The 57,161-nt window shown below is 70.9% G+C and carries 52 protein-coding genes, 2 pseudogenes and 1 riboswitch (2 of these 55 cut by a window edge); of the genes and pseudogenes, 23 read left to right on the forward strand and 31 right to left on the reverse strand.

Annotated elements, in window-relative coordinates:
• The 7 genes in view from IH68_RS0121845 to IH68_RS0121875 are tightly spaced (at most 18 nt apart) and all read right to left on the reverse strand, a layout consistent with a single transcriptional unit that may run on beyond the window.
• Positions 1-334 carry the 5' portion of an SRPBCC family protein gene (locus IH68_RS0121845; protein WP_030937780.1) on the reverse strand. The gene continues 272 nt to the left of window position 1, outside the view, so only the first 334 of its 606 coding nucleotides appear in the window; its start codon is at positions 332-334; its stop codon lies beyond the left edge, outside the window.
• An 18-nt stretch (positions 335-352) separates the two neighbouring features.
• Positions 353-1,453 (reverse strand): XdhC family protein, encoded by a 1,101-nt coding sequence (locus IH68_RS0121850; RefSeq protein ID WP_030937782.1) that lies wholly within the window; start codon positions 1,451-1,453, stop codon positions 353-355.
• Entirely contained in the window at positions 1,446-2,621 is a 1,176-nt protein-coding gene (locus IH68_RS0121855; RefSeq protein WP_234341482.1) for a vWA domain-containing protein, read from the reverse strand. Before IH68_RS0121855 ends, IH68_RS0121850 begins: the two co-directional genes overlap by 8 nt.
• A gap of 5 nt (positions 2,622-2,626) precedes the next feature.
• A complete protein-coding gene (locus IH68_RS0121860; protein WP_420719004.1) occupies positions 2,627-3,553 on the reverse strand; it encodes an AAA family ATPase in 927 nt (308 codons plus the stop codon).
• 6 nt (positions 3,554-3,559) lie between these two features.
• The gene (locus IH68_RS0121865; RefSeq protein WP_030937787.1) at positions 3,560-4,414 is read right to left on the reverse strand and encodes an FAD binding domain-containing protein; all 855 of its coding nucleotides are present in this window, start codon (positions 4,412-4,414) and stop codon (positions 3,560-3,562) included.
• A complete protein-coding gene (locus IH68_RS0121870; protein ID WP_030937789.1) occupies positions 4,411-6,774 on the reverse strand; it encodes a xanthine dehydrogenase family protein molybdopterin-binding subunit in 2,364 nt (787 codons plus the stop codon). Before IH68_RS0121870 ends, IH68_RS0121865 begins: the two co-directional genes overlap by 4 nt.
• Positions 6,771-7,241: a (2Fe-2S)-binding protein gene (locus IH68_RS0121875; protein WP_030937791.1), complete on the reverse strand. Its 471-nt coding sequence runs from the start codon at positions 7,239-7,241 to the stop codon at positions 6,771-6,773. The genes IH68_RS0121870 and IH68_RS0121875 overlap by 4 nt, the downstream gene beginning before the upstream one ends.
• Before the next feature lie 227 nt (positions 7,242-7,468).
• On the opposite strand from IH68_RS0121875, the gene IH68_RS0121880 reads away from it, so the two are divergent.
• Together IH68_RS0121880 and IH68_RS0121885 are read left to right on the forward strand one after the other, a co-directional pair.
• Complete coding sequence (locus IH68_RS0121880; protein WP_030937792.1) at positions 7,469-9,514, forward strand: elongation factor G; 2,046 nt, start codon at positions 7,469-7,471, stop codon at positions 9,512-9,514.
• Positions 9,515-9,607: 93 nt separating this feature from the next.
• Positions 9,608-11,464: a cellulase family glycosylhydrolase gene (locus tag IH68_RS0121885; RefSeq protein WP_030937793.1), complete on the forward strand. Its 1,857-nt coding sequence runs from the start codon at positions 9,608-9,610 to the stop codon at positions 11,462-11,464.
• Between the two features lie 209 nt (positions 11,465-11,673).
• Here IH68_RS0121885 and IH68_RS0121890 read toward each other — a convergent pair whose 3' ends face one another.
• The gene (locus tag IH68_RS0121890; RefSeq protein ID WP_030937794.1) at positions 11,674-12,933 is read right to left on the reverse strand and encodes a YncE family protein; all 1,260 of its coding nucleotides are present in this window, start codon (positions 12,931-12,933) and stop codon (positions 11,674-11,676) included.
• Positions 12,934-13,147: 214 nt separating this feature from the next.
• Between IH68_RS0121890 and IH68_RS0121895 the strand changes: the two genes are divergently transcribed.
• The 9 genes from IH68_RS0121895 (at position 13,148) to hypA (ending at position 20,382) form a co-directional block, all read left to right on the forward strand.
• The gene (locus IH68_RS0121895; RefSeq protein WP_030937795.1) at positions 13,148-13,810 is read left to right on the forward strand and encodes a TetR/AcrR family transcriptional regulator; all 663 of its coding nucleotides are present in this window, start codon (positions 13,148-13,150) and stop codon (positions 13,808-13,810) included.
• A gap of 206 nt (positions 13,811-14,016) precedes the next feature.
• Complete coding sequence (locus IH68_RS0121900; protein ID WP_030937796.1) at positions 14,017-15,504, forward strand: hypothetical protein; 1,488 nt, start codon at positions 14,017-14,019, stop codon at positions 15,502-15,504.
• Position 15,505: 1 nt separating this feature from the next.
• Positions 15,506-16,594, forward strand: coding sequence for a hydrogenase expression protein HypE (locus tag IH68_RS0121905; protein WP_030937797.1), 1,089 nt, complete (start codon positions 15,506-15,508; stop codon positions 16,592-16,594).
• A 67-nt stretch (positions 16,595-16,661) separates the two neighbouring features.
• Complete coding sequence (locus IH68_RS0121910) at positions 16,662-18,455, forward strand: nickel-dependent hydrogenase large subunit (RefSeq protein ID WP_030937798.1); 1,794 nt, start codon at positions 16,662-16,664, stop codon at positions 18,453-18,455.
• Positions 18,448-18,990 carry a NifU family protein gene (locus IH68_RS0121915; protein WP_030937799.1) on the forward strand — a complete coding sequence of 181 codons (543 nt, stop codon included), beginning with the start codon at positions 18,448-18,450 and terminating at the stop codon, positions 18,988-18,990. Before IH68_RS0121910 ends, IH68_RS0121915 begins: the two co-directional genes overlap by 8 nt.
• Entirely contained in the window at positions 18,987-19,583 is a 597-nt protein-coding gene (locus tag IH68_RS0121920; RefSeq protein ID WP_030937800.1) for a DUF5947 family protein, read from the forward strand. Before IH68_RS0121915 ends, IH68_RS0121920 begins: the two co-directional genes overlap by 4 nt.
• Before the next feature lie 41 nt (positions 19,584-19,624).
• On the forward strand, positions 19,625-19,831 hold the full coding sequence (locus IH68_RS0121925) for a hypothetical protein (protein WP_030937802.1): 207 nt from the start codon (positions 19,625-19,627) through the stop codon (positions 19,829-19,831).
• 19 nt (positions 19,832-19,850) lie between these two features.
• Entirely contained in the window at positions 19,851-20,036 is a 186-nt protein-coding gene (locus tag IH68_RS0121930) for a hypothetical protein (protein WP_030937805.1), read from the forward strand.
• Positions 20,037-20,043: 7 nt separating this feature from the next.
• Positions 20,044-20,382 carry a hydrogenase maturation nickel metallochaperone HypA gene (hypA, locus tag IH68_RS0121935; RefSeq protein ID WP_030937806.1) on the forward strand — a complete coding sequence of 113 codons (339 nt, stop codon included), beginning with the start codon at positions 20,044-20,046 and terminating at the stop codon, positions 20,380-20,382.
• A gap of 55 nt (positions 20,383-20,437) precedes the next feature.
• Here the strand turns inward: hypA and hypE are convergent, their stop codons facing one another.
• The 8 genes from hypE to IH68_RS0121980 form a co-directional block, all read right to left on the reverse strand.
• A complete protein-coding gene (gene hypE / locus IH68_RS0121940; protein WP_030937808.1) occupies positions 20,438-21,505 on the reverse strand; it encodes a hydrogenase expression/formation protein HypE in 1,068 nt (355 codons plus the stop codon).
• Positions 21,498-22,640: a hydrogenase formation protein HypD gene (hypD, locus tag IH68_RS0121945; RefSeq protein ID WP_030937810.1), complete on the reverse strand. Its 1,143-nt coding sequence runs from the start codon at positions 22,638-22,640 to the stop codon at positions 21,498-21,500. Before hypD ends, hypE begins: the two co-directional genes overlap by 8 nt.
• Complete coding sequence (locus IH68_RS0121950) at positions 22,637-22,954, reverse strand: HypC/HybG/HupF family hydrogenase formation chaperone (protein ID WP_030937812.1); 318 nt, start codon at positions 22,952-22,954, stop codon at positions 22,637-22,639. Before IH68_RS0121950 ends, hypD begins: the two co-directional genes overlap by 4 nt.
• A gap of 3 nt (positions 22,955-22,957) precedes the next feature.
• Entirely contained in the window at positions 22,958-25,297 is a 2,340-nt protein-coding gene (hypF, locus tag IH68_RS0121955) for a carbamoyltransferase HypF (RefSeq protein ID WP_030937815.1), read from the reverse strand.
• A complete protein-coding gene (gene hypB, locus IH68_RS0121960) occupies positions 25,294-26,043 on the reverse strand; it encodes a hydrogenase nickel incorporation protein HypB (protein ID WP_030937818.1) in 750 nt (249 codons plus the stop codon). Before hypB ends, hypF begins: the two co-directional genes overlap by 4 nt.
• A 45-nt stretch (positions 26,044-26,088) precedes the next feature.
• Positions 26,089-26,685 (reverse strand): hydrogenase maturation protease, encoded by a 597-nt coding sequence (locus IH68_RS0121965; protein ID WP_030937820.1) that lies wholly within the window; start codon positions 26,683-26,685, stop codon positions 26,089-26,091.
• Positions 26,682-28,400 carry a hydrogenase maturation protein gene (locus IH68_RS0121970; RefSeq protein ID WP_030937822.1) on the reverse strand — a complete coding sequence of 573 codons (1,719 nt, stop codon included), beginning with the start codon at positions 28,398-28,400 and terminating at the stop codon, positions 26,682-26,684. Before IH68_RS0121970 ends, IH68_RS0121965 begins: the two co-directional genes overlap by 4 nt.
• A 357-nt stretch (positions 28,401-28,757) precedes the next feature.
• A complete protein-coding gene (locus IH68_RS0121980) occupies positions 28,758-29,987 on the reverse strand; it encodes a glycosyltransferase (RefSeq protein ID WP_030937824.1) in 1,230 nt (409 codons plus the stop codon).
• 185 nt (positions 29,988-30,172) lie between these two features.
• Here IH68_RS0121980 and IH68_RS0121985 point away from each other — a divergent pair, with 185 nt between their 5' ends.
• The 4 genes and pseudogenes from IH68_RS0121985 to IH68_RS55405 all read left to right on the forward strand — a co-directional run bounded on the left by IH68_RS0121985 (position 30,173) and on the right by IH68_RS55405 (position 34,304).
• Complete coding sequence (locus tag IH68_RS0121985) at positions 30,173-32,140, forward strand: ricin-type beta-trefoil lectin domain protein (protein ID WP_030937826.1); 1,968 nt, start codon at positions 30,173-30,175, stop codon at positions 32,138-32,140.
• A gap of 280 nt (positions 32,141-32,420) precedes the next feature.
• Positions 32,421-33,392 carry an alpha/beta hydrolase gene (locus IH68_RS0121990; RefSeq protein WP_030937828.1) on the forward strand — a complete coding sequence of 324 codons (972 nt, stop codon included), beginning with the start codon at positions 32,421-32,423 and terminating at the stop codon, positions 33,390-33,392.
• Positions 33,393-33,598: 206 nt separating this feature from the next.
• Positions 33,599-33,856 (forward strand): transposase, encoded by a 258-nt coding sequence (locus IH68_RS59425; protein WP_324607681.1) that lies wholly within the window; start codon positions 33,599-33,601, stop codon positions 33,854-33,856.
• Positions 33,739-34,304 (forward strand): annotated as a pseudogene (locus tag IH68_RS55405) (IS5 family transposase). The gene IH68_RS59425 and the pseudogene IH68_RS55405 overlap by 118 nt, the downstream one beginning before the upstream one ends.
• Before the next feature lie 16 nt (positions 34,305-34,320).
• On the opposite strand, the gene IH68_RS0122005 reads toward IH68_RS55405, so the two are convergent.
• Positions 34,321-34,656, reverse strand: coding sequence for a hypothetical protein (locus IH68_RS0122005; protein ID WP_030937831.1), 336 nt, complete (start codon positions 34,654-34,656; stop codon positions 34,321-34,323).
• Positions 34,653-35,890 (reverse strand): annotated as a pseudogene (locus tag IH68_RS50005) (cytochrome c oxidase subunit I); the annotation flags it as partial. The pseudogene IH68_RS50005 and the gene IH68_RS0122005, both read right to left, overlap by 4 nt.
• 89 nt (positions 35,891-35,979) lie before the next feature.
• On the opposite strand from IH68_RS50005, the gene IH68_RS0122015 reads away from it, so the two are divergent.
• Together IH68_RS0122015 and IH68_RS0122020 are read left to right on the forward strand one after the other, a co-directional pair.
• The gene (locus IH68_RS0122015) at positions 35,980-36,540 is read left to right on the forward strand and encodes an RNA polymerase sigma factor (protein WP_030937833.1); all 561 of its coding nucleotides are present in this window, start codon (positions 35,980-35,982) and stop codon (positions 36,538-36,540) included.
• Positions 36,533-37,507: a CU044_5270 family protein gene (locus IH68_RS0122020; RefSeq protein ID WP_030937835.1), complete on the forward strand. Its 975-nt coding sequence runs from the start codon at positions 36,533-36,535 to the stop codon at positions 37,505-37,507. Before IH68_RS0122015 ends, IH68_RS0122020 begins: the two co-directional genes overlap by 8 nt.
• On the opposite strand, the gene IH68_RS0122025 is transcribed toward IH68_RS0122020, so the two are convergent.
• On the reverse strand, positions 37,508-38,356 hold the full coding sequence (locus IH68_RS0122025; protein WP_030937837.1) for a bifunctional 5,10-methylenetetrahydrofolate dehydrogenase/5,10-methenyltetrahydrofolate cyclohydrolase: 849 nt from the start codon (positions 38,354-38,356) through the stop codon (positions 37,508-37,510).
• Positions 38,357-38,379: 23 nt separating this feature from the next.
• A riboswitch (ZMP/ZTP riboswitch) is annotated at positions 38,380-38,463 on the reverse strand.
• 244 nt (positions 38,464-38,707) lie between these two features.
• Positions 38,708-39,073: a nuclear transport factor 2 family protein gene (locus tag IH68_RS0122030; RefSeq protein ID WP_030937840.1), complete on the reverse strand. Its 366-nt coding sequence runs from the start codon at positions 39,071-39,073 to the stop codon at positions 38,708-38,710.
• Positions 39,074-39,245: 172 nt separating this feature from the next.
• Between IH68_RS0122030 and IH68_RS0122035 the strand changes: the two genes are divergently transcribed.
• Positions 39,246-39,539, forward strand: a complete 294-nt coding sequence (locus IH68_RS0122035) for a hypothetical protein (protein ID WP_030937842.1) — start codon at positions 39,246-39,248, stop codon at positions 39,537-39,539.
• Positions 39,540-39,637: 98 nt separating this feature from the next.
• Here IH68_RS0122035 and IH68_RS0122040 read toward each other — a convergent pair whose 3' ends face one another.
• From IH68_RS0122040 to IH68_RS0122080, 9 genes are all read right to left on the reverse strand, one after another.
• Positions 39,638-40,846: a type III PLP-dependent enzyme gene (locus IH68_RS0122040; RefSeq protein ID WP_030937844.1), complete on the reverse strand. Its 1,209-nt coding sequence runs from the start codon at positions 40,844-40,846 to the stop codon at positions 39,638-39,640.
• The gene (locus IH68_RS0122045) at positions 40,843-42,615 is read right to left on the reverse strand and encodes an IucA/IucC family protein (protein ID WP_078912550.1); all 1,773 of its coding nucleotides are present in this window, start codon (positions 42,613-42,615) and stop codon (positions 40,843-40,845) included. The genes IH68_RS0122040 and IH68_RS0122045 overlap by 4 nt, the downstream gene beginning before the upstream one ends.
• Entirely contained in the window at positions 42,615-43,817 is a 1,203-nt protein-coding gene (locus tag IH68_RS0122050) for an MFS transporter (protein WP_030937849.1), read from the reverse strand. The genes IH68_RS0122045 and IH68_RS0122050 overlap by 1 nt, the downstream gene beginning before the upstream one ends.
• Positions 43,814-45,517: an IucA/IucC family protein gene (locus IH68_RS0122055; RefSeq protein WP_030937852.1), complete on the reverse strand. Its 1,704-nt coding sequence runs from the start codon at positions 45,515-45,517 to the stop codon at positions 43,814-43,816. Before IH68_RS0122055 ends, IH68_RS0122050 begins: the two co-directional genes overlap by 4 nt.
• The gene (locus IH68_RS0122060) at positions 45,514-46,689 is read right to left on the reverse strand and encodes an ATP-grasp domain-containing protein (RefSeq protein ID WP_030937854.1); all 1,176 of its coding nucleotides are present in this window, start codon (positions 46,687-46,689) and stop codon (positions 45,514-45,516) included. The genes IH68_RS0122055 and IH68_RS0122060 overlap by 4 nt, the downstream gene beginning before the upstream one ends.
• Before the next feature lie 83 nt (positions 46,690-46,772).
• On the reverse strand, positions 46,773-47,792 hold the full coding sequence (locus IH68_RS0122065; RefSeq protein WP_030937857.1) for an ABC transporter substrate-binding protein: 1,020 nt from the start codon (positions 47,790-47,792) through the stop codon (positions 46,773-46,775).
• Positions 47,793-47,826: 34 nt separating this feature from the next.
• A complete protein-coding gene (locus tag IH68_RS0122070; protein ID WP_030937859.1) occupies positions 47,827-48,636 on the reverse strand; it encodes an ABC transporter ATP-binding protein in 810 nt (269 codons plus the stop codon).
• Complete coding sequence (locus IH68_RS0122075) at positions 48,633-49,685, reverse strand: FecCD family ABC transporter permease (RefSeq protein WP_030937861.1); 1,053 nt, start codon at positions 49,683-49,685, stop codon at positions 48,633-48,635. The genes IH68_RS0122070 and IH68_RS0122075 overlap by 4 nt, the downstream gene beginning before the upstream one ends.
• Positions 49,682-50,674 carry a FecCD family ABC transporter permease gene (locus IH68_RS0122080; protein WP_030937862.1) on the reverse strand — a complete coding sequence of 331 codons (993 nt, stop codon included), beginning with the start codon at positions 50,672-50,674 and terminating at the stop codon, positions 49,682-49,684. The genes IH68_RS0122075 and IH68_RS0122080 overlap by 4 nt, the downstream gene beginning before the upstream one ends.
• A 180-nt stretch (positions 50,675-50,854) precedes the next feature.
• On the opposite strand from IH68_RS0122080, the gene IH68_RS0122085 reads away from it, so the two are divergent.
• Positions 50,855-51,694: a (2Fe-2S)-binding protein gene (locus tag IH68_RS0122085; RefSeq protein ID WP_030937864.1), complete on the forward strand. Its 840-nt coding sequence runs from the start codon at positions 50,855-50,857 to the stop codon at positions 51,692-51,694.
• Between the two features lie 119 nt (positions 51,695-51,813).
• Here the strand turns inward: IH68_RS0122085 and IH68_RS0122090 are convergent, their stop codons facing one another.
• Positions 51,814-53,568, reverse strand: coding sequence for an ABC transporter ATP-binding protein (locus tag IH68_RS0122090; protein WP_030937867.1), 1,755 nt, complete (start codon positions 53,566-53,568; stop codon positions 51,814-51,816).
• Between the two features lie 170 nt (positions 53,569-53,738).
• On the opposite strand from IH68_RS0122090, the gene IH68_RS0122095 reads away from it, so the two are divergent.
• The 4 genes from IH68_RS0122095 (at position 53,739) to IH68_RS0122110 (ending at position 56,854) form a co-directional block, all read left to right on the forward strand.
• Positions 53,739-54,824 (forward strand): S-(hydroxymethyl)mycothiol dehydrogenase, encoded by a 1,086-nt coding sequence (locus tag IH68_RS0122095; protein WP_030937869.1) that lies wholly within the window; start codon positions 53,739-53,741, stop codon positions 54,822-54,824.
• Complete coding sequence (locus tag IH68_RS0122100; protein WP_030937871.1) at positions 54,824-55,453, forward strand: MBL fold metallo-hydrolase; 630 nt, start codon at positions 54,824-54,826, stop codon at positions 55,451-55,453. Before IH68_RS0122095 ends, IH68_RS0122100 begins: the two co-directional genes overlap by 1 nt.
• Before the next feature lie 42 nt (positions 55,454-55,495).
• Positions 55,496-55,864 (forward strand): DUF4180 domain-containing protein, encoded by a 369-nt coding sequence (locus tag IH68_RS0122105; protein ID WP_030937873.1) that lies wholly within the window; start codon positions 55,496-55,498, stop codon positions 55,862-55,864.
• Positions 55,865-55,939: 75 nt separating this feature from the next.
• Entirely contained in the window at positions 55,940-56,854 is a 915-nt protein-coding gene (locus IH68_RS0122110) for an SDR family oxidoreductase (protein WP_030937875.1), read from the forward strand.
• Here IH68_RS0122110 and IH68_RS0122115 read toward each other — a convergent pair.
• Positions 56,845-57,161, reverse strand: partial view of a hypothetical protein gene (locus IH68_RS0122115; RefSeq protein WP_030937877.1) — the 3' portion only. Its footprint extends 232 nt past the window's final position; 317 of the gene's 549 nt are visible here — the last part of the coding sequence; its start codon lies beyond the right edge, outside the window; it ends in the stop codon at positions 56,845-56,847. The two genes, IH68_RS0122110 and IH68_RS0122115, sit on opposite strands and share 10 nt — an antisense overlap.

The following is a 57,161-nucleotide window of genomic DNA, read 5'->3' on the forward strand; positions in this document are numbered from 1 at the left end:
GATCGGTACGCACCGACACCGCCGTACCGCCGTCGCGCTCGGTCAGAGTGCCGGTCACCGTGGCGCGTGCGGTGCCCTGGCCGCGGGTCTCCCGGCCGCCGGCGCTCAGCACCATGCGGTGCGCCGTCTCGTCCTGCTCCTCGAAGACGGCCGTTCCCTTGTACGTCACGGTGATCGGGCCCACCTTGACCTTCACCGAGCCGGTGACGGTCTTCCCGTCGTACTCCTCGACCGTCGCCCCGGGCATGCACGGGGCGACCCGCTCGATGTCGAGGAGCGTCTGCCAGGCGTCGTCGACCGGGACCGGCACGGTGAACTCGTGGTGCAGCTCCATGACTTCCTCCAACGGGCGTTACGTCGACGGATGGATGGCCCCTCCAGTGGCCGTCAGCGGGGCGCCGCTGCCGCCCCAGCGCAGCGCGACGATCTCGGCGGCGACGGACACGGCGACCTCCTCGGGCGTACGGGCTCCGAGGTCTAGGCCGACCGGTGAGCGCAGCCGGGACAGTTCGCTCTCGGTGAGCCCGGCGTCGAGCAGGCGTCTCAGGCGGTCGTCATGGGTGCGGCGGCTGCCCATCGCTCCGATGTAGGCGGCCGGCCGGTGCAGCGCCTCCTCCAGCAGCGGCACATCGAACTTGGGGTCGTGGGTGAGGACGCAGATCACCGTGCGCTCGTCGGTGTCCGTGCCCCGCAGATAGCGGTGCGGCCAGTCGACGACCACTTCCACGGCGTCCGGGAAGCGTTTGGGTGTGGCGAACACCGGGCGGGCGTCGCACACGGTGACCCGGTAGCCGAGGAAGCTGCCGATGCGGGCGACGGCGGCCGCGTAGTCGATGGCGCCGAAGACCAGCATGCGCGGCGGCGGGGCGAAGGAGTGCAGGAAGACGGTGACCGTGTCCTCGCGGCGCTCGCCGTGCGGGCCGTAGTGTCGCAACCCGGTGGCGCCCAGGGCGAGTTCGCCGCGTGCGTCGGCGGTGACGGCGACGTCCAGGCCGGTCGGACCCAGCGTGCCGGACACCTCGTCCGGCCAGACGGCGAGGGTGGCCCCGATCGTCGCCGGCCCGTCCGTCACCGTCGCCACGGTCACCGGGCGGCCCTCGGCCACGGACTGCGCGACCGCAGCGAATCCAGGGTCGGTCTCCTGCGTGACGGGCCGGACCAGCAGGGTGATCTCACCGCCGCAGGTGAGCCCGACCGCGAACGCGTCCTCGTTGCTGTAGCCGAAGGTCTCCAGGCGCGCCTCGCCGCTCTCCACGACCTCCTGGGCGAGCTCGAACACCGCGCCCTCCACGCAACCCCCGGACACGCTCCCCACGACCTCGTCACCCGGCCCCACAGCCATGGCCGCACCGGGATCACGCGGTGCGCTGCGGCTCACGGCGACCACGGTCGCAAGTCCGAACGGGATCCGGGCCGCGTACCACTCGCTCAGCGTCGGGAGAATCTCACGCACGATCCGCTCCTTCCACGGGCGCCGGGCCGGCCCCGCGCACCACTGCCGCCAGACGCTCCAGAGCGGCCAGGCTGTGCCCCTCGACGAAAGCGTCCACGCTCGGCAGCGCCGCCGCCATCCCGGCGGCCAGAGGCGCGTAGCCGGGGCGCGCCTTGCGGGGATTGGCCCAGATCACCCGGTGTGCCAGCCGGTGCAGACGGCGCATCTGGGCGCCGAGCAGCTCCGGGTCGCCGCGCTCCCACCCGTCGGACAGCACCACCACGACCGCCCCGCGTGCCATGCCCCGCTGCCCCCAGCGGTCGAGGAACTCGCGCAGCAGCTCCCCGAGCCGGGTACCGCCGCGCCAGTCCGGCACGGCGGACGCGAGCGCGGCCATCGCCAGGTCCGGGTCGCGATGCGACAGCTCGCGGGTGACCCGGGTCAGACGGGTGCCGACGGTGAACACCTCCGTACGGCTCCCACGGGCGGCCGCATGCGCGAACCGCAGCAGCGCGTCCGCGTAGGGAGCCATCGAACCGCTGACGTCCACGAGCAGGACCACCCGCCGCGGCCGGTCCGCCCGGGTGTGCCGCCGCAGCCGGGCCGGTTCCCCGCCGCGCCGCAGCAGCTCCCGCACCGTCCGGTGCGGATCGACCGCCCCGCGCCGGTCCGGCCGCCGCCGCGCCGTGCGCCGCACCTCGCCGCGCAGCGCGAACGCGGCCAGCAACCGGCGCAGTTGCTCACGCTCGGCGGAGTCCAGCCCGGCGACGTCGCGGTGGCGCAGGACCTCCGAGGAACTGGCGAGCGCCGCTGCGGGCGGCGGGCGCTCCTCCTCGTTGCGAGCGGCCGTACGGGGCACCGGACCCTCCCGTGCAACCAGCCGCAACCGGGGAGGGGGCGGCACGGTCACCGTCCGCCCGGCGGGCGCAGCACTGCTGAAGTAGGCGGCGAACACGCGCTCGTAGCGCTCCAGGTCGTCCCGCCCGCCGCACAGCGTCAGCCGCCCCGCCCAGTACACGTCCGCCCGCATCCCGGCCCGCAGCTCGTCCACCGCCCGCAGAAAGGCGTGCACCCGCTCGGCACTCGCATCGACCCCGGCCGCGCGCAGGGCACGGGCGAAGCCGAGGAGGGCGGCGTCGGCACCGGGCGGTCCGGGCGGCGCACCGTGCTGGGACACAGGAACGTCCACGCTGCTCACGTCCCCCGGGCCGCGAGGACCGCCGCCAGATCGAGCCCGCGGGCTCGATCCGTGTCCTCCCGGTACTTGAGTACGAAGCCCAGGGTCGCCACGGCCAGCTCCGCGTCCACCTCGTTCGCGCCCAGGGCGTCCAGGGCCTGGGCCCAGTCGATCGTCTCCGCGACACCCGGCGGTTTCAGCAGGTCCTGCGACCGCAGCGCCTGCACCAGTGCGGTCACCTGCTCCGCCAGCCGAGCGGAGACGGCCGGCAAACGCCGCCGTACGATGGCCAGTTCGCGGGCGAAACTCGGATGGTCGAACCAGTGGTAAAGGCAGCGCCGCTTCAGCGCGTCGTGCACCTCGCGAGTGCGGTTGGAGGTCAGCACCACCACGGGCGGCACTTCGGCCCGTAGCGTGCCCAGCTCCGGGATCGTGACCGAGAACTCCGACAGCAGCTCCAGCAGGAACGCCTCGAACTCGTCGTCGGCACGGTCGATCTCGTCCACCAGCAGCACCGACGGCTGCGTCTCCAGCGCCTTGAGCAGCGGTCGGGCGACCAGGAAGCGACGGTCGTACAGTTCGCCCTCGAGGCGGTCGGCGTCCCTGACACCGGCCGCCTCCGCGGCCCGCAGATGCAGCAGCTGACGTGGGAAGTCCCAGTCGTACAGCGCCTGCGAGGCATCGATGCCCTCGTGGCACTGCAACCGGATCAGCGGTGCGTCCAGCGCCTCGGCCAGCGCGGACGCGAGCGCCGTCTTGCCGACGCCCGCGTCGCCCTCGCAGAAGATCGGCCGGTGCAGCCGCAGCGCCAGGAAGCAGGCGGTGGCCAGCCCGTCGTCGACGAGGTACCCCGTCTCCTCCAGGCGGGCCCGCACCTGCTCCGGGCCGTCGATGTCCCCGGCCGGGTCGAGCCTGTCCGCGATCGGGTCCTGCTGGTGCGTGATCGGTCCTCACCCCATTCCGGCTGCGGCCAGCACCGCCCGCCTGGTGAGCACCCGCGCCAGGTGCTCGCGGTACTCGGGCGAGGCCGAGATGTCCTGCGAGGGCCGGGTCCCCTCGGCTGCGGACCCGGCGGCCTGCGCCACGGCCTCCGCGTCACCGGCGCCGGACAGGGCGTCCTCGGTCGCCGAGGCGCGCAGCGGCGTCGAGCCCATGTTGGTCAGGCCGATCCGCGCCTCGGTGATGTGCCCGTCGTCGCGCCGCACCAGGGCGGCCACGCCGACCGTCGCCCACGACTGCGCCACCTGGTGGAACTTCTCGTACTGGAAGCCCCAGCCGTCCGCCTTCGGCACCCGCACCTCCACCAGGAGCTCGTCGGGTTCGAGCGCCGACTGCAGATAGTCGACGAAGAAGTCACCTGCGGGCAGCGTGCGCCGCCCCCGCGGCCCCTGCGCCACGAGTTCGCCGTCCAGGGCCAGCACCACCGCGGGCAGATCGCCGGCCGGGTCGGCGTGCGCGAGGGAACCGCCCAGGGTGCCCCGGTGCCGTACGGCGGGATCCGCGACCGTCGCCGTGGCGGACGCCAGCAGGCCCGCGTGCCGGCGGATCAGCGGATCGTGGATGACGTCGTGGTGCGTGGTCATCGCGCCGATGACGAGGGTGTCGCCGTCCTCGCGCACCCCGCGCAGCTCGGGGATGCGGCCGACGTCCACGACCAGCTCGGGAAAGGCCAGTCGCAGCCTCAGCAGAGGCAGCAGGCTCTGCCCGCCGGCCAGCACCTTCGCCTCCTCGCCGGCGTCGGCGAGCGCGCGTACCGCCTCGTCGACGCTTGCCGGCCGGGTGTAGTCGAATGCCGGGGGAATCATGACCGGGCCTCCCTCACCGCTCGCCAGACCCGCTCGGGTGTGCAGGGCATGCGGATGTCCTCGACGCCCAGCGGCCGCAGCGCGTCCACGATCGCGTTGACGACGGCGGGCGTGGATGCGATCGTGCCCGCCTCGCCGACTCCCTTGACGCCCAGGGGGTTCGAGGTGGCCGGTGTCTCCGTCCGCTCGGTCACGAAGTCGGGCAGGTCCGGCGCCGACGGCACCAGGTAGTCGGCCATGGTGCCGGAGACCAGGTTGCCCTCGTCGTCGTACACGGCCTCCTCGTACAGCGCCTGCGCGATGCCCTGCGCGATACCGCCGTGCACCTGCCCCTCGACGATCATCGGGTTCACGACCCTGCCGACGTCGTCGACGCAGACGTAGGAACGGATGTGCGTCTTCCCCGTCTCGGTGTCGACCTCGACTGCGCACAGGTGGGTACCGTGCGGGTAGGAGAAGTTGTCCGGGTCGACCAGGTGCTCGGCGTTGATGGTGGGCTCCATGCCGTCGGGCAGGTCGTGCGAGGAGAACGTCTCGAAGGCGACCTCCTGGATCGTCTTGCGGGCGTCCGGGGAGCCCTTCACGGAGAACACGCCGCCCGCGAACTCCAGGTCGTTCTCGCTGGCCTCCAGCAGATGGGCGGCCACCTTCCGGGCCTTGTCGACCACCTTTTGTGCGGCTTGGTGGACGGCCGTCCCGCCCACGACGAGCGAGCGGGAGCCGTAGGTGTCCATCCCCTGTGGCACCAGCCTCGTGTCCCCGTACACCACCTCGACGTCCTCGAACGGTACGCCCAGCACGTCGGCGGCGATCTGGCTCCAGCTGGTCACATGGCCCTGCCCGTGCGGGCTGGTGCCGGTGACCACCTCGACCTTGCCGGTGGGCAGCATGCGGATGCTCGCCGCCTCCCAGCCGCCGGCCGCGTACCGCAGGTCGCGCAGCACCCGGCTGGGCGCGAGCCCGCACATCTCGGTGTACGTCGACACGCCGATGCCGAGCCGGACGGTGTCGCCGCGGTGGTTGCGGTCGGCCTGCTCGGCGCGCAGCTTGTCGTAGTCGAACAGCGCGAGCGCCTTCTCGGTCGCGGCCTCGTAGTTGCCGCTGTCGTAGGTCAGACCCGCGATGGACGTGTACGGGAACTCCTCGTGCCGGATCCAGTTGCGGCGCCGCAACTCCATGGGATCCAGGCCGAGTTCGGCCGCCAGGTCGTCCATGATCCGCTCGATGACGAACGTCGCCTCGGGGCGTCCGGCGCCGCGGTAGGCGTCGGTCGGCGTCCTGGTCGTGAACACGCCGGTGCAGGTGAAATCGTAGGAGTCCATCTTGTAGATGCCCGGGTACATGAACGCGCCGAGGAGCGGCGTCCCCGGCGTGATGATCATGAGGTAGGCGCCCATGTCCGCCAGCAGGCCGACCTTCAGGCCGAGCAGCTTGCCCTCCCTGGTCGCGGCGATCTCGACGTCCTGGATCTGGCCGCGGCCATGGTGGGTGGCGAGGTAGTTCTCGGAGCGGGACTCGGTCCACTTCACGGGCCGGCTGGTCCTGCGCGCCACCGCGAGCGCGATGGCCTCCTCGCCGTACACCTGCAGCTTGGAGCCGAAACCGCCGCCCACGTCGGGGGCGACCACCCGCAGCTTGTGCTCGGGGATGCCGGTGACCAGCGCCATCATGACGCGGACGATGTGCGGGATCTGCGTGGAGGAGTAGAGGGTGTACTCGCCGGATGCGGCGAGCGGGGTGACGACGACCGCGCGCGGCTCCATTGCGTTGGGGATGAGCCGCTGCTGGTGGTAGCGGCGCTTGAGGATCACATCGGCGCGCTGCCGTACGGAGTCGAAGTCCTCGCCCGTCTTCAGCGGCCACACGTAGCAGCGGTTGGTGCCCTTGTCGGAGTGGACCAGCGGGGAGTCCTCGGCGAGCGCCGCTTCCAGGTCCAGCACCGGAGGCAGCGGCTCGTAGTCGATCTCGATCGCCTCCAGGGCGTCGGCGGCCGCGTACCGGTCGCGGGCCACCACCACCGCCACCGGGTCGCCCGCGTACCGCACCTCGTCGACGGCGACCGCCGGGTGGTCGGGCAGCACGATGTCCTCGGTCACCGGCCAGGCGCAGGGCATCGACCCCAGTCCGTCGGCGAGGTCGCTGCCGCTGAACGCGGCGATGACACCGGGGCGCTCCAGCGCCGGTGAGACGTCGATCCGGTCGATCCGGGCGTGCGCCATCGGGCTGCGCAGGATCGCCATGTGCAGCAGTCCGTTGACGCTGATGTTGTCGGTCCAGTTGGTCTGCCCGGTGATCAGGCGGGCGTCCTCCTTGCGGGGCCGGGCGCGCCCGACCTCGCCTTCCACGGCCTGGTCGGTCATGCCGGGACCTCCTGTTCGGAGGCGGCCTGCACGGCCCGCACGATGTTCTGGTAGCCGGTGCAGCGGCAGAGGTTTCCCTCGAGGGCGTGCCGGATCTCGTCCGAGGTGGGATGGGGATGCTCGCGCAGCAGATCGCGGGCGGCCATCAGCATTCCCGGGGTGCAGTAGCCGCACTGCAGGGCGTGCTTCTCGTGGAAGGCGCGCTGGAGGGCGGTCAGCTCACCGTCCTGGGCCAGCCCCTCGACCGTCGTCACCTCACCTCCGTCCGCCTGAACGGCGAGCACGGAGCAGCTCTTGACGCTGACGCCGTCCAGCTCGACCGTGCAGGCCCCGCAATTCGAGGTGTCGCAGCCGATGGGGGTGCCGGTCAGACCGAGGCGGTCGCGCAGGTAGTGGACCAGGAGGAGACGGGGTTCCACGTCGTCCTCGTACGTCGTGCCGTCCACCTTCACCGAGATATGGGTCATGTGCCCTCCCAGGATCACGGGACGTGATGTGCGTCACTCTATGACTGGTTTCCGGAGGGGGCGAGGGTGGCGGAGTCATTGGTTGAGCGTTAATCCGTTGCCGTGGTGGCGCCGGTACTGCTGCACTTCACGTGTTGTGTCACCGCACCGCCCAGGAGAAGCAATGCGCGCACCGTTCATGTCCGCCCAGGAAGGAATGACCCACTCTTCGAAGGACATGACGCTTCGTGCACTTGCTCAACCTTGGCATCCTCGCGCACGTCGACGCAGGTAAGACCAGCCTGACCGAGCGGCTGCTGCACTCGGTCGGCGTGATCGACGAGCCCGGCCGTGTCGACGCCGGGAACACCCGCACCGACACCCTCGCGCTGGAGCGGCAGCGCGGCATCACCATCAAGTCCGCCGTCGTCTCGTTCGCGATCGACGACGTGACGGTCAACCTCATCGACACCCCCGGTCACCCGGACTTCATCGCCGAGGTGGAGCGGGTGCTCGGAGTGCTCGACGGCGCCGTCCTCGTCGTCTCGGCCGTCGAGGGCGTCCAGGCGCAGACCCGCGTCCTGATGCGGACGCTGCAGCGGCTGCGCATCCCGACCCTCCTGTTCGTCAACAAGATCGACCGGCGCGGGGCCCGATACGACGGCGTACTGCGGGAGATCTGCCAGCGGCTCACGCCGGAGGTCGTGCCGATGGGGACGGTCGGCGGGCTCGGCACACCCGATGCCCACTTCGTGCCGGGGCTCGCCGCGACGGCACTCGACGTTCTCGCGGACCATGACGACGAGCTGCTCGCCGCCTATGTGGAGGGCAGTGACGCGTCGCTTGGCGTCGGCAGTGCTATGTCACATACGACCCGCGGTGCTGCGTCACATACGGCTCGCGGTGGTATGTCACATGACACCCTCCATGCAGCCCTCACCACCCAGACCCGCCAGGCTCTCGTCCACCCCGTCCACTTCGGCTCAGCCATCACCGGCGCAGGCGTGAACGCCCTGGTCACCGGCATCAAAGAGCTGCTGCCTCCGGCCGACGGCGACCCCGACGGACCGGTCTCGGGCACCGTCTTCAAGGTCGAGCGCGGCCCGGCGGGGGAGAAGGTGGCGTACGCGCGCATGTTCTCCGGCACCCTGCGTACCCGCGACCGGATCCCCTTCGGTGAGGCCGGCGCGGAGGGAAGGGTCACGGCGATCAGCGTCTTCGACCACGGCACCGACGTCCGGGCGGACGCCGTCCCCGCCGGACGGATCGCCAGGCTGTGGGGTCTGACCGACATCAGGATCGGTGACGCCCTCGGTGAGCCGCGCACGGCCCACGAGCACTTCTTCGCCGCGCCCACGCTGGAGACGGTGGTCGTCCCCGGCCCGGGCGTGGACACCCGGAAGCTCCATCTCGCGCTCACCCAGCTCGCCGAACAGGACCCGCTGATCGACCTGCGCCACGACGAGGTGCGCCAGGAGACCTCCGTGTCCCTCTACGGCGAGGTGCAGAAGGAGGTCGTTCAGGCCACGCTCGCCGAGGAGTTCGGGCTGGACGTCACCTTCCGGGAGACCACGGTCATCTGCATCGAGCGGCCGTCCGGCCCGGGAGCGGCGGTCGAGTTCAACAAGAAGGGCGCCAACCCGTTTCTGGCCACCGTCGGTCTGCGCGTCGATCCCGCACCGGCCGGCTCGGGCGTGCGGTTCCGGCTGGAGGTGGAGCTCGGCGCCATGCCGTACGCCTTCTTCAAGGCCGTCGAGGACACCGTCCGCGAGACCCTCGGGCAGGGCCTGCACGGCTGGCAGGTCACCGACTGCACGGTCACCATGACCCACTCCGGCTACTCGCCCCGGCAGAGTCATGCCCACCAGGGCTTCGACAAGAGCATGTCCAGCACCGGCTACGACTTCCGCGGCGTGACCCCGCTGGTCCTGATCGAGGCGCTGCGCCGGGCGGGCACCCGGGTGTACGAGCCGATGCACCGCTTCCGCCTCGAAGCCCCGGCCGACACCCTCGGCGCCCTGCTGCCGGTGCTGGCCGCCCTGCGTGCCGTGCCGCAGACGACGGAGACGCAGGGTGCCGCCTGCGTCCTGGAGGGGGCGATCCCGGCCGGCCGGGTGCACGAACTCGAGCAGCGGCTGCCCGGACTCACGCGGGGCGAGGGCGAGTGGGAGAGCGCCTTCGACCACTACGCACCGATCACTTACGGAACGGTTCCCGAACGTCCGCGGACCGACCACAACCCCCTCAACCGCAAGGAGTACCTGTTGAACGTGACGCGTCGAGTGGGGAGTTGAGGTGGCTGAGAAGGAACGCTCCTCAAAATCCTGAAACTTACTCAAGAGTCAGAAGTATTGACGGTGTCCGGAAATCACCGGACTGTAGTGGACATGCCGAATATCCGGACACGTCTGCTCCCTGTGCTGGTTGTCCTCTTCGGATCTCTGACGGTGGCGGGCGCGCCGTCCGCCACCGCCGCGCCCCCTCCCGACTCCCTCTGGTTCGACGCATCGCCGCTGACCGTGCAGAACGGCAGATTCGTCGACGGCAACGGCCGCGAGGTCGTGCTGCGCGGCTACAACGTCTCCGGCGAGACCAAGCTGGAGGAGAACAGCGGCCTGCCCTTCGCCTCGGTCGCCGACGCCAGGAAGTCGGCGACCGCGCTGCGCGCCCTCGGCGGCGGCAACTCGGTCCGCTTCCTGCTGTCCTGGGCGCACGCCGAACCCACCCGCGGCACGGTCGACACCGCCTACCTGGCCGCCGCCACCGCGCAGATGCAGGCCTTCCTCGACGCCGGCATCCGCGTCTACCCGGACTTCCACCAGGACCTCTACTCCCGCTACCTCTTCAACTCGGGCAGCTGGTACACGGGCGACGGCGCGCCCAAGTGGGCGGTGGCGCTGGGCGGTTACCCGCAGGAGTCGTGCGGGATCTGCCTCTTCTGGGGCCAGAACATCACCCAGAACCAGGCCGTGACCAAGGCGCAGAACGACTTCTGGCACAACACCTACGGCCTCCAGGACTCCTTCCTGGACACCGCCCAGAAGACCATGGCCTACGTCGAACAGCACCTGAGCGATGCCGAGTTCGCGGGCGTCGTCGGCTTCGACCCCTACAACGAGCCCTACGCGGGCAGCTACGACTCGGGCCAGACCAGCCGCGGCTGGGAGCAGAGCCTGCTGTGGCCCTTCTACCAGAAGTTCCGGGCCCGGATGGACGCGGCCGGCTGGCAGACCAAACCCGCCTTCGTCGAACCGAACCTCTTCTGGAACGCCAACATCGACTCCCAGAAGCAGGAGGGCGGGCTGCTGGACGCAGGCACGCTCGGCCCCCGCTACGTCTTCAACACCCACTTCTACGACCAGAAGGCCATTTCCGGGGTCCTGATGTGGGGCAACGCGTCCGACGGGCAGTACGCGAAGGACTTCGGGACCATCCGCGACCGGGCGTCCGCCGCCGGGACGGCCGCCGTGGTCAGCGAGTTCGGCCATCCGCTGAACGGATCGGTGTCGGGCAAGGCTCCCACCGTCGACAAGGCGATGTACCAGGCCCTCGACTCCCGTCTGCCGGGCTCCAGTTGGTGGTCCAACCCGGCCTCCTCCGGCCCGGTCCTCTCCGGCAACCAGTGGCAGTGGGACATCTACAACGGCCGTCACCACGAGCTGATGAACGACAACCCCGACAAGGTCCGGACGTCGGGTGACGCCTGGAACGACGAGGACCTCTCCTCCGCAAAGCTCGACGAATCGGGCACGGTGACACTTCGTCAGGACGCCCGGCTCCTCGACCGCGTCTACCCCAGTGCGACGGCCGGTACGGCGCTCGCCTTCACCTACGAGGACCGCTCACGCGACGGTTCCACGACCCTGACCTGGAACCCGGTGCCGAGTTCACTGCCGAACGTGTCCCAGCTGGTCGGCTCCGGCCAGTACGGGCTGCTCGTGTGGAAGTCGGGCAGCGGCACGGCACCCACCGAACTGCACCTGCCTGCCTCGTTCCCGACCGCGACGACCACGGTCGTCTCCGACCTCGGCACGGTCTACGGCCCGCCTGCGTACGCGACCTCGACACCGGTCGCGGCCGCTCCCGAACCTGGCGGAACGGGCAGCCGCCGCCTTCTGCTCACCGACTCGGACTCCGGCGTCCTGCACTACGCGCTGGTGACCAACGGGGCGACGTCACCGTCGGCGAGCCTGCTCAGCGCGGCGAAGGCCGAGCTGGCGGCCTGGGCGGCGGCGCACTTCTGAGCGGGGCTCGGGCGGGCCTGGCGGGGATCTTCTCCGTCGCGCCCGCCCGAGGCCCTGCGCCCGGCCTCCGCGTCCGGCCGTACGTGTACACGCAACCGGCCGACGTCATGACCGGTCGCCGCAGGTGCGTCCGCATCTCGGGCGGCCACCGGCGAGGATCACACGTCAACGGCGCCGGACCTTGTCGTCCGGCGCCGTCGACGAACGACTCAGCCGGTGGACGGACCCGTCCAGCCGGCCTGCACATGGCCGAGCCGCACCCGCTGCGGGTGGTCCCCGACGGGCACGGACGTGACCTTCTGGCCGGTCGCGAAGTCGATCGCCGTGACCTGGTCGGCGCCGCTCTCGGAGATGATGCAGTCCTTGCCGTCGCCGCTGACCGTGGCCCAGTAGGGCTTGGAGGCGGTGACCAGCGGACCCTCCTGGAGGGTGGCACGGTCGACGACCGTCGCGTAGTCGTCCATCGTGCCCGCGACGCACAGCTTGGTGCCGTCCGGGTTCATCGAAATGCCGTGGTGGCGCGAGTCGTTGACCCAGGTCGTGCGGTCCTCGCTGGTCGCCGGGTTCTTCGGGAGGGTCTTCACCCGGGTGATCTTGTCGGCGGCGACGTCGTACTCGAGGAAGCCGTTGAAGAAGGACACCTGGAAGTAGAGCTTGGACTCGTCGGGCGAGAAGACGGCCGGGCGCACCGCGTCCGAGAAGTCCTTCAGCCCGATGGCGTCCAGCCGGTCCCGCATGTCGATTATCTTGACCTGCTTGTACGTCGTCGCGTCCACGACCGTGATGTGCCGGTCGCCCTTCGTCCAGTCCCAGGCCGGGTCGTCGAGGGAGGTGTTGACGTCCCCGATGGCCATGTTCCAGATGTACTTGCCGTCCTTGGTGAAGATGTTCTCGTGCGGCTTGTCGCCCGTGGCGAACGAGCCGAGCTGTTTGCCCGTGTTGATGTCCAGCACGTGCACCGTGTTCGCGGTGGAGGCGGAGACGGCCACCCGGGTGCCGTCGGGGGAGACGGCCATGTGGTCGGCGCGGTAACCCGCCACGGGGAAACGCCAGTTGACGGCTCCGGTGGCCAGGTCGATGGAGACCACGTCGGCGAAGCTCGGGCGGGAGACCACCACCGATCTGCCGTCCGGTGTGGAGTACATGTCGTCGGCGAACTGGTCGTGGCCCTCGCCGACGCTGTTGCGGATCGCCATGAAGTAGGCCCACTTGATCGGGTTGGCGTTGATCTCCGCCATCCGCTGGTCCTTGTCCGGGATGACATTGATACGGCCGACCTTTGCGAAGTCTCCCGTGGACTTGATGACGTCGGCCGTGCCGTCCCAGTTGTTGCCGACGAACATCACCTCGCGCAGGGCGGCTGCGGTGGAGGAGTCCGTGGCGGCGGAAACGGCGGTCGCGGGAGCGCTGACGGTCAGGACGAGGGCGGCGGCTACGGAGCAAAGGTGCCTGGTTCTGAAGGCAGGCATGAGTGCTCTCTCCTCTGGGTGCGGGGCATCCGGTGCCGGAAGCTGGGGCGTGAAGGGCAGGGTGTGACGGGGGCATGCCAAGCGGAATGTCTCGGTCGAATCTGAAAACAAGCTCGTTCAGATTCTTACTTACTGGAAAGTAAGGAAGAGGTGCCCTTCTCCACAAGACTGCGTACACGACAAAATTGGCGGAGCGGGCGACCAGGGAGGTTCAGTGGCGGGAAGGCTCAAGGCGCCGACCGGACGGTACGGCGGCAAGACCGCCGCGGAACGGCAGGCCGAGCGGCGCAGGAGATTCCTCGACGCCGCGCTCGAACTCTTCGGCGGCGACCCCGGCTACCGCGCCACCACGGTCGCGGCCCTCAGCGAGGCCGCGGGCCTGTCCACCCGCCAGTTCTACGAGGAGTTCTGCACCCTCGAGGACGTGCTGGCCGCCCTGCACCTCCAGGTCAACGACTGGGCCGAGGAGGCCGTCCTGACCGCGTTCGCCGAGGCCCAGGGTCTCCCGCTCGCCGAGCGCGTCACCGCGATCTTCCGGGCCTACGCCGGGAACGTCACCGGCGATCCACGCCGGATCAGAATCACCTTCGTCGAGATCATCGGCGTCAGCGCACGCCTGGAGGAACAGCGCCTGGCCCGCCGCTCCCGCTGGGTTGACCTCATCTGCGCCGAGGCGGACACGGCCGCCGCCCAAGGAGAGGCCGCCCCCCGCGACTACCGCATCGCCGCGACGGCCTTCATCGGCAGCGTCAACGGGCTGCTGCACGACTGGAGCGCCGGCTGGGTGAACGCCACGCTCGACGAAGTGGTCGACGAACTGGTCCAGCAACTGCTGGCGATCCTGCGTCCGCAGGGCTGGACGACGCCGACCGATTGACGGACGCCCCCGGCCGGGCCAGGCCTGCGACGACCTCTGCCGCTGATCGGCCGACGACACTCCCATGTCCTGCGCCGCGGACCGCCTGACCACCCCGAGTGACCCCTCGAACGGCTCAGTGATGCTGCGCCGGAGGAGGCGAGGGTGCGTGGGCGATGTGACCGTGGTGGAAGGCATGGGCGTGCACACGGTGACGAGGAGGCGCGATGTCGGAAGGTTCGGTCGAGGGCGGCATGGCGCCCGCCGCCACGAGGGACACCCCGGACCTGCCCCCCGAACGGTCCCGGAACGGCTTCGAGCAGTTGAGCGCCGTCGCCGATGCCGTCCTGTACGAGGGCTACCTCCTGTATCCCTACCGTCGCTCGTCCGCCAAGAACCGCGTCCGCTGGCAGTTCGGAGTGCTCTTCCCGCGGGCCTGGGTGGAGCGGGACGGCCCGGTCGTCCCCGGTGTGTCCGGTTCCGCCGACTCCTGGTACCAGCAGACCGAGTGCCTGTTGATCCGACAGCCCGGCGCGACCTTGCGGGTGCGGCTTCGATACCTCCAGCTGCAGCGCAAGCAGGTGGAGGAGACCGGCCATGGCCGCCTCCGAGAGGTCGAGTCGCTGCGCACCGACGACGGCACGGTGCATCTGACCTTCGACGAGGCCGTGCCGTGCGAAGTGGACATGGCGATCCCGCTGGACGACCTCTTCCAGGGGGAACGCACTGTTGCCGCGGGGGCGGCGGCCGGCACGGGCATCGAAGCACTGCCCTCGGGCGCCGGGCGGGTGGTGCGTCGCCGCGAGGAGGTACGGGCCGACCTCACCGTCGGCGCCGAGCGGTTGGGGCAGAACCTCTGCCGTCTACGGGTACGCACCACCCACACGGGACCTGGGCCGGATCCGCGGGCCACGCGCGAAAAAGCGCTGGGTGGCGCGCTCATCGCCGCCCACACCCTCATCGGCGGTGACGGCGTCGAGTTCGTCTCGCTGATCGATCCGCCCGAGGACCTGCGTGCGCATGCAGGTGCGTGCCGGAACGAATTCACCTTCCCCGTCCTCGGTGGCGAACCCTCCACTTCCCGCGCCGGCGCCACGGGACACGTCCTGCTCTCCTCGCCGATCATCCTTCCCGACCATCCGCAGGTGGCCCCGGAAAGCCCGGGGGATCTCCACGACGCCGCGGAGATCGACGAGATCCTCACGCTGCGCACGATGCTGCTGACGGACGAGGAGAAGCGCGAGGCGCGCGCCACCGACCCACGGGCCGCCGCGATCCTCGACCGGGTCGACACCATGCCACCCGAGGTCTTCGCACGGCTGCACGGCGCAGTCCGCTCCCTCGCCCCGGCCAACCCGTCACCCCCGCCCACCGAACGCCCCGCCTGGTGGCAGGAGGGCGCCGACGACGGACTCTCCCCCTCCACCGACACGGTGCTCGTCGACGGAGCGCCCCTCGGCGGCGGCAGCCGCGTACGGCTTCGGCCGCGGGGCCGGGGCGCCGACGCCCAGGACATGTTCCTGGCCGGACGGACCGCCGAGGTGGCCGCCGTCTTCCACGACGTGGACGGCAGCGTGCACCTCGCCGTCACGCTCGACGACGACCCCGCGGCCGAACTGCACAGCTGGTACGGCCGTTTCCACTACTTCCGGCCCGACGAACTCGAACCACTCCAGCCCACCGACTCCGACACCCCCGCCAGCGGAGGCCGTTGACATGACAACGCACAGCAGCACCACCGAGGTCAGCGCCGAACCCGGCCGCGGCGAGGAACGGCAGGGCTTCGACGAGATCCACATCCTCTGGATCTCCGAGGGCATGAGCTGCGACGGCGACACCGTCTCCCTGACGGCCGCCGACCAGCCCTCCATCGAGGACCTGGTCCTCGGCCTGATCCCGGGCCTGCCGAAGGTGAACCTGGTCAACAAGGTGCTCTCCCCGAGCCTGGGTGGCGAGGACTTCCTCGCTCCCTACCGGGCGGCCGTACGTGGCGAGCTGGCCCCGTTCATCCTCGTCATCGAGGGCTCGATCCCCAACCAGAACATCATCGAGGGCGAGGGCTACTGGACGTCCTTCGGCAACGACCCGGAGACCGGCGAACCTCAGACCCTCAACTGGTGGATCGACCAACTGGCCCCCAAGGCCTGGGCGGTGGTGGCCGCAGGCACCTGCGCCACCTTCGGCGGCATTCACGCCATGGCCGGCAACCCGACCGGCTGCATGGGCCTCGCGGACTACCTGGGCTGGGACTTCAGGACCCAGGGCGGCCTGCCCGTGGTGAACGTCCCCGGCTGCCCGATCCAGCCCGAGAACTTCATGGAGACCCTGATCTGGGTCCTCTACCACGCGGCCGGATCCGCTCCGCCGCCCCCGCTGGACCACATGCTGCGCCCGCAGTGGCTGTTCGGCAAGACGGTCCACGAGGGCTGCGACCGCGGGTCGTACTACGAGCAGGGCAACTTCGGCAAGGACTACAACTCGCCCAAGTGCCTGGTGAAGACGGGCTGTTGGGGCCCGGTCGTCAACTGCAACGTCCCCAAGCGCGGTTGGATGGCGGGCATCGGCGGCTGCCCGAACGTCGGTGGCATCTGCATCGGCTGCACGATGCCCGGCTTCCCCGACGCGTTCATGCCGTTCATGGACGAGCCGCCCGGCGGAACGCTGTCCTCGATGATCGTCAAGCCGTACGGGGCCGTCATCCGCCGTCTGCGCGGCTTCACGAACGAGCTGGTCAACCACGAACCCAGGTGGCGCCACAACAAACGGAAGCTGACCAGCGGTTACGACCCGCACTGGCGTCCCTGACACCGCCTGACACACCCCCACCACGGACCGACCCACGGAACAGCGACAGCAAGGGGCAGTAACAGCAATGACCACAACCGAGGCCCGGCCCACGGGACGCAAGCCGCCGCAGCTCGTGGACATGTCCTGGGACCCGATCACCCGGATCATCGGAAACCTGGGGATCTACACGAAGATCGACTTCGCCAACCGGGAGGTCGTGGAGTGCCACAGCACGTCGTCGCTGTTCCGTGGCTACTCGGTCTTCATGAAGGGCAAGGACCCGCGCGACGCCGGCTTCATCACCTCCCGCATCTGCGGCATCTGCGGGGACAACCACACCACCTGCTCCGACTACGCCCAGCAGATGGCCTACGGGGTCAAGCCGCCGCGGCTCGCCGAGCACATCGTCAACCTCGGCGAAGCGGCCGAGTACATGTTCGACCACACGATCTTCCAGGACAACCTGGTGTTCGTGGACTTCTGCGAAGCCATGGTCAAGGCCACCAACCCCGGTGTGCTGGCCCGCGCCGAGCGCACCGACGCCCCTCGCGGGGACATCCACGGCTACCGGACGATCGCCGACATCATGAAGGCCTTCAACCCCTTCGAGGGCGAGGTCTACAAGGAGGCCCTGAAGGTCAGCCGGGTCACCCGCGAGATGTTCTGCCTGATGGAGGGACGGCACGTCCACCCGTCCACGCTCTACCCCGGCGGCGTGGGCACGCTGCCGCAGCCGACGGTCTTCACCGACTACCTCAGCCGGCTCATGCGGGTGATCGACTTCGTCAAGAAGGCCGTCGCCATGAACGACGACGTCTTCGACTTCTTCTACGAGGCGCTGCCCGGCTACGAGGAGGTCGGCCGGCGCCGCATCCTGCTGGGCTGCTGGGGCGCCTTCCAGGACCCCGACGTCGTCGACTACCGCTACGAGAACATGAACACCTGGGGCAGGGCGATGTACGTCACCCCGGGCATCATCGTCGACGGCGAACTGGTCACCAACAACCTCGTCGACATCAACCTCGGCCTGCGGATCATGCTCGGCAGCTCCTACTACGAGGACTGGGTGGGCGAGCAGCCCTTCGTCACCCACGACCCGCTCGGCAACCCGGTCGACATGCGCCACCCGTGGAACCAGACCACCGTGCCGGTGCCGCAGAAGCGCGACTTCGACGCCAAGTACAGCTGGGTGATGAGCCCGCGCTGGTACGACGCGCGCAGCGGCGACCACCTCGCCCTGGACACCGGCGGCGGCCCGCTCGCCCGCCTCTGGTCGACCGCGCTGAGCGGACTGGTCGACACCCCGTACATCAAGTCGACCGGCCACAGCGTGCGCATCTCGCTGCCCAAGGGCGAGTCGCTGCCGGAGACGACCCTGGAGTGGCGCATCCCGAAGTGGAGCAACACCATCGAACGGGACCGCGCCCGGCCCTACTTCGTCGCCTACGCGGCCGCCATGGCCCTGCAGTTCCTGGAAGAGGCGATGGGACTGGTCCGCGACGGCGACACCAAGGTGTTCGAGAACTTCGAGGTGCCCGACGAGGCCATCGGCTGCGGCTTCCACGAGGCGGTGCGCGGGGTCCTCTCCCACCACCTGGTGATCAAGGACAAGAAGATCGCCAACTACCACCCCTACCCGCCCACTCCGTGGAACGCCAGCCCCCGCGACAAGTTCGGCACCCCCGGCCCCTACGAGGACGCGGTCCAGGGACAGCCGATCTTCGAGGAGAACGGTCCGGACGACTTCAAGGGCGTCGACATCATGCGCACGGTCCGCAGCTTCGACCCCTGTCTGCCGTGCGGTGTGCACATGTACGTCGGCAAGGGCAAGACGCTGACCACCCTGCACTCGCCGACGTACGGCGCGAACCATGCCTGAGGCCGAGCGGCTCCCCGACCCCGCCGTCGAGGCCCGGCTGGCCCGCCTCGACCAGCTGCTGGAAGAGCTCGAGTCCGCACCCGGCCCCGCCACCCGCTCCGCGGTCGAGACCGTACGGCTGCTGACCGAGGTCTACGGCGAGGCGCTCGCCCGGGTCATGGACCACGCGGACGTGCAGCTGGCCGAACGCCTCGCCGACGACGAGCTGTTGGCGCACCTGCTGGTGCTGCACGAGATCCACCCGGAACCCGTCGAGCGCCGGGCGGCCCGCGCCGTCGAGCGGCTGCGGCCCGCCGTGCAGGAGCGCGGCGGCGACGTGGAGTGGGCCGGCGCGGACGGCGAGGTGGGACGCGTGCGACTGACGGCGGGCGGCGGTTGCGGCTCCGGATGCGGCGGGGCGACGGACGACGTCACCGCCGCGGTCCGGGAGGCGGTGCTCGCCGTAGCCCCGGAGCTGACCAAGGTGGAGCCGGTACAGACGACGGCTCCGGCCTTCGTACCGCTGACCACCCTCACGCACCGAGGCACACCGTGACCACGGACGGAGCGCTCGCCCGCCTCATCCGCTCCTCCGCCGAGCCCACGCCACCGACCGAGACGGAGCGGTGCGACCTGTGCGCAGCGCCGGTGCCCGACGACCACCGCCACCTGTACGACACCGCGGCCGAGGAGGTGCGCTGCGCCTGCGGCCCCTGTTCGGTGCTGTTCGCCGAGGGCGGCGCGGGCGACGGGCACTACCGGCTCGTTCCCCGCAGGCGGATCCGGCTTTCCCGGGTGGACACTGAGGTTCTGGGAGTGCCCGTCGGTCTGGTCTTCTTCGTGCCCCGGGCCGACGGCACGGTCACCGCCGAGGGCCCGAGCCCGGCCGGGGCCATGCGGTGGGAGATCGACGCGACGGCCTGGCAGCGGCTGACCGAGACCTGTCCGCAGCTCGCGTCCGTGGAACCCGACGTGGAGGCACTGCTCGTGAACACCGTCCACGGCCTCGACCACCACTGGATCGTGCCGGTCGACGACTGCTACCGCATGATCGCCCTCGTACGCCGGGAATGGCGCGGCCTGTCCGGCGGCGGCCGGATCTGGCCCGCCGTCGAGCGGTTCTTCGACGACCTCACAGAGCGGCCATGACCACGACTCCGCGGCGCGGAGACGAGGAAGGAGAACACCCCATGGGCAACATCAGAGTCGGCCGACCCCAGGCCAAGCCCGACTCCACCGGGCACGTGTCCGGCATGCATCAGGGCAACACCGGGCCCTACGGCCACCAGACCGGACACCACGAGGACGGCACCGCCGACGCGCGCCGCTCCACCGGGATCCATTGGAAGCGGCACGACGCCCTCCTCGACGTCATGCCGAACATCCCGCCGGGATGAGGAACAAAAGGGAGCCGGAATGAAGGTCCAACGAGCAGACGGCGCGCAGGGCGGCACGACGGGACGGCAGCTGCTGATGGCGGAGGCCGCCCTGGCCGGTGCCGTGGCCCTGGCGCTGCTCGTCCGGGAGTGGCCGAGCCTGAGGCGCGAGTTTCGGATCTACCGGATGGCCGGCGGCTGGCGCGCAGGCCACCGCTACCCGTGAGACGACCGTGCACGAGTTGTCGATCGCGACCGCGATCATCGAGCGGGCCGACGAGCTCGCCCGGGCGGACGGCACGGACGCCGTCTCGGCGGTGACCGTCCGGGTCGGCGAGCTGGCCGGGGTCGTACCCGACGCCCTGAGTTTCGCGTTCGAGGTGGCCCGCGACGGCACCGCCCTCGCCACGGCCCGGCTCGTGGTGGAGCCGGTCCCCGCGCAGGCCTACTGCGGCGCCTGCGCGGAGGAGTTCCCGGTGGGCATGCCCCCGTTCTTCTGGTGCCCGGACTGCGACCAGCCCTCCACCGACCTGCGCAGCGGCCGGGAACTGGAGATCACCGGGATCGAGTGACATGCACGAGGCCCCGCCGGAGCTCGATGGTCCGGCGGGGCCTCGTACGTCCGGGTCAGCAGATCCGCGGCAGCTGCTCACCCAGCGGCAGGTCCACCACCCGGGTGCCGCCGAGGCCGGTGGAGACCACGACCATGCCGGGGTGCTCGGCCACACACTCACCGATCAGCGTGGCCCCGGCGCCCTGCGGGTGGGCGCGCATCGCCGCAAGGACCTCGTCTGCCGCCGCCGGCGGGACGAAGGCGACAAGCCGGCCCTCGTTGGCGACGTAGAGGGGGTCGAGGCCCAGGAACCCGCAGGCGTTTGCGACGGCGTCCGGCACCGGAATGGCCCGCTCCTGCAGGCGGATACCGGTTCCGGAGGCGCGGGCGATCTCGTTGAGGGACGCGGCCAGGCCGCCACGGGTCGGGTCGCGCAGGACATGGATGTCGGGCGTTACCGCCAGCATGGCCGCCACCAGGTCCGCGAGGGGCGCTGTGTCGCTGGCGACCTCGACACCGAACTCCAGTCCCTCCCGGACGCTCATGATCGCCACTCCGTGGAGACCGATCGGACCGCTGACGATGACGGCGTCACCGGGCCGCGCACGCTGGGGACGGATGTCCACCCCGTCGGGGACGAGCCCCACGCCGGCGGTGGTGACGTACACACCGTCGCCGTGCCCGGACTCCACGACCTTGGTGTCACCCGTGGCGACGACGACCCCCGCCGTCTCGGCCGCCGCGCCCATGGCACGCGCGATCCGTTCGACCACGGTCAGTTCCACGCCCTCTTCCAGGACGAAGGCGGCGGACAGGTAGGCGGGCCTGGCGCCGCTCATCGCGAGGTCGTTGACGGTGCCGTTGACCGCGAGGTCGCCCAGGCAGCCGCCGGGAAAGAACAGCGGCCTGACCACATAGGAGTCGGTGGAGAACGCCAGCCGCGCACCGCCCAGTTCGAGGACGGCGGAGTCGGCGAGCGCGGCGAGGGTGGCATTTCCGTAGGCGGGGACGAAGACCTGCTCCATCAGCTCGGCGGACAGGGCGCCGCCTCCGCCGTGCCCCATGACCACCACGGGCTGGTCGCGAAGAGGCGCCGGACAGGTCCAGTTGGCGGGGTCGACGGTTTGCGAGAGCTCAGGCAACGGGGTTCATCTCCTCCCGCGCGGCACGGCTGGCCTGCGGCGTCGCGGCGTTCATCCGGCGGTAGAGGTAGTAGGCCGCGCAGGCGCCCTCGCTGGAGACCATGGTGGCGCCGAGCGGGGTGCGCGGGGTGCAGGTGGTGCCGAACGCGGCGCACTCGGTCGGCTTGATCAGCCCCTGGAGCACCTCGCCGGCGCGGCACTCGGCGGGCTCCTCGGTGCGGATCCCGGTGACGTCGAAGCGGTGCTCGGCGTCGAACGCGCGAAACGCCTCGGTCAGCCGCCAGCCGCTGCGCGGGATGGGCCCGATGCCGCGCCAGTTCCGGTCGGTGACCTCGAACACCTCCTCGATCATGCGTACGGCGGCCGGGTTGCCGTCCTCGCGTACGGCACGCGCGTACGCGTTCTCCACCCGGTGCTCACCGCGCTCCAGCTGGCGCACCGCTCGGCGGATGCCCTCGAGGATGTCCAGCGGCTCGAAACCGGTCACCACGAGCGGCACCCGGAACCGCTCGGCCAGTTCGGGATACTCGGCGGTGCCCATCACGCTGCACACATGCCCGGCGGCCAGGAAGCCCTGCACCCGGCATGCGGGGGCCGTCATGATGGCCTCGATCGCCGGAGGAACCCGCACATGCGACACCAGGAGGCTGAAGTTGGCCAGCCCCAGGCGGCGCGCCTGGTGCACGGCCATCGCGTTGGCGGGGGCCGTGGTCTCGAAGCCGATGGCGAAGAAAACCACCTCCCGGTCCGGGTTGCGGCGGGCCAGCTCCAGGGCGTCGAGCGGTGAGTACACCACGCGTACGTCGCCGCCCTCGCCCTTGACCCGGAACAGGTCCCGGTCCGTGCCCGGAACCCGGAGCATGTCGCCGAAGGAGCAGAAGATCACCCCGGGACGCGCGGCGATCTCCAGCGCCTTGTCGATGACCTCCAGCGGGGTCACGCACACGGGGCAGCCGGGACCGTGAATCAACTCCACCTGCTCCGGCAGCAGTTGGTCGATGCCGTGCCGGATGATGGAGTGGGTCTGCCCGCCGCACACCTCCATCAGGGCCCACGGCCGGGTGGCGGTGGCGCCGATCTCGTCCAGCAGCCGCCGGGCCAGATCGGGGTCGTTGAACTCGTCGATGTACTTCACCGGGCCTCGCTCTCTCGGGGTTCCTCGGTCACGGCGGCGACTCCCGCGTCCCGCGACGCCTGCTCCCAGGCGTCGCCGAACTCCTCCTCCAGCAGCCCCAGTTCCTCGAAGAGCTGCAGGGAGGCCAGAGCCGATTCCTCGTCCAGGCGCTGGAGCGCGAACCCGACGTGGACGATGACGTACTCACCCACCCGCACGTCCGACACGTACTCCAGACACGCCTGTTTCTGCACACCGCCGAAGTCGATCAGCCCGGTGAGCGGGTCGGCACTGTCGTCGATGGCCACGACCTTGCCGGGCACTGCCAAACACATGGGTCACTCCTCTTGTCGTTCGTGCGCCGCGACCACGAGTTGTCCAAGGGCCAATCCGCCGTCGTTCGGGGGAACTTCACCGTGCCGCAGCACCGTGAAGCCGTCCTCGGCCAGCAGCCGCGTGCACTCCTCCTCCAGCAGCGCGTTGGCGAAGACCCCGCCGCTGAGGGCGACCGTGGCCAGGCGGGTGTCCCGGCGCGCCTGCCGGCAGATCTCCAGGACGGCTCTGGCGACGCCGCGGTGGAAGCGCGCGGCGAGCACGGGGGCAGGGGTGCCGCGCCGCAGGTCGGCCACCAGTGCGCCGAGCACCGGTGCCGGGTCGCACATGCCGGAGCCGATACCGAAGGCGTACGCCGAGGTGTCGGCGTCCCGGGCCGAAGCGGCCGCTGCCTCCAGCTCCACGGCCGCCTGGGCCTCGTATCGCGCGCGGTGGCACACCCCCACCAGGGAGGACACCGCGTCGAAGAGCCGGCCCATGCTGGAGGTCGCCACGCAGGCCACCCCCCGCGTCAACTGCTGTTCCAGGAGGGTCAGTTCCGTGGCCGAGCAGGCGGCGACGCAGGGCAGATCCGCATCCCACCGCACACCCGCGGCCCACAGCCGGGCCAGGGCCAGACGGCACGGGTTGGCGACCCCGGCATCTCCGCCGGGCAGCGGGGCGGGGGAGAGGTGGGCGTAGCGCCGGTGACGCGCGTAGTCGGCGAGGAGGATCTCGCCGCCCCAGACGGTGCCGTCGTCGCCGTAGCCGGTGCCGTCGAAGGCGACGCCGATCACGGGTGTGGTGCCGTCGAGGCCGTGCTCGGCCATCGCGGAGGCGATGTGTGCATGGTGGTGCTGGACGAACACCGGTGTGTGCCGGGGCAGTTCGGCCGCGCGGCGGCGGGCCCAGCGGGCCGAGTGGTAGCCGGGGTGCCGGTCCGCTGCGACGAGTTCGGGGGTGACGCCGCTCAGCTGCCGGATGTGCCCCTCCGCCCGCTCGGCGGCCTCCAGCGTGGTCAGGTCCCCCATGTCGCCGATGTGCGGGCCGAGCCAGGCCTGGTCGCCCTCGCCGACGCACAGTGCGTTCTTGAGGTCGCCGCCCACCGCCAGCGCGGGCCGCACGGCGACCGGCAGCCGCAGCGGGCGGGGCACATACCCCCGGGACCGGCGCAGCACCTGCTCGCTGCCGTCGCCGCGCACCCGCAGCAGGGAGTCGTCGCACGGTGAGGCGATGGCCCGGTCGTGGGCAAGCCAGGCGTCGGCCAGCCCGTCCAGCCGGGTCAGCGCCTCCTCGTCGTCCGTGACGATCGGTTCCCCCGACCGGTTGCCACTGGTCATGACCAGTACACGTGGGCCCGGCGGATCACCGGGGAGCCCCAACAGCAGGACGTGCACGGGCGTGTAGGGCAGCATCACGCCGAGCTGCGGGCTGCCCGGGCACACACCGGGAGCGAGGCGCAGGTGCCGGGCCGGCGTCCGCGGGCGCAGCAGGACGATGGGGCGGCGGGCGCTGGTGAGTGCCGTGCGCTCGGCCGGGGAGACCTGGGCGATCTCATCCACGGTGTCGAGATCCGCGCACATCACCGCGAACGGCTTGCCACCGCGCTCCTTCCGGGTGCGCAGTGTGTCGACGGCTCGTGCGTCGGTGGCGTCGCATGCCAGGTGATAGCCGCCGAGGCCCTTGACGGCGAGGATGCGTCCGGCCGCCAGCAGGGCCCGGGCCGCCACCAGGGCGTCGCCGTCCCGCGCAGGGCGGATCCCGCTGCCGGCCGCCGGCACCAGGCGCAGCCGGGGACCGCAGTCCGGGCAGGCGACGGGCTGGGCGTGAAAGCGGCGGTCGGCGGGGTCGCCGTACTCCCGGGCGCATGCGGGACACATCGGGAAGCCGGCCATCGTGGTGACCGCCCGGTCGTACGGCATCCCCGTGGCGATGGTGAAGCGGGGGCCGCAGTGGGTGCACGTGACGAACGGGTGCCGGTGGCGGCGGTCGACCGGATCGGCGAGTTCCCGCAGACAGTCCGCGCAGGTCGCCGTGTCGGGCGGGAGCAGCGTGCGGCCCGCGGACCGTTCGGTGGCGCGGATGGTGAAGGCCTCGTCCGCGCCCGTGGCGGGCAGGTCCTCGACGCCGACGCCGGTGACGGCGGCCAGCGGTGGAGGCTCCGTGGCCAGCAGGCCGCAGAAACGGGCGACACCGTCCGGCGCGCCCTCCACCTCGATGAGTACGCCGCCGGCCGTGTTGCTCACGAACCCGGCCAGCGCGAGATCGGTGGCCAGTCGGTGCACGAAGGGGCGGAAGCCCACGCCCTGCACGGTGCCGCGCACGACGACACGGCGGCGCACGGCCTGCGCGGCCGGAGCGGTCACGAGACGCGGCCGGCCGCTAGGCCCGTGGTCTGCTGGGCGTGCTCGTGGCCGTGCGGGCGGGGCGCGAGAGGAGGCCGGTGCACGGGGGCCCCGTCCCGCGCGGCGAGCACCCGCTCCAGCACGGTGGCGATACCGGCGCCGTCACGGGCGCAGGACCGTACGACCTCCACCCCGGGGTTGACCCGCTGCACATGGGCTACGAAGGCGGCCTCGTCGAAACCGGCGGGCTCGGCCAGATCGGTCTTGGTGAGCACGACCAGATGGGCGGAGCCGAAGGCCGTGGGGTACTTCAGTGGCTTGTCCTCGCCCTCCGTGACCGCCATGAGGACGATCCGCAGGCTCTCGCCGAGGTCGTAGGCCGCCGGGCAGACGAGGTTGCCGACGTTCTCCACGAACAGCACGGCAGTGTCCTCGGGCAGCCAGCTCTGCACATGGCCGCGGAGCTGCCGGGCCTCCAGATGGCACAGCCCGTCGGTCAGCAGCTGTTTGACCGGCGCGCCCGAGCGGGCGAGCCGGTGGGCGTCGTTCTCGGTCGCCAGGTCGGCGGTGAGCGCGGCCACCGGGATGCGCCGCTCCACCGCCAGGGCCAGCACCTTCCCGAGCAGTTCCGTCTTGCCGCTGCCCGGGCTGGACAGCAGGTTGACGACGCCGACCCCGCGCCGGGTCAGTTCGTCGCGCAGGCTCGCGGCCAGGCCGTCGTTCTTCGCGAGGACTGCCTGGGTGACGTCGTCCATGGACTCGCACATGGGCGCTGCTCCTCGCGGTTGTTCGACGCAGTGGGTGTCGGTGCGTCACCGATCCTCGACGCCGCCGGCCACCGGGAGCGGGACCTCGGCCGCGGACGGGTCCGCGGATTCGTCCGGGCGGCTCAACGAAGGCGTGGCCGCGGGGTCGGCGAGCAGTGCCGGGACCAGCGAATGCAGGGCTGCGACGGCCCTGCCGACCGCCTCGCGAACCGGTGCGCTGAGGCCCGGCACGATGTCCTCGTCGCCGCGTGGCCGCGCCTCGGGCTCGCAGGCGAGAACGAGGACCCGCGGCAGCGGCTCGTCGCCCAGGTGGGCGGCCAGGGCCAGCACCCTGGCCGGATCCATGCCATGAGCCTCGGGCGGGGCGGCATCCGCGGTGCCGTCGGGCAGTTCCGGCTCGATCAGCGACAGGGTGCCCGGCCGGTGCCCCCGCGCGGCCGCGTCGACCAGGACGGCCGTGTCGTAGCCGTCCAGCAGTTCGTACGCGAGATCCATGCCGCGGATGCCGAAGTCCCGCACCCGGACCTCGGGAGGCAGCGGCCGCCGGTCCAGGGCTTGGATCACCTCGGGTCCGAAGGCGTCGTCCGCTAGGAAGATGTTGCCGACGCCCGCCACCAGCAGGCGGGTGCCGGACCGCGTCACCGGTCACCCCCGGCGACCTGGTCGCCGGCCGGGGCCAGGGGTCGTGCCTCGCCGTTCGGCAGCTTGCGGACGAAGGCGGAACGCAGGGCGTGGTACGGGGCCTGAGGGTCGAAGAAGACGGCACGCATACGGGCGAGTTCGTCCCGCCGGTACTCCGCGAGCGGCTGCCGTGCCTCGTCCGCCTGGCGTGCCGCGGCCTTCGCGGCGATCCGCTGCGCGAGGTCCGGTTCGCGGGCGAGTTCGGCTGCCAGCCGCTCGATCTCGGCGGTGAACCCCTGCGCCGGGGCCTCCACCAGACGGTCCACCAGGCCGATCCGTGCGGCGCGTGCGGCGCTCACCGGCAATGCCTCGGTCGTCAGTTGCAGGGCCGTGTCGGTTCCGACACGGCGCGGCAGCGTGTACGTCCAGAACTCCGACCCGTAAAGGCCCATCCGCCGGTAGTGCGGGTTGAGGACGGCTCCGGTGCGGCACCACACCTCGTCGGCGGCCAGGGCGAGCATGACGCCGCCGGCCGCGGCGTTGCCGCCGAGCGCGGCCACCACCATCCGGTCCGTGGTGCGCAGGACCGCCTCGACCAGGTCGTCCATGGCGTTGAGGTTGGACCAGGACTCGCCTGCGGGGTCGGCGGCCGCCTCGATGACGTTGAGGTGGATGCCGTTGGAGAAGAAGCCGCGGGCTCCGCCGAGCACCAGCAGCGAGGTGGGGCGGGTGAGCGCGTACCGGTAGGCGGCCAGCAGCCGGCGGCAGTGCCCGGTGCTCATCGCCCCGCCGGGGAAGGAGAAGTTCAGGAATCCGATGTCGCCGTGCTGCCGGTAGCGGATGTCGCTCCAAGTGGTCCTGCCGGGGGCCAGTTCGAGCGGTGCCGCGGTCTCCGGCAGCGACGGGGCCGGGAGGGAGGCGAGCACGGAGGCCGCCGGACGGCGGAACGGCGCGGGGTCGCCGGAGGCCTTGCGGGGCCGCAGCTCCGGAATCCACACCGCCCCGTCCCGGGTGGCCCGGCAGACCGCACCGGCACGCGTCGCGAGCAGTTGGCCGGGGTGTCCGTGCAGCCGGTCCTCGAAGTGCCCGCCGTGCAGGAACACCTCCTGGCCGCAGAGTTCGTCCAGGACTCCCGGCTGGGAGTCGGCCCCGCGGAGCTTGCGCAGGACCGTCTGAGTCGTGTCGTTCTCCCAGTCGATCCTTCGCTGCTCTCGGCGGAAGAAGTCGCGCCACACCACCCGGACCGCGGGATCGCTCTGCGGCTGCGGCTTGAACGATCCGTCGGCGTACCTCCGTACCGCCAGCCGGACGGCGGCCGAGGCGGCGTCGGAGGCCTCGCCCCGGTACAGGTCGCTCTTGCCGACCGGCGGCACCGGGAAGGACTCGGCCGCCCACACGGCACCCGCGTCCATGGCCGCCTCGGCCTGCAGCACCGTCACCCCCCAGTGCGAGGCGCCCTCGGCGATCGCCCAGTCCAGGGAGGACGGGCCGCGGTCGCCGGGCGGCCCGGGGTGCACGATGAGGCAGATGTGCTCCTGCCAGATGTCCTCCGGCAGCGCCGTCTTCAGCATCGGAGCGATGATCAGTTCCGGGCGGGTTTCGCGAACGGCGGTCCGGATCGCTTCGGCGCCGTGCGTGGCGAGCACGACGTCCACCTGGTGCCCTTCGTCGGACAGTTCCGCGTACACACGCTGGCACAGGCTGTTGAACGCGCTGGCGACGAGCAAGATGTCCATGACGCGGATGATCGTCGGTATGCGGGAGGGCGAGAAGGACCACGGCGGCGTTTCGCGGTCCGGCGTCAGGTCTCTTGCTCCATCCGGATCGCATTCCTCAGGTCCTCGAACGCCTCGCTGCGGTCGCCCCGGTGCACTTCGAGCAGCGCAGCGGCGATCGCGTCGAGCTTGCGCTGGACCGCGTGCTCGGCACGCGTCTCGGCGTTCTTCCGCAGCGCCAGGCGTCATGAACGAGGCTCACCCCGCCACCCGCGCGGACGGCGCTCGTGGCCGCCCCGACGGCGGGGTTGCACTCGGGTGGTGCAACCCGCGGGCCAACCCTCTCGGCCCGTGCCGGCCCCGGACCGCCGACCGGCCCTAACCACCCCACCGATCCACCGCCGCCAGCACCGGGGCCACCCCGTCCTCCCCGCGGATGCGTGCCCCGAGCGTCTCGGCGCGCCGCGCGAACGCCGGGTCTCTGGTGGCCCGCATCAGCGCCGTGGCCAGCCCGCTGGGGGTGAGGCGGCGCAGCGGCAGGGTGCGTGGGGCGACGCCCAGTGAGACCAGGCGGGCGGACCAGAAGCCCTCGTCGAACTGGATCGGTACCGGCACGGCCGGTACCCCGGCGCGCAGCCCCGCCGCCGTGGTGCCCGCGCCCGCGTGGTGGACCACGGCGGCCATGCGGGGGAAGAGCGCGGAGTGCGGGATGTCGTCGACGGTCAGCATGTCGTCGCCGGAGGCCCCGAGGCCGGCCCAGCCGCGCTGGATCACTCCTCGGAGGCCGGCCCGGCGCAGGGCGCGCACGATGCAGGCGCTGAGCCGCTCGGGATCGGGCACCGTCGCGCTGCCCAGGCCCACATAGACGGGGGCCGGTCCCGCGTCGAGGAAGTCCCGTACGAGCGAGGGGAGTTGGGGCTCTGCGTCGTACGGCCACCAGTATCCGGTCACCGACAGGCCCGGCCGCCAGTCGTACGGGCGCGGCACCACCAGTGGGCTGAATCCGTGCAGCACCGGCCGCCCCTGCCGCTCCCGTGCCCGCCATGCCGCGGCGGCACTCGCACGGGGCAGCCCAAGTCGCTCCCGCACCGCAGGCAGCGCCCCCGCGAAGACCTGCTCCACGGCCAGGCTCACCGCGTGCCCGGCGATCCGGTTGCCCACCGCTCCCAGCGAGCGGACGCCCAGCATCGGCGGCCCGAACTCCCTTGTAGGAGCGAGGGGTTGGAGGGGCACGTCGAGGTAGGGCAGGGACAGGCCCTCCGCGATGGTCTGCCCCAGCGGCCCCACCGAACCGGACAGCAGCAGCATGTCGCTCGGCCGGGCGGCTGCCACCAGATCGTCCGTCATCCGCCCGACCAGCGCCCGCGCCATCGCGACCACCCGCACCAGCTTGCCCACGCCGGTCGCACTGCGATGCAGCCCGCGCCCCCGCGAGGACTCCAGTTCCGCCCGCGGGTCCACGGGCAGCGGATGGAAACGGATCTTCGATCCGGCCACGAGCGGCTCGAAACGGGCATGTGTCACCAGAGTGACCTCGTGCCCGGCACGGGAGAGCCCGTGTCCGAGTCCGGTGTACGGGGCGACGTCGCCCCGGGATCCCGCCGTCATGATCGCTGCACGCACGACGGCCAGTATGGCGTCGCCGTACGCCTTTCAGCGAGAACGCCCCGTAGGGAAAGGCCACTTCGCGCCTGTCACTTCCGTTGACTTGACGCTCAGTGTGGCTCTACTTTCGGCGCGCAACGCGTTCGGATCACCGATCTTCGTTCGATATGTCGAATAAATGGAGCCGCATGTACCCCCCTCCGCGCTCGACCCGCAGAGGTCTCGCAGGCCGCTGCAGAGCAGCCGCCGTACGCCTCCTCGCCCTGGCCGTCACCGCGGCCGCCGCGCTCCTGTTCGCGGCACCCGGCCCCGCCCAGGCGGCGACGACCCGTCAGATAGCCGTGCCCACCGCCCCCATGGGCTGGGCCTCCTGGAACAGCTTCGCCGCCAAGATCGACTACAACGTCGTCAAGCAGCAGGTCGACGCGTTCGTCGCGGCGGGGCTGCCGGCGGCCGGCTACAAGTACATCAACATCGACGAGGGCTGGTGGCAGGGCACCCGCGACAGCGCCGGCAACATCACCGTCGACACCAGTGAGTGGCCCGGCGGGATGAGCGCCATCGCCGACTACATCCACAGCAAGGGCCTCAAGGCCGGCATCTACACCGACGCCGGCAAGAACGGCTGCGGCTACTACTACCCGACCGGCCGCCCCGCCGCCCCGAACACCGGCAGCGAGGGCCACTACGACCAGGACATGCTCCAGTTCTCCAAGTGGGGCTTCGACTTCGTCAAGGTCGACTGGTGCGGCGGAGACGTCGAGGGACTCGACGCGGCGACGGCGTACCAGTCGATCAGCGACGCGGTCGCCAAGGCGACGGCCACCACCGGCCGCCCGCTCACCCTGTCGATCTGCAACTGGGGCAAGCAGAACCCGTGGAACTGGGCGCCGGGCCAGGCCCCCATGTGGCGCACCAGCACGGACATCATCTACTACGGCAACTCGCCGTCGATGACGAACCTGCTCTCCAACTTCGACCAGACCCTGCACCCCACGGCCCAGCACACCGGCTACTACAACGACCCGGACATGCTGATGGTCGGCATGGACGGCTTCACCGCCGCCCAGAACCGCACCCACATGAACCTGTGGGCCATCTCCGGCGCACCGCTCCTGGCCGGCAACAACCTGGCCACGATGACGTCGGAGACCGCCGGCATCCTCAAGAACCCCGAGGTCATCGGCGTCGACCAGGACCCGCGTGGCCTCCAGGGCGTGAAGGTCGCCGAGGACACGACGGGGCTGCAGGTGTACGGCAAGGTCCTCGCCGGCACCGGCAACCGTGCCGTCGTCCTCCTCAACCGCACCTCCTCCGCCCAGAACATCACCGTCCGCTGGTCCGACCTCGGTCTGACAAACGCGTCCGCGACCGTGCGTGACCTGTGGGCGCGCGCCAATGTCGGCTCCTACGGCACCAGTTACACCACCAGTGTTCCGGCGGGCGGCTCGGTCATGCTCTCGGTCACCGGCGGCACGGAGGCGGCCGGCAGCACATATACCGGTACCGCCGGCTTCTCGGGCGTGGTCGCCGGGAACACCGGCATCAAGGTCGTCGACGTCTCGTACACCAACAACACGTCCAGTGCCCGCACCGGCACCCTCAAGGTCAACGGCCAGGGCGCCACCACGGTCTCCTTCCCGCCGACGGGCTCCAGCCCGGGCACGATCTCGGTCCAGGTCGGTCTGTCCAAGGGCTCTGCCAATTCGCTCACTTTCTCGGGCGCCCCGGCCCTCGACTCGATCACCGTCAGACCTCTGCCGGGTGCAGGCGGCTCCCAGGTCGTCGGCAAGCAGTCCGGACGCTGCCTGGACATCTACAACAACACGATCACCAACGGCACCCAGGCCGAACTGTGGGACTGCAACGGCGGCCAGAACCAGGCCTGGACGTACACCTCCCGCAAGGAACTCGTGGTGTACGGCAACAAGTGCCTCGACGCCTACAACCAGGGGACGACCAACGGAACCAAGGTCGTCATCTGGGACTGCAACGGCCAGAACAACCAGAAGTGGAACGTCAACAGCGACGGCACCATCACCAACGTCAACGCCGGCCTCTGCCTCGACGCCTACAACAACGGCACGGCGAACGGCGCTTCCACGGTGCTGTGGTCCTGCGGAACGGGCGACAACCAGAAGTGGACGCTGTCGTAGGTCCGGCCTAGGGCCTGTCTTCAAAAACACGGCACAAGGACCCCTCCTAAGCCCGAAGTCGAGACCCGCCAAGCGGCGTCCTCTGGGCGCCGGGTCCCGCCGCAAGTACAGCCACAAGCCGGGACCCGACGGTGGATCCGCGCAATGGTGCAACCTCGACGACCCAACGTGACCTGGGCTTCACGCCCTGTCCCGCGGTTGCACCGATGCGCTGCTGAGAGACGATGGGAGCTGGGTGGCCAGCCGCATGTACCGCTACATCTGAGGCAGGAGGCGCACCATGCCCGCTTCTCGATCCGTCGCAACCCCAGTCCTGGAACCCTCTGCCCGGGAGCTGACGGAGGCCACGTCGCCGCATCCGCGCATCTACGAGGTCCCGCCGGAGAACGGCCGCGAGATCCTCGATGGTCTCCAGGAAGGGAAAGGGGTGGCCAAGCCGGCGGTGGACGAGGACTGGGTGACCATCGACGCCGGGCAGTACGGCAACGTCCGCACGCGTATCATCCGCCCCCGGGGAACCATGAAAACCCTCCCGGTGGTCCTGTACATCCACGGCGCCGGATGGGTGTTCGGCGACGAGAAGACGCACGACCGGCTGATCCGCGAACTGGCGGTCGGAGCGAACGCCGCGGTGGTCTTCCCCGTCTATGAAAGGGCCCCCGAGGCGAAGTACCCGACTCAGATCGAGCAGAACTACGCGGTCGGGAAGTGGATCCTCCAAAACGGCGGGGAACAAAACCTCGATGCCTCACGGATAGCGGTCTGCGGCGATTCGGTGGGCGGCAACATGTCGACGGTCTTCGCGCTAATGGCCAAGGAACGCGGAGATGTGCAACTGGCTGCCCAGGTGCTGCTGTACCCCGTCACCGACGCGAACTTCGACACTCCGTCCTACCAGCAGTTCGCCGACGGCTACTACCTCACTCGCGACGGGATGAAGTGGTTCTGGGACGCCTACACCTCGGACCCCAAGCAGCGCACCGAAATCTATGCCTCACCGCTGCAGGCCGACATCGAGCAGCTCCGTGGCCTTCCCACCACACTGGTCATCACCGACGAGGCCGACGTCCTGCGTGACGAAGGCGAGGCCTACGCGGCCAAGCTCCGCGAGGCAGGAGTGGACGTCACCGCGGTCCGAGTGCTGGGAATGGTCCACGACTTCCTGATGCTCGACAGCCTCCGCGACTCCAAGGCGACCACGGTCGCGCGCACACTCGCCATCGAGGCGCTGCAACGAGCACTGCACCCCTGAAGCGTGTCGCATTACGCCGTGAGGCGGATGAGGGCCTCCTGGGGCCGACCCTGGAGGTCGCGATCCCCGCCGAAACCTGAAGGCCCTCACCCATCACAGAACTCGGCCGTGTCTTCGAAAGATCTTGAGTGGTGGATCATGGTTGGGTGATACGTCGCCATGAACTGTCCGATGCGGAGTGGGAGTTCGTCCGGTCGCTGCTGCCGGTGTCACCGCGTGGCCGGAAGCGGTTGGACGATCGAAGGGTCCTCAACGGGATCGTTTGGAAGTTCCGCACTGGGACAGCCTGGCGGGATGTGCCCGAGCGGTACGGTCCGTGGGCCACGCTGCACACCCGTTTCCGACGGTGGGCGGCAGGCGGCACCTTCGAGCGGATGCTCCGGGCCGCCCAGGCGGAGGCCGACGCCGGGGCCCGAAAAGGGGGCTTCGCAGCCCCGGACTCGGACGCTCCCGAGGTGGCCTGACCAGCAAGATTCATCTCGCCTGCGACGCCTTCGGCCGCCCGCTCGCGTTAACCGTCACAGGCGGCAACACCAACGACTGCACCCAGTTCATCGCCGTGATGGAAGCGATACGGGTGCCCCGCATCGGCCCGGGACGCCCCCTCGTGCGGCCCGCCCACGTCCTGGGCGACAAGGGCTACAGCTCCAAAGCCATTCGCACCTGGCTGCGGCGGCGCGGCATCGGCCACACCATCCCCGAGCGGGCCGACCAGGTCCGCAACCGGCTCCGGCGCGGCAGCCGAGGCGGGCGCCGCCGGCCTTCGACAAGCAGCTCTACAAGCGTCGCAACGTGGTGGAACGGTGCTTCAACCGCCTGAAGCAGTGGCGCGGCATCGCGACCCGCTACGACAAGACCGCCGAGTCCTACGAGGCAGCCGTCACCCTCGCATCGCTCCTGATGTGGGCGTGACATTTGAAGACAACTCCTAGGCGAGCGGCAGCAACAGGACGCCGACTGCCACGACCGCGGCGCACGCCAGCAGCCAGCCGGCCAGCAGGCGGCGCCGCAGGTCGCGGTAGGCGTCCTCGTACTCCTCCCGCACCTGGTGGGCCCGCGCCGCCGTGTGCCGCCACGAGGCGCGGGCGAGCGCGAGGTACTCCGCCTCGAAACGGCGCTCCACCTCCTCCCGCTGAGACTGCGTCAGCCAGTCGAAGGGGGCACAGAAACGCGCGGCGGCCGTACGGCCCTCCTCGCGGGCGGCGGCGATCAGCAGGTGCCCCTCGATCTCGTTGAGGAGCACCCGCGCCTCCTCACTGCTCATGGCGCGGTCAACTCCCTCTGCGGTGCCGGATCCTGAAGGTGGTGCAGGTCGAATGCCGGAGATTCGCTGCGGATCCGGGGGAGCGCGGTGAAGTTGTGCCGCGGGGGCGGGCAGGATGTCACCCATTCCAGGGAGCGGCCGTAGCCCCACGGGTCGTCGACCTCCACCTTCTCGCCGTACTGCGCGGTCTTCCAGACGTTGTAGAAGAACGGCAGGAACGACATTCCGAGGAGGAACGAGAAGATCGTCGACACCGTGTTGAGCGTCGTCAGACCCTCCACCGCCAGATAGTCGGGAATCCGCCGCTGCATTCCGTTCACACCCAGCCAGTGCTGGACCAGGAAGGTGCCGTGGAAGCCGACGAACAGCGTCCAGAAGGTGATCTTCCCCAGACGCTCGTCGAGCATCTTGCCGGTGAACTTGGGCCACCAGAAATGGAATCCGGAGAACATCGCGAACACGACGGTGCCGAAGATGACGTAATGGAAATGGGCGACGACGAAGTAGGTGTCGGAGGTCGGGAAGTCCAGCGGCGGCGAGGCGAGCATCACGCCGGTGAGGCCACCGAAGACGAACGTGACCAGGAAGCCCGTCGCCCAGAGCATCGGGGTCTCGAAAGACAGGGACCCCTTCCACATCGTTCCGATCCAGTTGAAGAACTTCACGCCGGTCGGTACGGCGATGAGGAACGTCATGAAGGAGAAGAACGGGAGCAGTCCAGGGCGAACAGGGCCGCGGCCAACACCGGGAAGGCCAGGAGCACGAGAACACCGGTCAGCAGCACGTTCCACGTGAAGATCGGCATGCGGAACATGGTCATGCCCGGCGCGCGCATGCAGATGATGGTGGTGATGAAGTTGACCGCGCCGAGGATCGTGCCGAAACCGGAGAAGGCCAGACCCATGATCCACAGGTCGGCGCCGATGCCCGGTGAGCGGACCGCGTCCGACAGCGGGGAGTAGGCGAACCAGCCGAAGTCGGCCGCACCCTGCGGGGTGAGGAAACCGCCGACGGCGATGGTCGAGCCGAAGAGATAGAGCCAGTACGCAAGCATGTTCAGCCGCGGGAAGGCCACATCCGGGGCGCCGATCTGCAGCGGCATGATCCAGTTGGCGAAGCCGGCGAACAACGGCGTCGCGAACATCAGCAGCATGATCGTGCCGTGCATCGTGAACGCCTGGTTGAACTGCTCGTTCGACATGATCTGCAGGCCCGGACGGGCCAGCTCTGTCCGATCCGGGCACGCCGGTCACACTCGAGTGACGCGACGAGAATCACGGAAACGGGTGTGACGATCCGGATGGTGCCGGACACGAACGGGACATGAGCAACGACGAGATCTTCGCCGCTGCCTATCGCGAGCACTACTGGGCGGTCAGCCGCTATGTCGCGCGGCGACTGGACGGGCGGACCAGCGAGGTGGAGGAAGTGGTGGCGGAGGTGTTCACGGTCGCCTGGCGACGCCGGGCCGACCTGCCCGGGTCCCCGCTGCCCTGGCTGTACGGCGTGGCACGCAACTGCCTGGCGAACGCGGTACGCGGCTACGGGCGGCGCCGCCGGCTGGTCGACCGGCTGGGCAACGACGAGACCGCGCACGGCCGGCAGATCGTGGCGAGCCCCGACGCGGACACCCCGGGCGCCTGGGTGCACGACGCCCTGGCCCGCCTGTCCGAGGCCGACCAGGAGGTGCTGCGCCTGACGGCATGGGAGGAACTGGGCGTCGACGAGGTCGCCGTCGCCCTCGGCTGCGGCACCAGGGCCGCATCGATGAGGCTGCACCGTGCCCGGCGCCGGCTGAGAGCCGAAATAGACCGCATGGGGCCTTTGCGCCCCACCGCGACCTCCGCCGACGCGACCCCCTCGAAGGAACACGGCCATGGCTGACGAACTCGAACTCCTGCGCCGCGCCAACCCGGTGCCCGTCGACGGCCCCCACTACGGCGACGGCCCCCTCGACCACGACGGCGAACGCCGGCTCAACCGGCTGCTGCACGAACGCCCCACGGGCCGCCGCCGAACCAGGCTCGTCTGGAGCCTCGCGGCCACCGCCGTCGTCGCCGCGACCGCGCTGACGCTGCTGCTCGGCGGCCCGAGCACCACCCCCGCGGTCGCGGCGCCCCGCCCGCTGGTCGTCCAGGCCGACTCCACCCCCGTACCTCTTCAGGAACTGGCCGACCGCGCACAGCGGCAGGCCACGGCGGAGGACGCGCTGCAGCTGCGCAAGGGCACGCATGTGCAGTCCTGGAGCATGGGCATGAGCGACGACAAGCCCCCCGTGACGCTCCCGGAGGAGCGCGTCGTGCGCTGGAAGGCCGACGCCAGTCATACCGAGATCGTCGTGGCGACCGACCCGCGACACCCCGGCCGACCGGTCCTCCGCGACGACGGCGGCGATCCGCACCTGGTCGAGGACGGTCACGTCATCAGCAGGCAGACCTATCCGCCCAGCTGGAGCGACGCGCCGCCCGAGTCGCCCCCGCCGAACGACCCTGCGCGGCTGCGGGCCTACCTGCGGGAGGCCACGTACACCCGCACCCGGCTGACGACCCCCGAACTCCTCGACGCAGTCGCGGTGTTGCTCGACCACTGGACCCTCGGTGCCCGGGAGTCCGCGACGCTGGCCCGGCTCCTCGCTGGGACCGAGGGGCTGCGGCCGGTCGGCCAGGTCACGGACCGGCTCGGGCGGCGCGGCCAGGCGTACGAGTACGAGGGCGCCGGCTACCGCCGCATGCTGATCATGCAGCCGTCCACCGGCGCCGTCCTCGGCCTGGAGACCGTCTTCACCAAGCCCGAGCACGAGTACGGCGTCAAGGCCGGCGACGTCGAGTCGTACAGCGCCTGGATGCGCTGATCACACCCCGAGCTGCCGGGCGGCGGCGTCGACGGTCTGCTCCAGCAGCGTGGCGATCGTCATGGGACCGACACCGCCCGGCACCGGAGTGATCAGCCCGGCCCGCTCCACGGCGGAGTCGAAGTCGACGTCGCCGACGTTCCCCGGGTTGTAGCCGGCGTCGATCACGACCGCGCCGGGCTTGAGGTCCTCGCCCCGGATCAACCGCGGCCGCCCCACGGCGGCGACCACGATGTCCGCCTCCCGTACGACCGAGGACAGGTCCCGGGTACGGGAGTGGCAGTACGTCACCGTTGCGTCGCGGGCGAGCAGCAGCATGCCGGCCGGCTTGCCGAGGATGGCGCTGCGGCCCACGACCACGGCCCGCTTCCCGGACGGGTCGACGTCGTACTCGTCGAGCAGCCGCATGATCCCGCCCGGCGTGCACGACACGAAGCCCGGCAGGCCGAAGCTCATCGTCGCGAAGGACGCGAAGGTGACGCCGTCGACGTCCTTCTCGGGCGCGATCGCCTCGAAGGCGGCCCGCTCGTCGATGTGCTCGCCCATCGGGTGCTGCAGCAGAATGCCGTGCACGCCGGGGTCGCTCGACAGCGAGCGCAGGGTGCCGACGAGTTCCCCGGTGGTCGTGGCGGCGGGAAGTTCCACCTGGCGCGACTCGATACCGGCCTTGCGGCACCGGTTCCGCTTCATCCGGACGTAGGTGACGGAGGCGGGGTCCTCGCCGACCAGAACCGTGGCCAGACAGGGCGCCGTTCCGGTCCGGTCGGTGAGGTCGGCCGCCCGCTTGGCGGTGTCCTCGACGATGCGTCGGGCGAGCGAGGTGCCGTCGATGAGCCGTGCCTGAGACATGATCCACTCCTGGGCTGGTGTGACCGGATCGCCCAGGCGCACGGCATCGACTCCGCGTGGCCGCTCCCCGGTGGTGCTCCACCTCAGCGCCAGTCACGGCCCGCCCTCAGAGTAACCGAGCCGCCACGGCGGTCAGGAGCCGCTCTCACCGGTGCAGGACACGCCGTCTTCGCGCAGCACGGAGCGGGCGTGACCGTCTCGATCTCAGCACCGACCGCAGCAGAGCCACCAGCGCCAGCCGTTGTGCCGTGCCCGCCCGAGGCTGGGCCGGACGCACCCGTCCCAGTGCCGCACGGGCCGAGAAGGTCCAGGTCAACCGGGTGGTGACCTGGACCCTCGCGGTTCTGCCTCCTACTCGTCCCATGCCTGGATCAGGACCTCTTCGGTGATCTTGCCGTCGCGCAGCGTGATCATCGACTCGGCCAGGACCCGGGTCCCGTCCGAGTACTGGCAGGACTGGCTGTAGGCGGCATGGTCGCCCTGAACGATGCACTGGTCCACTTTGTGCGTCATGTCACGGCTGTAGATGTCCTCGAACATTGCGCCGATCTCCTGGCGACCGCGCAGAACCTTGGGCTGGCTGGGCTGGGTGTTGCGGTCCACGATGCGTATCTGCGCGTCGTCCGCATAGAGCGACAGAAGATCCGCCGCAGTGTGTCCTTCGACCCCTTTGCGCAGGGTGTCGGCGTTGAAGCCGGGAGTTGCCGTGGTGCTCATGATGACCTCCTTCGAGGGCCGCGACCCGAGGAGCTGCGGGCCGCGAAGGACCTCTCCTCCGAGGCTCCTCCGCCGCGGCAGGCTCGGCAAGCGCAGCCGCAGCACTGCCCCTGATGGGTGAGTGGCGTGGCGCGGCCGTGACCGCCGCAGGCCCGGTGCCGTTGTGGGAAGCATGATCTCAACCCGACGTATCGTCGCCGCCGTTGGTCTCGCCGCAGGAATCACCGCCCTTGCCGCGCCGCTTGCCTGTGCGTCCGACGCGACCATCCAGAACAAGGACGCGAGCGAGCTCAACCCGATCTCCACGCTCGACTCGCTCGCCCAGAGCGGAATCCCCGCGGAGCACAGGGCCGAGGTGCCGCGCCCCTCCGAGCAGCTGCAGCACCTGAACCGCCTGAACAACCTCGAGCAGCTGGACCGGGTCGCCCGCATGGGAGCCGCCAGCGGGCTGCCCAGGGCCCTGTAGACACGCCGACGCCGCATCGAAACCTCCCCCCACAGCGAAAGGGCCGCCCCTCTCCGGGCGGCCCTTTCGCTGTGCCGATGACCGTGCCGGGGACCTGATCACAGCCCTGTGGTTGAAGGGTTGAGGAAGTGGAAACCCGGCCCGGGGTGCATCAGGAAGTCGTGGTGGGAGATGTTCCACGCATAGGCGCCCGCCAGCGAGAACACCACCCGGTCGCCGGCCCTGAGCCCCGGCGCGGGTACCCGGCGGGCCAGGACATCCTTGGGTGTGCACAGCTGCCCGGCCAGGGTGACCAGCTCGCCCGCGGCGGCCGACCGCGGCCACGGGTGCGGCCAGGCATCCACCTTCAGCACGGAACAGGGCTGGTCGTGGCCCTTCGTCGCCGGGGTCCGCAGGTGGTGGGTGCCGCCGCGGACCACCGCGAACTCCTCGCCGTGACTGCGCTTCACGTCCAGCACCTCGGTGGCGTACCAGCCGCAGTACGCCGTCAGCGCCCGCCCCGGCTCGATACGCAGGGTCAGCTCGGGGTGCGCCTCGGTCAGACGGGCGAGACCGCTGCCGTACCCGGACCAGTCGAAGCGGTGCTCCGGGTCCGTGTAGTCGACGGTCATGCCGCCGCCGATGTTGACCTCGGCGAGCGGAACACCGTGGCCCGTCGCCCAGGACACCACGGACTCGGCCACCGCAAGCTGCTCCGCCGCCTCCAGGCCACTGGCCAAGTGCGCGTGAACACCCAGTAGTTCGAGGTGCGGATACGTCCCGTCGGCGAGCGCCCGGATGACGTCGACGGCCTGTGCCGGGTCCAGGCCGAACGGCGTCGGACGGCCCCCCATCGCCAGTGAGCTGCCCGCCAGCGCCCCGTCCGGGACCGGAAGATTGACGCGTACCAGCACCGCCACCCGTCGCCCCGGCGCGCACCTGCGCGCCAGCTCGGCCAGCATGCGCAGTTCGTACTCGCTCTCCACATGGAAACGGTCCACGCCGAGCTCCAGTGCGGCCCGCACCTCGTCCGGCGTCTTGCCGGGACCGCCGAAGGCGAGCGGCCGGTCCGGGACCGCTTTGGCGACGTGGGCGAGTTCACCGCCCGAGGAGACCTCGTAGCCGTCGACGTACGGGCCGAGTGCGCCGAGGATCTCCGGCTCCGGGTTGGCCTTGGCGGCGTAGTACACCTCGACCCGCTCGGGCAGTGCGGTCCGGACGGCGGCGGCATGGTCACGCAGAGCCGCCAAGTCGTAGATGTACGCGGGCAGTTCGGCGGCGGGCAGGGACAGGACGCGATCGCGGACCGTGGGCGTCGGCTCGCTCATCGGGTGCTCCCGGTCGTGTCGCGCAGGATGTCCTCGGCGAGCGGGGACGGCAGCCGGACGTAGCCGGCGTCCCGGTCCGCCCTGCGTTCCCAGCGGGTCAGCAGGTTGGCCTTGGCGGGCAGCGGCACCCCGGCGAGCAGGGCGGCGAGCCTCGGCGGGCAGCCGTGGCGGTCGGCATACGTCTGGAGCGTGGCGCGCACCCGTCCCCACAGGGCCGCCTCCGCCTGCGGGTGCAGGTCGGCGAGGGCGGCGAGCAGCTCGGCAACGTGGTTGACGAGCAGGCAGTACACGACCCGGTCCCAGCCGCGCTGCGCGTCGTACGTCATCGGGCCCGCGACCTCGGGCGGCAGCGAGGCCAGCGTGTCGGCGTGGTGGTCGGGGACGAGCTTGGTGCCCTCCAGGTCGCGGAAGAGGACCTGGGCGGGCATGCCGTCGCCGCCGACGCACACCAGGACGTTCTGCAGGTGGGGTTCCAGGACCAGTCCGTGGTCGAAGTACGCGGCCAGGACGGGCGGGACCAGCAGATCGAGATACGAGGACCACCAGGCGAGGGCCGTGCGTACGTCCGCTCCGTCGAGGAGGCGGGAGACGTGGGCGGCGCCGGTCGGATACTCGTCGGCGACGGCCGCCGCGAGCAGCGGGACCGTGCCCGGGGCGAGGCGGCGCGGCAGGCCCTCGCGGACGATGACGCCGAAGCCCTCGAACAGGTCGCGGTCGGGGGTGCCGTCGGGGCCGGGCAGGGCCAGCGTGCGGTAGGCCGGCTCGCGCAGCACGGCGCTGGCGGGAAAGCGGTCGGCCAGGTCGGCGAGTGCCGGGGCCAGCACGCGGGTCAGGGCGACGGCGCCGGACAGCTCGTAACTGCTGTTCTTGCGCAGGCAGTTGGTGATGCGGACGTTCAGGCTGAACTTGAGGAAGGTCTCGCCGTCGTACAGGGTGCGCACCGAAGCGGTGGCCGCGAAGGGCTGCCCGCCCGGGCCCAGGTCGAGGATGTCGCCGCGGTCGAGGGCGGCGCGCAGGGCCGGGTGGGCCTGGAGCGTCCCGTACTGCCAGGGGTGGGCGGGGAGCAGCCGGTAGCCCTCAGGTACGTCGGTGCGCAGTCCGTCCAGCGGGGCGGTCGCCGACGGGTCCGCCGACTCCTCGGCGATCAGGTGGGCGCGGACGGCGAGGTGCCGCAGCGGGAAGGAGGCACCGACCTCGGGAGCGTATGCGGACCAGGCGAGCGGGTCGCCGGTACGGGCCTTGGGCGTGGGGTGGAAGCGGTGTCCGAACAGCAGCGACTGCTCGGAGGCCAGGTAGGCGGAGAGCCGGTCGTCCGGGAGGCGGGCGGGACGCGTGGCGGCGAGTGCGGTGGTGATGGCGTCGTGGCTGGAGGCGATCTGCTCCAGGAACTCCTCGTTGCGCACGCCGGTGCGCAGCGACAGCTCGTCGTGCGTGTACTCGGCCAGGCGCCGCCAGTCCACCTCCGACCAGCCGTCCTCGCCCTGTTCGCTCACGGGGCCGGTGAACCGGTGCGCGCCCAGCAGCGAGGTACGACGCAGCGCGACCCGCAGCAGCACTCCGCGGCGCGGCAGCCGCAGCAGCAGCCGGCCGTCGGCGACGACCGACTGGTGCTCGGGGCCCGACACCTCGCGCAGCAGGCAGTTGAGGAGCGTGTGGGCCACGGCGTCGTCGGCGGAGGGGAGCTCGGCGGGCGCGGCGGTACTCCCGGGCGGGCAGAGCGAGATCGCGGTCCCCCCGGACGAGGTCTGCGGACGGATCAGCGAGGGCATCAGCGGCTCCTGCGGGTGCGGGGGGTCAGCGGGGGGAGGAAAGTGGCCAGTACGGTGACTGCGGCGGCCGCGCTGCCGGTCAGCACCGGTGCGGCCGGGCCGAAGCGGGCGCTGCCCGCCGCCGCGGCCACTCCTGCGGCGACCGCGCCGGCCTTGGAGAAGAACTCCAGCGAGCCGAACATCCCGCCCGGCGCCCGGCCCTTGGCGCAGTCGGCGGCCAGCACCGACAGACACACCAGGCCGAGGGTGAGGCCCGCGCCCAGCAGCAGGCGCACGGCGATCAGCGTGGGCAGAGAGCCGGCGATCCCGTGCCCGGCGAGCCCGAGCGCGATGAAGGCGAAGCCGAGCGCGATCCCGGTGCGGGGGCGGCTGTGGAAGACGGAGTGCACGGCCAGTGCCGAGACCAGGTAGCACAGGTGGGGGAGGGCGAACAGCACGCCGGACAGGGTCGGTGAGGTGCCCGGGAGGCGGTCGTCGACGAGGGCGATGAGGTAGGGGAAGGAGATGACGGTGGAGAAGACGAAGGCGAACTCCAAGGCGTACAGGGCCTTGAGGGAGACCAGCGGCGGCGCGGCCACGCAAGTCGTCTCGGGGGCGTTCTCCGACCCCTGTGCGGCAGGCTCCGGTTCGGGCAGCACGGCGAGCAACAGGGCAGCGCCCAGCGGCAGTACGGCGAGCAGGGCGTACTGGCGGTGCGGTGACAGCCAGCCCGACAGGGAGCCGACCACGATCGGGGCCACGACCAGCGCGGCCCGCGCGCTGCCCTGCATCAAGGTGAGCGCCTTGGACAGGGCCGGCCCCTCCAGGGCGGCGCCCAGGTACCCGTTGGACGCGGCGAACGTGCCGCCCAGGATGCCCTGCAGCACCAGCGCCACGGTGAACGTGGCCAGGGAGTCCGCCCAGCCCGCGAGGAGGAAGGCCACGGCCAGGCCCAACTGGGCGCGCAGCAGGAGTCGTTTACGGCCGTAGCGGTCGGCGAGCCGTCCCCACAGCGGGGCGCCCAGCGCACCGAACACGGTCGGCACGACGTACAGCACCCCTGCCCAGCGTGCGTGGCGATCCCCCAACCCCGGGAGGATCTCGGTGAGATACGGCGGCAGCCCGAGTGCCGCGAAGGACGCCACGAAGTAGCAGCCGGCGACCGCATGAACATGCCCGCGGGTGAACGCCGTGCCCGGCATCCTCAGAGTCTCGGCGCTCATGCGGAACCCCCGCCGGGCAGCAGGTAGTTGGGGCCGCTCGTGTAGTGCTTGTTGACGTCAGCGGCACCCGAGCGCTCCTTGCTGAGCAGCGTGCCGGCCGTGACCATGGCCTTGACCGGCAATCGCGGTGCATCGAGGACATGCGCCCGCAGGACCGCGCCCGCGTCACCGCCGAGTCGGTCGACGGCCTCCGCGAGCCGTTCGCGCACGAGCGCCAGCAGAGCGTCCCGGTGCCGGGCGAGACCGAATGCGTAGGCCCCCGCGCACAGATGGACCGTGATGGTGGTGAACACGTCGGCGACCGGACCGTCCCCGGCGGTGAAGGTCCGCGGGTCGTCGAAGCCCCAGGGCCCGGGCAGTACGGCCGACAGCCGCGAGGCGTTGATGCGGGGCCCGTCGTTGTCCTTGAACAGCAACCGCAGACTGCCCGGCCCCAGCACCAGCGAGACGTTCTGCTGGTGCGACTCGAGCGCGATGCCGTAGCCGAACAGGGCGGTCTGCCAGTCGAACAGCAACGACAGACAGGCGTCCAGCAGGGCCAGTGGATCGCCGCCGTAGAAGCGGTCGGCCAGGTGGTCCAGGACGGGCCGCCCGCCGGGCGCCTCGGCGAGGAGCGCGGCCAGCGGAACGACGACGGACTCCTCGGGAGTGGCCGGCAAGCGGCGGCAGAGAACCGCCAGCAGTTCGTGTCCGGCGTGCGCGTAGGTGGTCTCGTCGGCATGCAGGATCGTATCCCGGAAACGGGGTTCGCGCGCGATCACCGCCTCCACCAGCCGCTGCCCCGCCGCGCCGTCGACGAGCGTGCCGGGCTTGATGGAGCGCTTGTTGCGCATGCCCAACGTGGCCGTGGCCAGGGGGAGTTTGAGGTGCAGGGACGGATCCGCGGCCACTGCAACCGTGCGCATCGAGAGCGTCGGCACGACTTCGAGGTGAGCGTGCTCCGCGAGCAGTGCACGGCCGGCGAGGCCCGTGGTCCGCAGCGCCTCGTCGAGTGACGCGCCCACGGTCAAGGGGTGGACGGGCAGCGCCACATGGGTCTGCTCCACCTCGGGCAGACCGAGCCGCGCGGGCGAGGGCCACAGTTCCGGGAGCGGGCCGGTCAAGGTCACCGCGTCACGCGGAACGGCGAGCCAGCGCAGAGCGAAACGGGGATGGAACTCCGGTGCATACGCCCGCAGTTGCTCCTCGGACAGGCCGGAGCGGCCGCGTGCGGTCGGGTAGACGGGGTGGTCGAGGCGGGCCGCAAGGGTGTCGTACGCCTGACCCGTCCACTGGGCCGGATCGTGCCCGTACCGGTCGATGAGCCGCCGGCCCACCTCGGTGCGGGTCTCCGCGTGCAGCCGCATCGTGTCCAGCGTCTGACGGCACTCCTCGGCGAACGCGTCGAAGCCGTCGCGGTCCACGGGCTCGGCGAGCTCACGCAGCGCGTCGAGCACGGCCTCGTACGACGTCAGCTCGGTGCCGTCCGACTCGCGCGCGAGCAGGGGCAGCCGGGCGCGGTGCTCGCACTGGTAGCCGTCCTCGGTGACGGGCAGCAGCAGGGCGTCCTCGGTGGTGGGCAGCCGCAGCCAGTCGCCGTCCGGCCGGTGCACGAGCGTGCTGCGGGTGCGCAGCCCGACGACGTCCTCACGCAGCAGGGCGCTGAGAACGCGGGTGACCAGCTCCGCCTCGCAGGTGTCCGTCACGGTCGGCGCGGTCACGGCTGGATCTCCCAGCGCTGCGCGGCCAGGAAGTCGGCCGACACCCGGTCCACCGTCGCCTGGTCGGTGCCGACGGCCCGCAGGACGCCGAGGTAGTCGCGGTTGGTGCGGTACAGCTCGTGCCGCTCCCCCGGGGACCGCAGCGGACGGTACGTCAGATGGGTGCCGTCAACGGTCAGTTCCTGTGCTGAGGGAGCCTCGGTGAGGGTTCCGGCGCGATCGGCGCACGGGTATTCCAGACGTGCGGCGCCGTCACGGCGGGCCCGCAGGTCGGCGGGGAGCCGCTCACCCAGATGGGCACGGAGGATCAGCTCGAAGAGCGGTATCTCCAGCAGCCGGGCCAGCAGCAGATCGCACTGGTCGCCGATGGCACGGTAGTTGACCTCGATGATCCTGGCCCGGCCCGCGTTCACCACGAACTCGGTGTGACAGGCGCCGAACCCGACGCCCAGCGCGTCCAGTTGGGCGAGAACCTGGGCGACGACCGGCTCGGGATGGGAGGGGACGAAGGTGAGGCGCTCCTCGATGAAGTACGGCTGGGGCGACAGCTCGGTGTGGAAACCGCCCAGCACATGGCGGACGTGGCCGTCGCCGAGCGTCTCCAGGGTGTAGAGCTCGCCGGGGAGGTACTCCTCGACGAGCAGGACGGCACCGGGGCGGCGCTCAAGGATTTCCTTGGCGTGCGTGGTCAGTTGCTCGGCGTCGTCGACCAGGACGACGTCCTCGCTGGCCACGCCCTCGCGGGGCTTCAGGACGCACGGGTACGGCGCGTCGTGGGGCGCGACCGGCTCCGTGAGCTCGGCCGACCACACCGTGTCCACGCCGGCGACGGCGAGCCTGCGCCGCATCTCCGCCTTGTCCTTGGTGGCGAGCGCGGCCCGCCAGTCCTTGGCGGGCAGGCCGAAGTAGGCGGCGGCCAGGGCGGCCTGGGCCTGGAGGTGGTCGCTGTTGGTGAAGACGGCGTCGGGACGGTGGTGCGTCGAGATCCGGGTGATGACCGCCCGGTGGTCGCGGACGTCGCACTCCAGGACCTCGGCCTCAGGGTGGGCGCTGCGGTGGGCCTCGGGCTGGTCGGTGAGGACGGTGACGTCCAGGCCCAGCCGGGCGGCGGCGGGCAGGAAGCCCTCGGAGACGGAGTCGGTCGGATTGAGGGCAAGCAGGTACAGGCGCATGGCTGATGAACAACTTCCGCTGGCGGGTGGGGGGTCGAGGGCGGGCCGCGGTGGTGCGGCGGCCCGCCCCGAGAGAGCGGGAGTTACTTCTTCGGGAGCTCCACGCCGGTGGCCTTCGCCACGTCCTTGAGCATCTGCTCCGCGGCCTGGACGCCGATGCCGGACATCCAGGTCTCGTCCGGGACGGTGAACACCTTGCCGTCCTTGACGGCCGGCAGGGACTTCCACACCGGGTTGGAGGTGACCTGCTTCTGCTGGGTCTTGTCCGGGGTGTCGGCGGTGGTCACGAAGATCAGGTCGGCGTCGGCCTGGTCGATCTCCTCCGCGCTGACGTCCTTCATGGTGACGTCGGGGTCGTTCGACACCTGGGACTTGGGCCGCTTGAAGCCGATGTCGTTGAGGACGACACCGCTGTAGGAGTTGGTCTGGTAGAGGCGCGTCGGACCGGCGATGAAGCGGACCACGGACGCGGTCGGCATGGTGCCGCCGTCCTTCTTCCTGATGGCCTCACCCAGCGCCTTGGCCTGCGTCTCGTACTCCTTGACCTTCGCGGCGGCCTCCTTCTCCAGCCCGAGCGCTTCGGCGTGCACCTTGAGGTTCTGCTTCCAGACACCGCCGGTGGTCTCCGTGAAGACGGTCGGGGCGATGGCGCTGAGCTTGTCGTAGACCTTTTCGTGCCGGACCTTCGACGACAGGATCAGATCGGGCTTCAGAGAGGCGATCTTCTCCAGGTTGGGCTCGAGAAGCGGGCCGACGTCGGCGGTGCCGCTCAGCTCGCCCTTCAGATACGTCGGGAAACCGCCCTCGGTCTTGAAGTGGGGGGCGACCGCGCCGACCGGGTCGATGCCGAGCAGGGTGACGTCGTCGAGCTCACCGGTGTCGAGCACCACGACCCGCTTGGGCTGCGAGGGGATCTTTACGTCACCCATCACGGTCTTGAGGGTGCGTGGGAAGCCGGCCGACGCCGAGCCGGATGCCTTCGCGGAGTCGGCGTCGTCGGACTTCTCGCTGCCGCAGGCGGCCAGTACGGCCGTACCGAGCACGACGGAGAGCAGCACGGCGATCAGCCGGCCGATTCCGCGCAGGGGAGAGCGCTTGAACATGGGGGGTGGGTCTTCCTGGTAGGGGAGTGGTGGGTCAGGCGGATGCGGCCGGTTGCCGGACCGCGCTGCTCTTCGGGACGACCAGCGGGGTGCCGGTCTCCGGGTCGGGGATCACCCGGCAGTCCACGTCGAACACGGACCTGACCAGGCCTGCGTCGAGGACGTCGGCCGGGGTGCCGGCGGCGGCGAGGCGGCCCTCCTTGAGGACCACCATGTGGTCCGCGTAGCGGGCGGCCTGTCCGAGGTCGTGCAGCACCATCACCACGGTGCGGCCCGCCTCGGCGTGCAGGGCGGTCACCAGGTCGAGGACGTCGAGCTGGTGCCGCAGGTCGAGGAAGGTGGTCGGCTCGTCCAGCAGAAGCAGCTCGGTGTCCTGGGCCAACGCCAGCGCGATCCAGGCGCGTTGGCGCTGACCGCCGGAGAGCCGGTCGACGGGCTGGTCGCGCAGGGACGTGGTGCCGGTGCGCTCCAGCGCCTCGTCCACCGCCCGCTGGTCTGCGGCCGACCATGGGCTCAGCAGGCGCTGGTGCGGATAGCGGCCCAGGCGTACGAGCGCCTCGACGGTGATCGCTTCCGGGGTGACCGGCTGCTGGGGCAGCAGTCCCATCCGGCGGGCGAGCGTCCGCGCGGACATACGGTGGATGTCCGCGCCGTCCAGCGTGACGCTCCCGGCGGACGGGGCCAGCAACCGGCTCAGCCCCCGCAACAGGGTTGATTTTCCACAGGCGTTGGGCCCGACGATCGCGGTGACGGCGCCGCCCGGCAGCGTCAGATCGAGCCCGCCGACGACGAGCCGGTCGCCGTAGCGCAGATCGAGGCCCTGGGTCTGAATCTGGTTGGTCATGCGTGGCTCCTCTGGACGGGTGAGCTCTGCCGGAACATCAGCACCAGGAGCCAGGGCGCGCCCAGCGTGGCGGTGACCGCCCCGACCGGCAGCCCCTCGATCGGCAGCAGGTGCTGGACCACCAGGTCGGAGGCGAGCAGCAGCACCGCTCCCGTCAGACCGGCCAGTCCCAGGGACACGGCCGTCGGCGGGCCGGTGACGAAGCGCACGATGTGCGGTACCGCGAGTGCCACGAAGGTCACCGGACCGGCGAGCGAGGCCGCAAGGGACGCCAACGCCACGGCGACGAAGAGAAGTTGGAGGCGGGCGGCGGACGTGCGGAGGCCCAGGGCGCCCGCCGATTCGTCCCCGAGGTCGAGCACCGCCAGCCGGCGGTGCAGTACGAGGGCGGTGGCGAGCGCGAGCACCATGGCGCCGGCTGCCCCCCACACCTCCGTCCACGTCCGGCCGTACACCGACCCCGTGGTCCACTGCAGCGCCGATCCGGCGAGTTCGGCCGGGAAGCGCACGATCATCAGGTTCACGGCGGCGGCCAGTCCCGCCTGCACGGCGAGCCCGGTGAGCACCAGCCGGGTGACGGCGAGCCCGGACCGCCAGGCGAACACGCCCAGTAGCAGCGCCGAGAGCAGACCCCCGCCCAGCGCGCCGACCGGGATCAGCGTCTGCGAGGCCCCGGCGGCGATCAGCGTGACCGCACCCAGCGAGGCTCCGCCTGTCACGCCCATGACATCGGGAGACGCCAGGGGGTTGCGGAACAACCGCTGCAGCACGCAGCCCGCCGCTCCCAGACCGGCACCGGCGACGATCGCCGCCACCGCTCTGGGCGCCCGGAACTGCTGCACCACCAGCACGTCCCCGGAGTCCCCCAGCCCGACCAGCGCGCGCAGTGCCGTACCCGCGGGCATGGGCATCTCACCCGTCGTCAGGGATGCGGTGAGCAGCACGAACAGTGCGAGGAGACCGCTCGCTGCGAACACCAGGACACGGCGGCGCACCCGGGCCCGGGAGGTGGACTTCGCACGGGCGGACGGAACGACGGTGGCGGTCATCGGGCCACCTTCCGGGCCAGCAGCGCCAGCAGGGGAGCGCCGAGGAACGCCGTCACGATCCCGGCCTCCAGCTCCGAGGGGCGGATCACCATCCGGCCGAGGACATCGGCCGCGAGCAGCAGCAGCGGCCCGGCGATCAGACAGCCGGGCACCAGCAGCCGGTGGTCGGCGCCCAGCAGGGGACGTACGAGATGGGGCGCGGCGAGGCCGATGAAGGCGATCGGCCCGGCCACTGCGACCGCCGACCCGGTGAGCAGGACCACCGCGATGCCGCCTGCCAGCCGGATCCGGGCCACCGGCACCCCAAGCGCCTGGGCCGAATCGTCGCCCAGGGCAAGGGCGTTGAGGGCGGGGCAGACGGCGAGGGCGACCACCAGGCCGAGCAGCAGCGTCGGCAGCACGGGCCACAGCGCGTCGAGGGGCCTGCCTGACAGGGACCCGGCCAGCCAGAAGCGGGCCTCGTCGAGTGTGCGCTGGTTCAGCAGCATCACCGCCGACGTCCAGGACAGCAGCACCAGTTGGAGAACGGTGCCGCCGAGGGCGAGCCGTACGGGATCGATGTCCCCGGCCCGGCGGGCCAGCGCCTGGGCGAACAGGGCGGCCCCCGCGGCCCCGGCGAACGCGAACCACACGTACTGCACAGGGTCGTTGAGCTTCAGCGTGAAGATCGCGACGACGACCGCGAAACCGGCGCCGGCGTTGATGCCGAGGGTGGTCGGCGACGCGAGCGGGTTGCGGGTGATGCCCTGGGCGAGGGCCCCGGCGACCCCGAGCGCCGCGCCGACCGCGAGACCGATGACGGTGCGCGGCAGCCGCAGCCCGGTGACCACGAGCGCCTCCCGGCCATGGGCGTGGCCGAGCAATGCGTCGGCCACGGTGGTCAGGGGCACCGACCGTGCGCCGAGCGCGAGGCTCAGGGCGGTGCAGAGCACCAGCGCGCCCAGTCCGGCGAGGAACAGGGGGAGGTGTCTGAGGGCAGGGGAGGGCACACCGGTAGGTGCGCCCCGTTGGGTCGCAGTCACAAGGGGTGAGCTTAGGCAAGCCTTGCTTTAGTTATCAACTGGCCATGCGAGCGCTGTGAGGCGGCTCGACATGGAACTCCCTTGATCGATTAAGGTAAGCCTTGCCTATTTAACCTCAGCCGAAACATCCCGCACTGGAGCACGCCCATGGCCGTGGCCGTCCCGAAGACCTCACCGGACCGTGCCGTCGGCCACGCCCTCGGCGACGTCTACCGACGGCTCGCCGACGTCTGTGCGGCGCTGGACGTACGGGTCGCGGAGACCTCGGGCCAAGTGGGTGTGACGGCGGCCGAGTTGGCGTCCGACCGCACCGCCCTGGACGCCTTCGTCGACGCCGAGGCGGCCCGCATCCACGACCGCTACGATGTCGCCGTACGCCCGGCCGTCGCCGCCTCCCGGGCCCTGCACGACTACGCCTGGTCGGTCGGCGTGCTCATCGGCGGCGCCTGGTACCTGGAACGCCGGGTGCCCCGGATCCGGCCCGAGGACCTGCGGCTGGACCTCGCCACGGGTGCGTACGAGATCACACCCGGGACCGAGCTCGCCTGTCTGCCCGGCGACCCCGTCGCCTCGCTCCCCGGAGTGCTGACGGTCCCTCAGGAGGATCAGCTGCGGGCCGCGCTGCGCATGGCGATGGCCGACCACATGCGTCCGCTGCTGTCCGCGATCGGCCCCGTGGCACGACGTGGGACGCGTTCCCTCTGGGGCATGGTCGCCGACGACCTGGTGTCCGGCATCTGGTACCTGGGCCGCATGCTCGGCCAGGAGAGCGACGCCGTACGGGCCGCCACCGAAGTGCTCCCGATCGCCGTGCCCCCATATCCCAGCGGCGCCGACTTCCGCCACCTGACGGCCGAGAACGGCCAACGCCACGCGACACGTACCCGCACCGGCTGCTGCATGTTCTACGCGATCCGCCCTGCGGAGGCCTGCGTGACCTGCCCCCGCACGCCCGACGCGGAGCGCTTGCGCAGACTCCAGAACTGAGAAAGAGACGGCCGGGGAAAGCGCCCGCCAGGGGCGCGGGGCTGTGTCGATATGCAGCTCCGCCGCGTGGGCGAGACCAGCCACGACGGCAGCCGCAGTCGAACGGAAAACCCGTCAAATCAGTCGGCGGTGGCAAGAAACTGCGTTGCCGCCAACTCGGCATACAACGGATCTCCGGCAACCAACTCCCGATGGGTCCCAACCGCCCGCACCCGCCCTGCATCCATCACCACAATCCGATCGGCCATCGTCACCGTGGACAGCCGGTGCGCAACAACAAGAACCGTTGTAGTTCGGGCGACATCGCCGACCGTATCCCGCAGCGCCGCCTCATTGACCGCGTCCAACTGCGACGTCGCCTCGTCGAGCAGCAAGAGCCGCGGACGACGCAGCAGCGCCCGGGCGATGGCAACCCGCTGCCGCTCGCCGCCGGAGAGTTTGGTGCCGCGGTGTCCCACGAGGGTGTCCAGGCCTTTCGGCAGCCGGGAAACCAGACCGTCCAGACGCGTCGTCTTGAGCACCCGAGCGATGGCGTCCTCGGACGCATCCGGGTTGCCCAGCAGCAGATTGTCCCGCAGCGAACCGGACAGCACGGGAGCGTCCTGCTCCACATAGCCGATCGCCGACCGGAGCCTCGGCAACTCCCAGTCCTGCAGGCCGAGTCCGTCCAGGGTGATGGTGCCGGACTCGGGATCGTAGAACCGCTCGATGAGGGAGAACACCGTCGTCTTGCCGGCGCCGGACGGGCCGACGAACGCCGTCATACCGCGGGCCGGCACCGAGAACGTCACCCCGTGATGGACATACGGCAGATCGTCGGCGTACCGGAAGCGGACCTCGTCGAAGGCGAGCGCGGCCGGTTCCGCGCCCGAGGTGGGCAACGGCGCGGGCCGGGCCGCCGGTTCGGAGGGCAGGCTCAGCGCCTCCTGGATGCGGGCGAGGGCGGCGGCGCCCGTCTGGTACTGCGTGATCGCGCCCACCACCTGCTGGATCGGCGACATCAGATAGAAGACGTACAGCAGGAACGCGACCAGCGTGCCCACCTGGATGGCGCCGGTCGCCACCCGTGCCCCGCCCACCGCGAGCACCGTGATGAAGGCGATTTGCATCGCGAGACCGGCCGTGTTGCCCGCCGCCGCCGACCACTTGGCGGCCCGCACGCTCTGCCGCCACGAATCCTCGGCGGCCTCGTGCAGCGTCCGCTCCTCCCGGTGCTCGGCACCCGATGCCTTCACCGTGCGCAGGGCGCCGAGGATCCGCTCCAGCGAGGCGCCCATCACGCCGACCGCGTCCTGCGCCTGCCGGCTGGCCCGGTTGATGCGCGGCACGATCACGCCGAGCACCGTGCCCGCCCCGAGGATCACACACAGGGTGACCCCGAGAAGCACCGGATCCACCAGCCCCATCATCACCACCGTGGCCACGAGTGTGAGCCCGCCCGTGCCCAGGCCGACCAGCGAATCGGTGGTGACCTCGCGCAGCAGCGTGGTGTCGGAGGTGATGCGGGCCATCAGGTCGCCCGGCTCGCTGCGGTCGACCGCGGGGATCCGCAGCCGCAGCAGGTACGAGGACAGGGCGCGCCGCGCGCCGAGCACCACCGACTCCGCGGTCCGCCGCAGCACATACGAACCGAGCGCGCCCACCGCGGCGTTGGTGACCACCAGCCCCGACATGGCGAGCAGCGCACCGGTGATGGCCCGGTCGTTCGACAGGTCGTCGATCAGCCCCTTGGCCACCAGCGGCAGCAGCAGCCCGGTGGCCCCCGTGACCAGCGACAACAGCGCGCCCGTCAGCAGGGCCCACCGATGTGGCCGTACATAGGCGAGGAGCAGCCGCCAGGCGGGCGGTCGGGGCTCGGTCTCTGGGGTGCTCACGGGGCTCCTCGGGAGTCGTGCGGAGCATTCAGGCTACGTCGGCGCCCGCGCCGAGGCGCGGTCACTCCCGGACATGGACGGCGCGCACGCAGCGGGCTCCGGCACCGTTACTGATCAGTCACCCGTAGGGTCGGAAGCACGGACACCTGCAGACGAAAGGGTTCAACACCATGGCGCAGGAAGTACGCGGCGTGATCGCACCGGGCAAGGGCGAGCCGGTGCGGGTGGAGACGATCGTCGTGCCGGACCCCGGCCCGGGGGAGGCGGTCGTACGGATCCAGGCGTGCGGGGTGTGTCATACCGATCTGCACTACAAGCAGGGCGGAATCAGCGACGAGTTCCCCTTCCTGCTCGGTCATGAGGCGGCCGGTGTGGTGGAGTCGGTCGGCGCGGGCGTCACGGACGTCGCACCCGGCGACTTCGTCATCCTCAACTGGCGTGCCGTGTGCGGGAATTGCCGGGCCTGTCTGCGGGGGCGGCCCTGGTACTGCTTCAACACCCACAACGCCGAGCAGAAGATGACCCTCACCGACGGCACCGAGCTGTCCCCGGCCCTCGGCATCGGCGCGTTCGCGGAGAAGACGCTGGTTGCGGCCGGGCAGTGCACGAAGGTGGACGCGAGTGTCGCCCCGCAGGTGGCCGGGCTGCTGGGCTGCGGGGTGATGGCCGGCATCGGCGCGGCGATCAACACCGGCAACGTCGGCCGCGGCGACTCGGTCGCCGTCATCGGCTGCGGGGGCGTGGGTGACGCGGCGATCGCGGGGGCCAACCTGGCGGGCGCCGCGAAGATCATCGCCGTGGACCTGGACGACCGGAAGCTGACCAAGGCACGGGAGATGGGCGCCACGCACACGGTCAACTCCAAGGAGAGCGACCCCGTGGCGGCCATCCGCGAGCTGACCGGCGGCTTCGGCGCCGACGTCGTCATCGAGGCGGTCGGCCGCCCGGAGACGTACAAGCAGGCCTTCTACGCCCGCGACCTCGCCGGCACGGTCGTTCTGGTCGGTGTGCCCACGCCGGAGATGAAGCTCGAACTGCCCCTCCTGGACGTCTTCGGACGCGGCGGATCGCTGAAGTCGTCCTGGTACGGCGACTGCCTGCCCTCCCGCGACTTCCCGATGCTCATCGACCTGCACCTCCAGGGCCGCCTGCCGCTGGACAAGTTCGTCACCGAGACCATCCAACTCACCGACGTGGAGAAGGCGTTCGAGCGGATGCACCACGGCGACGTGCTGCGCTCGGTGGTGGTGCTGTGATGGCCGCACGCATCGAACGCCTCGTCACCTCCGGCACCTTCAGCCTGGACGGCGGCACATGGGAGGTGGACAACAACGTGTGGATCGTCGGCGACGACCACGAGGTCATCGTCATCGACGCGGCCCACGACGCCGACGCCATCGCCGAAGCCGTCGGGGACCGCCGGCTGGCGGCCATCGTGTGCACCCACGCCCACAACGACCACGTCGACGCCGCGCCCGCGCTCGCCGACCGCACCGGCGCGACCATCTGGCTGCACCCCGACGACCTGCCGCTGTGGAAGCTGACCCACCCCGACCGCGACCCCGACGCCCACCTGGCCGACGGCCAGGTCATCGAGGCGGCCGGGGTCGACCTGACAGTGATCCACACCCCCGGCCATGCGCCGGGCGCCGTCTGCCTGTACGACCCCGCCCTGGCCACGGTCTTCACCGGCGACACCCTCTTCCAGGGCGGCCCCGGCGCGACCGGCCGCTCGTACTCCCACTTCCCGACGATCATCGACTCCATCCGCGACCGCCTGCTGCCCCTCCCCGCGGAGACCAAGGTCCTCACCGGCCACGGCGATGCGACCACCATCGGAGCCGAAGCACCCCACCTGGAGGAATGGATCGCCCGCGGCCACTGAGCCCTGCCGGCCAAGCCTCTGGCCGACCTATGATCACGTCCCATGACTTCTGGAACCCTCATGGACCTCAACGGCGTGCGCGTCCTGCGCTGCGCGCCCGACGGCCCGCTGCTCGACGGTGAACAGGCTGCGCTCGATGTGATCGGCGATGCGATGGGGTACGAGGCGGAGGTGGTGGCGGTGCCCGTCGAGCGGGTGGCGGACGAGTTCTTCCGGCTGCGGTCGGGGATTGCGGGCGCGGTCATGCAGAAGTTCGTGAACTACCGGGTACGGCTCGTCGTCCTCGGTGACCTCTCCGAGCACCTCTCAGGCAGCTCGGCACTGCGCGACTTCGTCCACGAGACCAACCAGGGCGGCCATATCTGGTTCCTGGCGGACGAGGACGCCCTCGACGCGAGACTGCAAGCGTAAAAGGCGACAGAAGGTGTCCGGCTTTCCCGGCACCCTCGACAGGGACAGCAGTCGTAGGGGAAGGGAAGGCCGGACATGTCCGCACCACTGAAGGGCAAGGTGGCGCTGGTCGCCGGGGCGACACGGGGCGCGGGCCGCGGGATCGCGGTGCAGCTCGGTGCCGCCGGTGCCACGGTCTACGTCACCGGACGTACCACCCGTGCGCAGCGCTCGGAGTACGACCGCCCCGAGACCATCGAGGACACCGCCGACTTTGTCACCGAGGCAGGCGGCCAGGGCATCGCCGTCCCCACCGACCACCTCGACCCTGCACAGGTCCGCACCCTCGTGGACCGCATCGCGGACGAACAGGGCCGCCTCGACCTCCTCGTCAACGACATCTGGGGCGGCGAGAACCTCTTCGCCTGGGACAGGCCCGTCTGGGAGCACGACCTCGACGACGGACTCCGGCTGCTCCGGCTCGCCGTCGAGACCCATGCCATCACCAGCCACCACGCCCTGCCCCTCCTCCTGCGCCACCCCGGCGGCCTGGTAGTCGAGGTCACCGACGGAACCGCCGAGTACAACCGCGACACCTACCGCGTCTCCTTCTTCTACGACCTCGCCAAGGCGTCCGTGCTGCGCATGGCTTTCGCGCTGAGCCATGAACTCGGACCGCGAGGGGCGACAGCCGTCGCGCTGACACCCGGCTGGCTGCGCTCGGAGATCATGCTCGACCAGTTCGGCGTACGGGAGGACAACTGGCGCGACGCCCTCGAACGCGTCCCCCACTTCGCCATCTCCGAGACCCCGCACTACGTGGGCCGCGCCGTCGCCGCCCTCGCCATCGACCCCGACGTGGCCCGGTGGAACGGCGCCTCCCTCTCCAGCGGCTCACTGGCCCAGGAGTACGGCTTCACGGACCTCGACGGCAGCCGCCCGGACGCCTGGCGGTATCTCGTCGAGGTCCAGGACGCGGGGAAGCCGGCGGACACGACCGGCTACCGCTGAGGAGGCACGGGGTCCCCGGCGCGGACTGACCAGCGCGCAGAGTGGCCCGGCGGGAGGCCGAGGTCCTCCCGCACCGCCGCGTAGTAGGCCGCACGTCCGGCGCGCTGCTGATCCAGCAGCGAACGCCAGGCCTCAGGATCCCGCGTGCCCTCACGCACGAAGCGCTCCATCTCCATCACCGTCACGACCCAGGCCCGTGACTTGGTCACCGCCTCGGGGCTGCCGAGCATGATCAGCGCCTCGCCCGCCGGATCTCGTCCGGCGTTCGCCGCGGCCAGCAGCGGCTTGGCCTCTTCGAGGGTGAGAG

It is taken from the genome of Streptomyces sp. NRRL S-646 (assembly GCF_000720765.1).
Taxonomy (GTDB): Bacteria; Actinomycetota; Actinomycetes; order Streptomycetales; family Streptomycetaceae; genus Streptomyces.

Bases quoted from the DNA above. Each gene is read 5' to 3' on its own strand.
- IH68_RS0121950 (WP_030937812.1), bottom strand. From the start codon at position 22,954: ATGTGTTTGGCAGTGCCCGGCAAGGTCGTGGCCATCGACGACAGTGCC.
- IH68_RS0122020 (WP_030937835.1), top strand. From the start codon at position 36,533: ATGGCTGACGAACTCGAACTCCTGCGCCGCGCCAACCCGGTGCCCGTC.
- IH68_RS0121875 (WP_030937791.1), bottom strand. From the start codon at position 7,241: ATGACCCATATCTCGGTGAAGGTGGACGGCACGACGTACGAGGACGAC.
- IH68_RS0121900 (WP_030937796.1), top strand. From the start codon at position 14,017: ATGTCGGAAGGTTCGGTCGAGGGCGGCATGGCGCCCGCCGCCACGAGG.
- IH68_RS0122060 (WP_030937854.1), bottom strand. From the start codon at position 46,689: ATGCGCCTGTACCTGCTTGCCCTCAATCCGACCGACTCCGTCTCCGAG.
- IH68_RS0121870 (WP_030937789.1), bottom strand. From the start codon at position 6,774: ATGACCGACCAGGCCGTGGAAGGCGAGGTCGGGCGCGCCCGGCCCCGC.
- IH68_RS0122050 (WP_030937849.1), bottom strand. From the start codon at position 43,817: ATGAGCGCCGAGACTCTGAGGATGCCGGGCACGGCGTTCACCCGCGGG.
- IH68_RS0121910 (WP_030937798.1), top strand. From the start codon at position 16,662: ATGACCACAACCGAGGCCCGGCCCACGGGACGCAAGCCGCCGCAGCTC.
- IH68_RS0122095 (WP_030937869.1), top strand. From the start codon at position 53,739: ATGGCGCAGGAAGTACGCGGCGTGATCGCACCGGGCAAGGGCGAGCCG.
- IH68_RS0122015 (WP_030937833.1), top strand. From the start codon at position 35,980: ATGAGCAACGACGAGATCTTCGCCGCTGCCTATCGCGAGCACTACTGG.
- IH68_RS0121980 (WP_030937824.1), bottom strand. From the start codon at position 29,987: ATGACGGCGGGATCCCGGGGCGACGTCGCCCCGTACACCGGACTCGGA.
- IH68_RS0122100 (WP_030937871.1), top strand. From the start codon at position 54,824: ATGGCCGCACGCATCGAACGCCTCGTCACCTCCGGCACCTTCAGCCTG.
- IH68_RS0122025 (WP_030937837.1), bottom strand. From the start codon at position 38,356: ATGTCTCAGGCACGGCTCATCGACGGCACCTCGCTCGCCCGACGCATC.
- IH68_RS0122005 (WP_030937831.1), bottom strand. From the start codon at position 34,656: ATGAGCAGTGAGGAGGCGCGGGTGCTCCTCAACGAGATCGAGGGGCAC.
- IH68_RS0121970 (WP_030937822.1), bottom strand. From the start codon at position 28,400: ATGGACATCTTGCTCGTCGCCAGCGCGTTCAACAGCCTGTGCCAGCGT.
- IH68_RS0121925 (WP_030937802.1), top strand. From the start codon at position 19,625: ATGGGCAACATCAGAGTCGGCCGACCCCAGGCCAAGCCCGACTCCACC.
- IH68_RS0121990 (WP_030937828.1), top strand. From the start codon at position 32,421: ATGCCCGCTTCTCGATCCGTCGCAACCCCAGTCCTGGAACCCTCTGCC.
- IH68_RS0122110 (WP_030937875.1), top strand. From the start codon at position 55,940: ATGTCCGCACCACTGAAGGGCAAGGTGGCGCTGGTCGCCGGGGCGACA.
- IH68_RS0121890 (WP_030937794.1), bottom strand. From the start codon at position 12,933: ATGCCTGCCTTCAGAACCAGGCACCTTTGCTCCGTAGCCGCCGCCCTC.
- IH68_RS0122040 (WP_030937844.1), bottom strand. From the start codon at position 40,846: ATGAGCGAGCCGACGCCCACGGTCCGCGATCGCGTCCTGTCCCTGCCC.
- IH68_RS0122030 (WP_030937840.1), bottom strand. From the start codon at position 39,073: ATGAGCACCACGGCAACTCCCGGCTTCAACGCCGACACCCTGCGCAAA.
- IH68_RS0122075 (WP_030937861.1), bottom strand. From the start codon at position 49,685: ATGACCGCCACCGTCGTTCCGTCCGCCCGTGCGAAGTCCACCTCCCGG.
- IH68_RS0121905 (WP_030937797.1), top strand. From the start codon at position 15,506: ATGACAACGCACAGCAGCACCACCGAGGTCAGCGCCGAACCCGGCCGC.
- IH68_RS0122105 (WP_030937873.1), top strand. From the start codon at position 55,496: ATGACTTCTGGAACCCTCATGGACCTCAACGGCGTGCGCGTCCTGCGC.
- IH68_RS0121885 (WP_030937793.1), top strand. From the start codon at position 9,608: ATGCCGAATATCCGGACACGTCTGCTCCCTGTGCTGGTTGTCCTCTTC.
- IH68_RS0122035 (WP_030937842.1), top strand. From the start codon at position 39,246: ATGATCTCAACCCGACGTATCGTCGCCGCCGTTGGTCTCGCCGCAGGA.
- IH68_RS0122045 (WP_078912550.1), bottom strand. From the start codon at position 42,615: ATGCCCTCGCTGATCCGTCCGCAGACCTCGTCCGGGGGGACCGCGATC.
- IH68_RS0122065 (WP_030937857.1), bottom strand. From the start codon at position 47,792: ATGTTCAAGCGCTCTCCCCTGCGCGGAATCGGCCGGCTGATCGCCGTG.
- hypB (WP_030937818.1), bottom strand. From the start codon at position 26,043: ATGTGCGAGTCCATGGACGACGTCACCCAGGCAGTCCTCGCGAAGAAC.
- IH68_RS0121915 (WP_030937799.1), top strand. From the start codon at position 18,448: ATGCCTGAGGCCGAGCGGCTCCCCGACCCCGCCGTCGAGGCCCGGCTG.
- IH68_RS0122085 (WP_030937864.1), top strand. From the start codon at position 50,855: ATGGCCGTGGCCGTCCCGAAGACCTCACCGGACCGTGCCGTCGGCCAC.
- IH68_RS0121865 (WP_030937787.1), bottom strand. From the start codon at position 4,414: ATGATTCCCCCGGCATTCGACTACACCCGGCCGGCAAGCGTCGACGAG.
- IH68_RS0121985 (WP_030937826.1), top strand. From the start codon at position 30,173: ATGTACCCCCCTCCGCGCTCGACCCGCAGAGGTCTCGCAGGCCGCTGC.
- IH68_RS0121930 (WP_030937805.1), top strand. From the start codon at position 19,851: ATGAAGGTCCAACGAGCAGACGGCGCGCAGGGCGGCACGACGGGACGG.
- IH68_RS0122070 (WP_030937859.1), bottom strand. From the start codon at position 48,636: ATGACCAACCAGATTCAGACCCAGGGCCTCGATCTGCGCTACGGCGAC.